Origin of the sequence: Micromonospora sp. ATCC 39149 (genome assembly GCF_000158815.1) — a bacterium.
Lineage (GTDB): Bacteria > Actinomycetota > Actinomycetes > Mycobacteriales > Micromonosporaceae > Micromonospora.
On the sequence record NZ_GG657738.1, the window covers coordinates 5,446,592 to 5,502,490 of the forward strand.

Genomic DNA, 55,899 nt, shown 5'->3' on the forward strand with positions numbered 1-55,899 from the left:
GGAGCGGCCGGGCGCGGACGGGCCGGCCCACGCGATGGTGTCGCGGAGCTGGTCGACCGGCACCACCTCGATGTGACCGGTACGGACGCTGTCGGGGTTGCGGTGCACCCGCACCGCCGTCGGCGCAACGTCGAGGGCGGACGCGATGGACTCGCGGGACCCTTCGACCTCGGCGAGGGTGTCGCCGTGGGGCATGGTGACCGACGCGCGGACCTTCGCCCCGTCGACCTTCGCCCGACCGATCCGCGCATCCCGCAGGGCAGCGACGGCCTCAGCCAGCCCACCCCCGCCGGTGGTGGTCGACTGTTCGTCGGGGTTGGCCTTGGCCATCAGCCGCATCACCGCGACCGCGACCGAGGCGACGACGGTGCCGCCGGCCCACACGTCCAGCCACGGCCGTTCCCAGGGTGCGCCGATGGTCGCGCCAAGGGCCCACGCCGACCCGGTCGCGGTGAGCAGGGTTGCCACCCGCTGCCGGATGACCCCCCGCGCGCGGCCGGTGGCCCAGGTGAGGGCGGTGAGTCCGCCGCCGGCGGCGGTGATGCCGGCGGCGGCCCACGGGTTGGTGCCCCACCAGTGGTGCGACGCGGCGGCGGCCGGCCACGCGAGCAAACAGCCGGTGGGGCAGGCGAGGTAGGGGATGGCGGCCGATCGGAGGTCGACGGAGTAGCGGACCGGTGGGAGTCCGCCGTTGCGGGGCATCCGGGTACGGGCGCGGGCCATCAGCGGCCACCCCCGCCGGTGGTGAACCGGAACCCGTCGCGGCGTGCCTTGTAGCCGACGGCCTCCAGCTCGGGCAGGTAGACGGCTTCGAAGCGGGTCGACGCGGTCACGATGTACTGCGACGCCGTGACGAGGGCTTCGGAGGCGTGGGTGATGGGTCGGGCGACCTGCCGGGCGCGGGCGCGGCCGGTGAGGCCGCCGACCATGACGCCGCCGCCGACGGCGCGCAGCCGGGCGTCGAGTTCGGAGGCGGTGACGCCGAGTTCCAGGGCGGCGGCGTGCAGGATGCGGCGGGTGGAGTTGAACCACTCCACCAACGCGACGTTGTCGGTGAGGGCGTCGGCACCGGTGAAGATGCCACGTTCCTGGGGCATGCCTGCCATGCTGTGGTTCTCCTTCAGGGAGGGCCGGGCGCGGGAGTTGTCCAGACGCGCCGCGCCCGGCGCAAACACTGGGGTGGTGCGGGCCGGTCGGCCCCCGCACCCACCCGAACCCCCCGACGTAGGGGTGCGGGCAGGCACGGCCGGGTGACCGGTCAGCCGAGGATCAGGACCAGGGCGGCGGTGAGCGCCGTGCCGGCCAGCCCGGACAGCAGCAGGTCGACGGCGGTACGGACCCGGTGGTACTTGGCCACCGTGGTTCGGGACAGCCACACCAGTTCGTGTGCTCGCAGGGACGCCATGCTTAGCGGCGGCAGCGCGGCGTCGGTCATTAGGTCCCCCGGCGCGCTGGTCGCGTAGCGGATCAGGCCGTGCCCGCCGCCGAGCGACGGGCGCACCGCGCACGCCAGCAACCCGACGGCGACACCGATCACGCCGACCGTTACCGCGCCGGTAGCGAGGGCGGGGACGGGCAGGTCAGCACGGGCCAGCACGGCCAGGCCGACGGTAAGGGCGGTCCCGGCGAGGGTGAGCAACGTTGACGCTTTCGCGTCCACGCGGACCAACTCGGCGCGCACGGTGGCCAGTTCGGTGGTGAGGAACGTGGTATCTGGCAACATCTCAGGTCTCGCCTTCCATCAGGAGGAGTGAGGGCCGGCGGCACGGCACAGGTTTCCAGGCCCAGGGGCCGTGCCGCCGGGCGAAGCTACGTACGGCTACGGCGGTTCGTGACCAGCAGCGCGGCCGATGCCATGACCATCAGGCCGTCGACGGCGAGGGGGCCGATGGCGATGGTGAGCGGGTCTTCGCCGAAGTGCTCCAGCAGCCCGGACAGGTGCCGGTAGGACACCACGGCGGCGACCACCGCGACCGGCAGCACACCCGCGACCCGGGCGACCACGGAACTGAATCCCTCGCCCCAGGGGATGCGGGTCAGGATCTCCACCGCGACGAACAGGGCCACCGGCCAGAACACCGACAGCGCCACGGCTAGGGGCGACGGGGACCAGCCCGGGTCCGGTGCCCACCCGGTGGGTGCGCCGTCGGGCGGCTTCGGCAGGTAGGTGTGCGCCACGTTCGCCGCGATCGACACCACCCCGCCCAGAATCACCCCGACGTAGGCCCATCCCCGGCCCGTCGACCGGTTGGCGGTCGGGGTGGTGGTGATGTTGGGGCCCGGGTCTACGGCGGGTGCTGCCTGCCCCGACGCGGCCTCGGGTGCCTCGGCCACGTCCGGTGCCGGGCCCACCACGGGCGAGGCGTCCGGCCCCGGGACCGTGGGCGCGTCCGGCGCGAGCGGGTCGGCTTCGGTGGCGTCCGGGTGGGGGTCCGGGTGAACCTTCGGCCGGTCGGCGGCACCCGCGTCGGGGGCGGTGCCGGTCGGGGTGGCGTCCGGGTCGACCGTCGGGCGGGTCAGCCGGTCAAGGATGGCGTCCGCCTTCGGCCCACCGACCCGCAACTCCGTCTTGATCCGGTTACGCGAGGGCACCGTACCGAGCCGAGCGACCAGGTCGTGAGCCTGCGGCATCAACTCATCCACCGACCGGGGGTAGACGCTCAGCGTCGGCGCGGTCATCAGGCCACCGCCAGAGCCGCGAGCCGGTCCGCCGTGGACGCGTCCAGCGCCGGGGCGTCGGTGTACTCGGTAGCGGAGGCGTAGAACTCCCAGCCGTGCCACGTCGGGTAGGCGTTCATCTGCCGGTAGGGGCGGCCGTCGTCGGTGGTGCCGTCGTGCTCGCCGGTCAGCATGTCCGGGTCGTTGAGTCCGGCCAGGTGCAGCCACGACTTCAGGTCGGCGATGCTGTCGAAGTCGACCGCCACCGACGTGCCGTCGGAGCGGAAGCGGATCTCGGTCGGGTTGGCCAGCAAGATCAGTTCCGCCATCACGGCGCGGCGGGTCTTGCGAGTGGTCATCGAAGCGTCTCCTTCACGGTCGGAACGTCGCTGTTGAGGGCGTGGCCGAGGACGAACGGGGCGAGCATCACCAGCGGACCGCCCAGCAGGATCAGCAACAGCCAGATCACGAGGCACCTCCTTCGAAGCAGGTCAAGCACTCACCGAGGGAGCGCGGGATGTAGTAGGAGCGGGTCACGCCGCAGATGCGGCAGGTGCGGCGCGCGGTCAGCGCGGCGCGGACGGCGCGAAGCTGGGCGGGGGTGGCGGTGCGCTTCGGCCGGGCCAGGTCAACCCGGTACAGGTACGCCGCGCGGGTGCCGCCGACGCCACGCCAGAGCACCTGAGCGGCAATCGGCTGGGCGGGGCGCAGGCCGGCGGCGCGCAACTGGCGGCGGGTGGCGTAGCCGGGCGGGGCGCCCCGCCACCAGTAGGTGGGGATGCCGTACCGGGTCCCGTCTGGGTCCCAGTAGGCGGCGCGGATGCGGGACATCAGGCCGCGTGAGCCATGCCGGCCCGGCACCAGTCCTCGGTGCGGTGAAGCACCTGCTCACCACCGCAGTCGGGACAGCGCACGATCTCGCAGCCGTAGCCGCAACCGGTCCAGCCGACCACGGCCAGCCTGTGCGACATACACCCGTCGGCGCTCCAAGACGGGCGGACAGTCGTGGTGGCCGTACGGGTGACGCGGGCCTCGGCCCGGCGCAGCCGTCGCCAGTCCAGCGGCGACGGGCCGCCGTGGTCCTCGGCGTAGATCAGGCTGATCTCAGCGTCGAGCAGGTCGAGTTCGGCGGCGATCAGCGGCCATTCGGCCTCGATCGCGGCCAGGTCAGAGACGGACGGTCCGTGCCGGTCGTCAGGGCTCACTTCGATCGGTTCCTTCCGGTACGGCGAGAGCGTGACGGCTGCCGGCAAGGCCGGCAGTTTATCCCCCTAAACCCTGTGATCCAGGGGGGTGGTGGCGACAAGTTGAACACGCCTCGCCCAGGCGAGTCAACCCCCCTTAACAAGCGAGTTCGCCCCCACTGACAGGGCGGCAGGCGTTCGGGTGGGTCAAGGCAGCTCAGGTAGGATTAGCCCCCTTGACGAAGGGAGCGCCGGGTGAAGGACCCCGCAGCGGTAGCCACCGTGGGCGACACGCGAGAGCGAGCAAGGGCCGCCCACACGCTGATCGAGGACTACCAAGCCGCGATCGCCGAACTGTCACGAATCCGGCGGGAAGCCCTTGAACAACTCCTGGTCGACGGCATGACGCAGGCGCAGATCGCAGACCTGCTCGACATGTCTCGGTCGCGGGTCTCGCAACTGCTCTCCGCTGGCACTCGCCCCGAACGCGCCTTTCTCGGCACCGGTCGGTTGACGGTTGCCATCGGCGGCAAGCAGGAGTCTGGCCGGCACGACCCGGGCGACATGCTCTCGGCCGAGAGCTTCGCGGCCTACAACGTCCTAGCGGACCTGGCCCGGACGGTCGGACTAGATGCCAATTACGAGGTAGTACCGCCCCCAGGGTTCGTGCACCTGAATCGCCCGAACCTCATTGTCCTTACCTCGCCACGACTCTTGCCTTTCGTGGGTCAGGTAATGGAAGCCGATCCGCATCTGCGGTTCGCCTCAGACGAACGCGGTTGGTACCTTATCGACGGCGAAACCGAATATCGCTCTCCCCGTGACGACGGGCAATCGGCAGACTACGGCTATGTTGGTCGCCTGCCCCGACCTGATGGCAGGGGATCGTTCCTGTACCTCGCTGGCACCCACGCGCAGGGAACGCTAGGCGCTGCTCATTTCGTCGCCAATAACCTTGCTCAGCTCCACAAGGAGCTTAAGAGTCGCCGATTCTCGATGGTGGTTCGCTGCGAGTACGACCCGACCAACCCAAGGAAGATTCTTTCCTGTGAGCGCGTGACTCCGATCTACCGCCACGAAAGCTGAGAAGTATGCGAATCCTTGCAGCGTCAGAGCCGTCGAAGGCAGACAAGCTAAATGAAGACTGGTTCTCGGCGTCGCCGAATCTGGTCGTGGTGCTAGACGGTGCAACCGCCCGGACCGACACCGGTTGCATCCACGGCGTCTCCTGGTACGCAGCGCAGCTCGGTGCCGCAGTCTCAGCACAGGCAAGCAATGCGTCAGTGGCGTTGCCGGCAGCACTGGCAACGGCGATCAAGGTTGTTGCTGAGAAGCACCCCGACTGCGACCTAACGAGTCCCGGCACACCTTCGGCTGCCGTGGCCATTCTCCGCCGTACGCCGAGTCACCTCGAATACCTGGTTCTCGGAGATGTCGGCATCATCCTTGCTTCCGAATCACACCTAAGCGTCATCATTGATGATCGGGTAGACAAGACTGCGCAGGCAGAGCGCCGAGAAGCGGATAAATACCCGATCGGATCCGCCGAGAAAGCCGATGCCCTGATCCGAATGAAGCACGCTGAACTTGCCGCCCGAAACGCTGAGGGAGGATTCTGGGTTTCGGCGGCAGACCCCGCGGTCGTTAGTCACGCAATCGTTGAAGCGGTGCTCATTGAAACCGTCACTCGGTCGATCCTGTTGACCGATGGAGCGGCAAGGCTTGTGCGGATGTTCAATGACGTTAGCTGGAGAGGAATGCTCGACCTGTTGGAGAATCAAGGGCCAAGCGAAGTGCTCCGGCGCGTGCGCCAGCTCGAAGAGTCCGACCCGGTTGCCCTCCAGTGGCCTCGCAACAAGAAGAGCGATGACGCCACCCTCGTGTACGTAGCCGACCCTCGATAGGGCAGCCCAAAGGCCCCGCCTGCCCCCGCGCGGCGCACCATGCCGGCGACGAGAGCGGGGCCGGAGGCGTGTCGCTGCGCTTCCGGCAGGCGACTCGCGCGGCATGCCCCCTGGTACTGCGGGAGTCCATCCGTCACAAGCGCTGACTGCGTGACCAACTGAGTGACAATCGAGCCTCACACCCGCGTACGTCAGCGAACGGTGACGGACTATCGGCCAACATCAAGTGGGGTGTCGATGCTGGCCGGCGCTCCATGATCATTCGTTCACACCGAAGAGGTCACTGGTTCGATCCCAGTATCGCCCACCAGGTCAGAAGGCACGTCCAATCGATGGATGTGCCTTTTGTCGTTCTCTGGATGACTAGCGCTCCGGAGTGAGAGCGAAGATGCGATCCATGGCGACGTGCCTGTGGGTGGCACCGGCCGTAGCTGGTGCCGGTAGACCTTCTCCGTGACGGCCGTGCCGGAGTGCCCGCTACTGAGCATACGAACGTCGAGATTGGTCGCTCTTGATAGCGCACCAACGACGTTCGGTACCTGTGTTTGTCGATGCGGCTGCCACCAGTCGGCAGAAGCCGGCAAGCTGAACCGCCTCCTCAGTGTGGTCCAGTCCTCGCCTGCCTACTACTCAGCCGCAGCCGCAGCCGTTACGGTCGATCATTTCTCCCTGTACTGTCGGTAGTGGTTGTTCGTTGACGAGAGTAGGGCGGATTCTCGTTCCTGCTGGAGGCGTCGTTGTGTCGCACGTCGATCCGCGTTTCGGGGCTCGGTTGCGGGCTCTGCGTGCCGACCGGGGTCTGTCGCTCCGGGCGCTCGGGCAGCTCGCGCACCGGGGCAAGAGCCATCTCCATGATCTGGAGACGGGTGCCAAGGCTCCGACGCCCGAGACGGCCCGGCATATTGACGAGGTGCTCCAGGCTGGCGGTGCGCTCGCGCGGCTTGTCGGTCAGGCTGTCGACCATGACGCTGAGGCCGATGACCTGCTTGCCCGGGTGCGGGCCAGCGATGTGAGCGCCGAGACGCTTGCCCGGATCGAGGCCAGCGTCGACGACCTGGCCAGCGCGTACGCGATCACCCCGCCGGTAGACCTGCTGCCGATGGTGCGTAGGCACCTGGCGTACGTGGGCCGGCTGCTCGACGGCCGGGGCACTCTGGCTCAGCGACGGCGTCTGGTCGTTGCCGGCGGCTGGTTGACCGTGCTGCGTGCGACGGTGCACATCGACCTTCGGCAGCGTTCCGCAGCCGGCGCGCACCTGCTCGCTGCTGCGGCGCTCGCCGAACATGCCGAGCATGCGGGGATCCAGGCGTGGTGTCTGGAGACCGGGGCGTGGGACCGTCTCACCCAGGGTGAGCATCGGCAGGCGATCGACCTGTCTCAGCAGGCCCAGCGGGTGGCACCTCGGGGCAGCTCGGCGCACATTCAGGCGACGGCGCAGGAGGCGCGGGGGTGGGCGCGCGTGGGTGACGTGCGGCGGACCCGTGACGCGCTGGACCGCCTGGAGCGTTTGACCGCGAACCTGCCCGTGCCGGAACGGGCCGAGCATCACTACCGGTACGACCCGACGAAGGCGTTGGCGTACACGGCGACGACGCTGTCGTGGGCGGGTGACCCGGCTGCCGAGCAGGTGGCTCGGGTGGCGTTGGCGGAGTTGGACCCGCGCGGCGACGGCGGTGACCGGCCACGGCGGTCCGCGTCTGCTCGTCTTGACCTGGCCCTGGCATTGGTGGCCGCAGGCCAGCCCGACGAGGCCAGCGCTGTCGCCGGTGAGGCGATCCGTTCCGGGCGGGTGGCACCGTCGAACTGGTGGCGGGCGCGCGAGGTGCTGCGAAGGGTCGAGCAGACTGACACGGCGGAGGCGTCGGCGTTGCGCGAGGTGTGCGAGGCGTACCGGCCCGCCGGCTGACAGAGGACAGTCGACCCGCCCAGCGGACACCCGACACCTTTGAGTAACCGCCCGATCGCTCAATGCTGTGACCGAGGGCGGAATCGGCGCGAACCCATGAGATCGTCGAGACCCGCCCGGAGCCGGGCGCGGCGGTGTCGGTCCTTCCACGAGCACGCCGCCGCGCCCCTACCAGCGGAGGTGGGGAATGGGCGACACCGGCCCGGTCGAGGGCAGGGGCGAGCAGATCCAGCAGGCGGAGCGGGAGGCCGCCCGACGGCGGATCCTGGCGCAGGCCGAGGCCGAGCGGATACCGGCCGAGGAGACCACCCGGGCCGTACCCGACCGGCGGTGGCGTCGTGGACAGCCTTGAGTCGCTGCCGGTGGGCCGGCGGGTCGCGTACTGGCGGGGTCGGCGCAAGTTGTCGCAGCAGGTGTTCGCCGACCGGCTCGGCAAGTCCAAGAGCTGGGTCGACAAGGTCGAGCGGGGCATCCGATCACTGGACAAGGTGTCGACCCTGCACGACATTGCCGCCGTCCTGCGCATCGACGCGGCGGTCCTGCTGGGCCGGGACGCCCAGCCCGCCGACGTGACCGGGCGGGTCGAGGGCGTGGAACATGTCCGGGAGGCGCTGTCGACGTACGACGTCGCGGTGGGACGCCAGCCGGCCCGCCGCCGGGTGCTGGCGGCGGACCGGCTGGCGCAAGATGTCGCCCACGCGTGGATCACCTTCCAGCACGCCCGATATCCGCAGGTGACCGCGATGCTCCCGGAGCTGCTGGCCGCCGCGCAGCACGCCCACGCCGACAACCCGGAGCAGGGGCGGGCAGCGTTGGTGGAGGCGTACCGGGTGACCGCGTCGCTGCTGGTGAAGCTGGGCGAGGTCGATCTGGCCTGGCTGGCCGCCGACCGGGCGATGCTCACCGCGACCGGGGACCCCGTCCTGGTGGCTGCCGCCGCTGTGCAGCTCGGCCAGGTGTTGCGTGCCTCGGGCCGGGTGCGGGCGGCGTTGTCGACGGCGCTGGCCGCCGCGTACCGGATCGCGCCGCCCGACCCCGACGACGCGCCACCGCCGCAGCTGTCACTGTGCGGGACGCTGCTCGTCCAGGCGGCCCTGGCCGCCGCCCGCCACGGCGACGACCGCACCGCCGCCGACCTGCTCGACGAGGCCGCCGCCATGGCCGCCCGCGTCGGCGACGGCCACGACCACCACCGGACGGCGTTCGGGCCGACCGCCGTGGACCTGGCCCGGGTCGCTGTCGCCCTCGACCTGGGCCACGCCCACGACGCCGTCGTCGGGCACGAGAAGACCACCGCGCGGGACGGGTGGCGGTGGCTACCGGTCGAGCACCGGGCCGCGCACCTGCTCGACGCCACCCGCGCCTACCTGCACACCGACGACCCGACCAACGCGGCGCGGGCCCTGGTCGAGGCCGACCGCACCGCGCCGGCCGAGGTACGCCAGCGCCCCGCCGCCCGGGACGTCGTCGCCCAGGTCGCCCGCGACCCGCACGCCCCGGCCACGATCGTCCAGCTCGCCGCGACCCTCGGGGTGACCTGAACCGTGACCGCCCCGTTCCTGTCCCTGGCCCAGATCCGCAACCGGCTGACCCTCACCGCCCGCGCGATCCTCCGCGCCCACCGACCCGGCCCCGACGGCCGCTGCCCGACCTGCCGAACACCGGACTGCCCGGTGGCGACCGCCGCCCGCACCGTCATCGACACCGCCGAGGAAGCACCGCAGCGGTCTGCCGCGACCCTCCCGAGCCAACCCGACCGGGAGGAGCCGCGGCAGACCGGATGACCTCGGATCACCTGCCTGCGGAGCGCGCCGTGGAGTGCGGGCTAGCGCTGCAGGGTCAGCACGCCCGGACGGTACGGCAGGATGCCGTAGTCCTGGCCGTCGGAGCGGGGGTCGCGCCCCTGGTAGAGGAACTCCAGGTTGCACGGGTCGATGGTCTTGGTCTGGTCGGGGTTGGTGCGGACCAGATCGCCGTGGCTGATGTCGTTGGTCCAGGTGGCGTTGCTGTTGGCCTTGCCGGCGAAGGGGTTGGTCAGGGTGTCGGCCTGCGGTGTCCACGTGCCGTCGAGGCTGGTGGCCGTGAACGAGCGGAAGTAGCGGCCCTGCGAACTCTGCGCCTCGACGATCATGAGGTACTGGTTCTGGCCCTGGACCTTGTAGACCTCGACCGCTTCGAACAGCCTCTGCGGCGTGTCGCTCATGATCCTCGTGTAGCTCGAACCGAAGCTGCCCGGGAAGTTCCCGAGGGGCATGCTGGCGCGGTAGATGTTGCCGAGGTCGTCGGCGAAGAACAGGTACATGTTCGTGCCGTCGGCGATGAGCGTCTGGTCGATGGGAGCCCCGGTGGGGAGGCTGCCCGTGAACAGCGTCTGAGGCGCGGACCAGCCGTTGGGGTTGGTGGGGTCGGTCGAGGTGCGGTAGGAGAACGCCGGGCCACCCCACTGGTACGCCAGCACCCAGATGTTCTTCGGGGCGTGGTACAGAAGGGTGGGCGCGACAGCGTTGAAAGGCAGTTTGGTCTGGGTGGCCGACGCCATGTCAGACCAGTTGGTGAAGGGGCTGAACATCATCGATTCCCACTTCCCCTGTGCACCGGCGACGGTGTCGTGCGTCGTGGCATAGACGACCTTCTTGCCGTTGTGGACGACGGCGCTGAAGTCCTTGAGCGCGACCCATCCCGGCGCCGGTTGCGCCAGCGGGCCGGTCGATGTCCAGCGGTACGTGGAGGGGAGCGCGCACGTGCCGGTGCCGCCGTCGACGCGGACGAGTTGCCACTGCTGGTTGGCGCCGTTCCAGTCGTCGTACTGCTGGATGTTGGCGCCGTCGGCGGTCGACAGGCCCCCCACCTCGATGGCCTTGCCGCTGTTGCGGTTGATCAGTCGGACGTAGCCGCTGTCGGAGTCGGCGAGCCGGAACTGCTGGTTGGTGCCGTTGGTGTCGGTTGCCTGCACGATCGCCGCGACGTTGGCGGTGGAGGAGCCGGACACGGCGGCGACCTTGCCGGAGTGGCGGGCCTTGAGCCGGTAGTAGCCGCTGCCGGAGTCCACGAACTGGAACTGCTGGTTGTTGGCGTTGGTGCGGTTCCACTGGATGAACTGGGCGCCGTCGGCGGTGGACGCGCCGTTGACGTCGAGGGCCTTGCCGCTGTTGCGGTTCACCAGCACGTACCAGGCGGTGGTCTCCACCGTCGCGGCCGACGCCGGCGTGGCCACCGTGAGCAGCCCGCCCACGACCGCCATGACCGCCGCAGCGGCCAACCCCGACCGCCACCGACGACGCCACCTCACGGGGCGCGCAAACCCAACCGACATAGCAGCTCTCCTTCCATAATTTGGGATGGCCGACCTGCGGCGGCCCCATCGGCGCGGACCGACGACACCAGCGCACGGGCAAAGGCCCAGGTAGCACCGTTGTTAGCGTTAACATTCGCCGACGGCGATCCGGGTAGGAACATGTGGGTGATGTGGGCGACAGGCGGCCAGCCGGCGGTGCGACTGGACGCACCACAGGGACTGTGAGTGATAACACTGACGGCGTCAAGATGTAACCGGAATGTTTCGAAGGAAGTCCTTGCGTTGCACGCTCGCAGCCGCACCGCCGTTCCCGCACCCGCCGCACCAGTGCGTTACTGTGCGTAGCTGAATGTTGGCGCATGTGCCCGGGCTGGGACGCGCTTGCGCAGGACACCGCCCGTTTGGTTGGGTTACCCGCCGTGACACCCAACGCCGGAGTTAGGCGGACCACTCGACGACGCGGATCGTCCGCCGCTGCGGCCCCCTCACCCTGGCCAACGTGCCTGAGCTGCCGATTCTCGCCGCCGGCCGGCCCGGACGTCGCCCGCGGCCACGCGCGGCTGTCACGCCCAGCCCAGCCGGTTGGAATTTCCTCGACATCAGTTCTCAGGATTTCTGCCATGCCGCCTCCGCGCGTGCATCTCCTTGACCAGGGACCGTGAGATGCCGATGGCGCGTGAAAGGTCGACACAGGTGTACCAGGACGTGAGGTTCGATCCTGCGACGGTGGCCGCCGCGATGGGCGGAAACCAGGCGGCGCTGGATGGGCTCGTGGCGGCGTGCCTGCCGTTGGTGTACAACATCGTCGGCCGGTCGATGGACGGGCACGCCGATGTCGATGACGTCGTGCAGGAGACGATGCTGCACGCGGTGCGTGGGCTGCCGGGCCTGCGTGATCCGCAACGGTTCCGGTCGTGGCTGGTGACGATCGCGATCCAGCAGGTGCGTGGGCGGTGGCGAGCCAGCAGCCGTTGGCCGCGCCGTGCCGATCTGGATGTGGACCTCAGCGATCCTGGGGCCGACTTCGTGGACCTGACCATCGCCAAGCTCGGCCTGCAGGGGCAGCGCCGTGAGGTCGCCGAGGCGACCCGGTGGCTCGACGACGACGACCGTCATCTGCTGTCGCTGTGGTGGCTGGAGGCCGCCGGCGAGCTGACCCGCTCGGAGCTGGCTGGTGCGTTGGAGCTGACGCCGCAGCAGGCGACCGTGCGGGTGCAGCGGATGAGAGGGCAGTTGGACGCGGCCCGAGCCATCGTGCGGGCGCTGCGGGCATCGCCGCGGTGCGCCGAGCTTGCCCATCTGGCCCGCGACTGGGATGGCCGGCCGTCGACGTTGTGGCGCAAGCGGTTCGCCCGTCATACCCGCGAGTGCGGCAGCTGTGTCGATGGCTGGACCGATCTCGTGCCGGCCGACCGGCTGCTGGTCGCGTTGTCCATGGTCCCGCTGCCGGTCGGGTTCGACCTGCCCGCGTTGCGGGCTGGTGTCGAAGTGTCGGTTGCCGGTAGCGGCCATTCGTCCGGTTGGTTCGCCAAGGTCGGATCCGCGCTGTCCGCGAAGCCGGCGGTGGCTGCGGTGGCCGCCATGTCGGTCCTCGGCGGTGGCACGGTCGCGGCGTACGGTGCCGGGGTGTTCGATGCGCCGTCGTCGCGCGCGGCGTCGGCGTCGGCGTCGTTCACCGTGCCGACGGCCGCTGCGCATACGGCGTCGGCGCAACCGGCCGCCGCCCCGAGCGCGGCCACGTCACCGTCCCCCTCGTTGGCCAGCCCGAAACCCACCACGTCGCCGACGGCGTTGCCCTCCGGCCGGTTCCGGTTGCTGCCGCCCGGCGCCAAGCTGCCATCGGGCGCACAGTGCGCCGCCGCGGTGCGGGCCAAGGCCATCCGCGAGAACAAGGCGGTCAACGCGAGCGCCAACAAGACCATGGGCCACACCGTGCCGGGTGCCAGCGCCCCGCTGACCCGCGTCGACGGGAAGTTCACCGGCACGACCGAGCAGATCCTGCGCTGGGCGGCCTGCAAGTGGGGTGTCGACGAGGACATGGTCAAGGCGCAGGCCGCCATCGAGAGCTGGTGGCGGATGGACAACAAGGGCGACTGGGGCACCGACGCCTCGCGCTGTCCGGCCGACCACGGTCTCGGGGTGGACGGGACCCCAGGCAAGTGCCCGGAAAGCTACGGGATGCTCCAGGTCCGCTACCCCTACAACACGCACGCGTTCCCGGGCGTCGAGAAGTCCACGGCCATGAACCTCGATTACGGGTACGCGGTCTGGCGGTCCTGCTACGAGGGCAAGATGACCTGGCTCAACACGGTCGAGCGCGGATCCCAGTACAAGGCCGGCGACGCGTGGGGCTGCGTGGGCGTGTGGTTCTCCGGGCGGTGGCACACCAGCGCGGCCGAGGGATACGTCACCCGGGTCAAGGACTACCTGGCCCAGCGGATATGGACCACTCCCAACTTCCAGCAGCCCTGACCGTGGAACTCGATCGAAAGGGTCAGACCGAGCCAGCCCCCACCGGAGGAACGTGCATGAACAACGCCCCCGCCCACCCGACGAGGCGCACACGTGGCCGCGCCGGGCTGCTCCAGCGCGGCGCCTGCGCCGTGGCGCTGGCCGTGGCCGCGGCCACGGTGACCCTGTCCGGCACCGCCCACGCCGACACGACCATAACCTCAGGCCAGACCGGCTACCAGGCCGGCAACGACAACGGCTATCACTATTCGTTCTGGACCGATCGCGCTGGATCGGTCTCCATGACCCTCGGACCTGGGGGCAACTACCGCACTTCGTGGAGCAAAGTCGGGAACTTCGTCGCCGGTAAGGGCTGGCGCACCGGCGGACGTAGAAGTGTGAGCTACTCGGGCAGCTTCAATCCGTCGGGCAATGCCTACCTGACTCTCTACGGGTGGACGACCGACCCACTCGTGGAGTACTACATCGTCGACAGTTGGGGCACCTACCGACCCACGGGAACGCACAAGGGCACGGTCACCAGCGACGGCGGCACGTATGACATCTACCAGACGACGCGACACGACGCCCCGTCCATCGAGGGCATCGCGACCTTCGATCAGTACTGGAGCGTCCGGCGATCCAAGAGGACGGGCGGCACCATAACGACGGGCAACCACTTCGACGCGTGGGCCCGCCACGGAATGAAGCTGGGCAGCTTCAGCTACATGATGCTGGCCACAGAGGGATATCAAAGCAGCGGGAACTCCAACATAACGGTGGGCAGCTCCGCCCCACCCCGCAGCACCCCGCAGCCGACGAAGGCCACGGCGACAGCCACGGCGTCGCCGACTCCCAAGAAATCCGCCGCGGCATCCGCGAGCCCCGCCTCAGCAGCGCCGTCCAGGGCCCCACTCTCCGCAGCGCTGTCCACGTCCCCACTCCCGGCCACGATGTCGGCGCCTCCGCCGGTGGCCGACGGCGACGTACCGGCTCCCGCAGCCGCAACCCTCGGCGGTACGGGCGTCGTGTGGCTCGCCGGGGCCGGCGTGCTACTGACCGCTGGCGCTGCCACGGGGATGCTGCTGAGGCGCCGCCGACCGGCGGCAGAACGCGCGGCGCGCAGACCGGGCGGCACGATCCGGTCGTCGTGAGAGGACTGACGCCGGCAGGTCGGCCGGGTCGTCACTCGCCTCAGTGTCAGCGTCAGCCGCAGCTTCACCACGCTCACAACGGTGCAGTCCGCCTCCGCCCTCGGCTTCGGCAAGGCCGCGCTGGGCGGCGCCTACCAGTCCCTGTACCTGATCGGTACCGTCAGGAACGTCACGGTGTCTTCCGCTCCACCGGCAAGGGCGCCACCTGGCTCCGCGCCTACGACGACGCCCACCAGTGGGGCAGCATCGGCGGCGTCGGCGTCATCGCCGGCGACCCCGACACCTACGGCCGCGTCTATGTCGGCACCAACGGACGTGGCCTCCAGTACGGCGACCCGTCCTGACCCCAACGCCCGAGCGGGGCCGCAAGCACAAGAGCCTGCGGCCCCGCCATGGCTGAGGGTTCCCAGCAAGGCAGCCCACCATGCGGCGCCGAGCGCCACAGCCATACCGCCCGTCCCGAGAATGCCGATCTTCATCCGTGCTGCTCCGTTCCTCGCGCTGCGGCGGCTCGGGTGCCGATCGCGTACAGAACGACAGGCAGGGTCATGCACACCGCACGCGTGCGACACATCGGGCAGGATGGAACCATGCGGCGGCGCAGTCCGGCCGCCCAGCATGGTCAGATCCCCGCTGCGGCGTCGTACCGGCGGCGCAGATCGGCCATCTCCGATTCGGCCAGCGCCTCCTTGAGCGCCAACTCCTCGTACTTGTCCGGGAACATCTCCCGCAGCCGGTCGACGAACCTGGTGTCGGCGGTCGCCTCGACCACCTGGATGCCCGGGGGCTCGCTGGACATGTCGATGATCACCGGGCCGGCCAGCTTGACTGCAACGTCCCAGGGGCGCTTCTGCTCGGCGACGCCGCAGAGGTGGAAGCCGTAGACCGTCCGCACGTCAGCGAGCGTGGTGACCTCGGCCGGCTCGTAGCCGTAGACGCGGACCCCGCAGATCACCGCCGGTTTCTCCTTCCCGGTCGCCGCCTGCTGGCCACCGTGTCCGGCGTGGTTGTGCTGCCCCGGGTCCGCCTGTTCGAGCGTGGCCCGCATCCGGGTCATGACCTGCGCGTGCACATCCGCCGGCTCCGCCTCCGGGCCGGCCCGGTTGACCAGTACGACCGTGCCGGCCAACGTCGCCAGCAGGATCACCGCCACCCACACCAGGCGGTGCCGGTACCACCCCGCGAAACTCCTCTGAGCAATCATGATTGCTTCTCACCTCGTCGCCGGTTCTGGTGCGTTGGCAGACCGCATCGGACTCCCCCGACGTGTCAGACGTCGAACGCGTCGGCCACCCGGGGGGAGGTACTGGGAGTACGTACGGCGGGCGAGGATGCCCTGCCCGGCAGACGCCCGTCGTCGTAGCGATGGCCCGGCAGTGCGGCACGCGAGCTTCTGGCGTAGCTGCGTGCTGCGGGCACTGCGATGCTCCCGGGTTGGCCGTTCCCAGCACGGTTGCCCCCGCGCTGCGGCGATGTGAGCCATTCCATCACGCCCCGATCCACTCCCACAACATCGACAATCCTCAGTGCCGGTCGGGCCTGGCCAACACCCCGGGTCGGCCACTGTGATCGATTCACAGGCACAGGCGGCCGATCCAGGCGGTGGTGGGCCAGTCCGCAGCACACGCAGGCTGCCTCGTGACCGCAGGCCAGGATCTCGGCATTCAGGTTGGCGGTCTGGTGGACGCCGCCGGCGAGGCGTTGCCGCAGGTGAGGGTGAAGGGGTGAGGACTGTTCGCTAAAGTCAGCGAAGTGAGTTCTGTCCTCGACAGCCTGCCGAAGATCGGTGCGCCAGCGACGCGGGCCCTGAACAACGCCGGCTATTCGACGCTGCGCGATCTTGTGGGAGTGCCGCGTGCCGACCTGGCCAAACTGCATGGCATGGGACCGAAGGCGCTCGGGATCATTCAGAGCGCGCTGGAGCAGCACGATCTGAGCCTGGGATAGGGCCTCCCCCGTCACAGCGCGCCCGGCAACTCGGCAGCCGGCAGCTCGAGGCGGCAGGCTGGCAGCTCAGCGGGCCAGGCACCTGACCCGACCCCGTTACCTGGTCACCGAACCCGGCACCGGGCTCAGTGCTGCCGGGCCGCGTCCGCCGCGGCAGCAACGGTGGCAGGCCGCCCGCCCCGAAGGCCGCGGGGAGCCTGCCGGCCGGGCCTGGTCGCCGCCCTTCGTCCACTCCGTGAATCTGTAGGGGCCGGGTGGGTGGCCTGGGCAAGCCGGATACACTGTGCTCCTTCTAGCGTCCTGTTGACCCGGGAGTTCACAGTGGATCGCATCGCCGAACCCTTCGACCATGCTCAGCGGCCGAAGCGCACACAGCCGGTCGGTGTGGATCCCACGGTGCCGAGCGTGGCACGGGTCTACGACGCCCTTCTGGGCGGCAAGGACAACTTCGCCGTCGACCGGGACATCGCCGACAAGCTCATGAAACTGACTCCCGGCGGGGTCGACGTGGGGCTTTACAACCGGGCTGTCCTGGGTCGGGCCGTCCGGCACATGGTCAGCCAGGGCATCGATCAGTTCATCGACCTCGGTGCCGGCCTGCCGACGGTGCAGAACACCCACGAGGTCGCGCAGAGCGTGAATCCGCAATCCAATGTGGTCTACGTCGACAATGATCCGATGGTGCTGGTCCATGGTCGCGCGTTGCTGGCAGACAACAAGAAGACCACGGTGATCACAGCCGACCTCTGCGAACCCGACGCGGTGCTGGACAACCGCGATCTGCGTGCTCTGATCGACTTCGACCGGCCGGTCGGGCTGCTGATGGTCGCCGTACTCCACCACCTTGATGACTCTCAACGCCCCGGCGAGCTGGTTGCGCGTTATCGGGACGCGATCCCTTCGGGCAGCTTCATATTTATTACCCACTTCATCGACGGCGGCGAGGAGACCGCCGAGATCGAGCGGGTGATGCTCGGCGGCCTGGGCAGTGGACGGTTCCGGAGCTTCGACGAGGTCCGCGGCTTCTTCGCCGGCATGGAGCTGCTGGAGCCGGGCGTTGTCTACAACCCGCTCTGGCGTCCGGATCCGAACGACGTCGTACCTGACCCGATGAGCTTCGCCGGAAAGATCATCGCGGGCGGCTTGGGCCGCAAGCCTTAACCTTCGTCTTTGCAGTAGGTCTCACACGGCGTATCTGGCCCGCGAAATGGGCTGGCTCGATGAGTGGGTCGTGGAGCGACAACGGCGGTATCCGTCGGACCTGGCTGATGCGCATCCTGACCGGCGCCCGCTTGGTCGCCGGCCTCGCCGTCGTGCTCGCGCTCTGCGCAATCCTTTCCCTTCGGACTCGGCTTCTCCTTCGTCGGCCGGAAGCCCGTCGCCGACACCGACTGGTGATTGTTGGCGTGTGGGGCAGCGGACCCCGCACCGCCCAAGACTCCATAAGACGACTACGCCGTCAGCATCGCCAGGCGCCCACGACTAGAGCGTGTGGTGAAAGTGCTGGTCACAGCTACTCTTGGGAACTGTGACCAGCACGGTCGCCGCTGGCCGACAAGTGGCCGGTCAGCGCACCAGCAGGTCGATTACGCCCGTCAGGTCCTCCTCGCCGCTGCCCTCGGTTAGGCGGCGACGCATCAGCTCGAAGTAGGGGCTGAGCAGTTCCGGGCTGACCCCCTGCTGTTCGGCGGTGCTCAGGAAGGTCTGCGTGCCGGCCACCTGCATGGCGAGGTTGGAGACGACACCCTTGGTGTAGTCGCCGCTCCGCAACTGGTCGGCGGTCTGGTGAACTGCCGGGGCCATCGCGACGAGCCAGTCGGCGAGCAGCGGGGCCAGCGACGCGGGGTCGATGTCCTCCTTGCGGATCAGGGCGAAGGCATGCGCTGCCCCGGCGAACATCCCGTACATGGCGCTGAGCAGAGCCACGTCGTGCAGGGCCGCGAAGCCCGCGTCCTGGCCGACGTAGGTAGTGCCGGCCGGGATGCCGAGCGTCTCCTGGTGCCGCTCGAACAGCTCCCGCGAGCCGCTGTAGAAGACGTAGCCGCCGGCTTCCGAAACGCCGATCATCGGAGGGACAGCCATGATCCCGCCGTCCAGGTAGCGGGCGCCGCGCTCGCGGGCCCACTCGGCACGAGCGCGGGAGTGGGCAGGGGTGCTAGTGGTCAGGTTGACCAGATCCTTGTCGGCCAGGTCGGTGCCGGCAAGCACCTCCTCGACCGAGGCGTCGTCCAATAGACAGACGACGACCAGGGTGTTCGCCGCGACGGCCTCAGCGGCGCTGTCCGCGACCCTCGCCCCCTCGGCGGCCAGCGCCGCGGCGCGGGCCGGGGTGCGATTCCAGACGGTGAGCGGGTGGCCGGCGGCAAGCCAGGTACGGGCCAGTGCGGTGCCCATCGCACCGAGGCCCAGCAGCGTGACGGGAGTCTTCTCAACAGCGTTCTGTGCCATGCCGATTAGGCTGGCCGCGGGCCCGGAGGTGATCAAGTACGCACTTCGGAGTGGGTACTTACCCCGGGGTGAGCGAGCACGTCGGGAGAGTGGGGCATGACGACGCTGAACCGGCCGGGCGCACCAGACGGACACGTCTGCGGGATCGACACCGCGATGGAGGTGATCGGCGGCAAGTGGAAGGTGCTGATCCTCTGGGCACTCCATGAGCACCCCTACCGCCGCTTCGGCGAACTGCGTCGACTGCTGCCGGGGATCACCGAGAAGGTACTGGCCTCTCACCTACGTGAGATGGAGGCGGACGGCGTCGTGCACCGCGTCTCCTACGACGAGGTGCCGCCCCGCGTCGAGTACTCGCTGACCGAGGACGGCGTGCGCCTCAACGATGCACTCCAGCCGCTGGCCGCCTGGGGACGCGAGCGGCCGATCGCTCGAGGGCTGGAGGGGAAGGCGGGCTAGGGTTTGATGAAAGTGCTGGTCACGGCGTTGTGGACACCTCGGCCGGCGTGGAGTCGGTGGGTCGCTGGTCCAAGTCGAGTTCGAGTTCGAGTTGTGCCTTGCGGGCGCGCAGGAGCCCGACGGTCCGCCGAGCGACCGGCGTGCCGGCAGCCCGGCGAGTCGGTTGGGCCGACAGGCAGTGGCCCGGCCACGGGGCAGCGGCTAGCCTGCCGTCATGGCGAGTGCCGAGCTGGGTGAGTTGATCGTCGCGGACGCCGACGCGCTGCGCGCGTGGTTGTCGGCCAACCACGCCACGTCGCCCGGTGTCTGGCTCGCCCTGACCAAGAAGGGCGGCACAGTCACCTCGCTGACCTGGCAGCAGGCCGTCGACGAGGCTCTGTGTTTCGGTTGGATCGATGGGCAGGCCCGTAAACGGGATCAGGAAACCTCCTGGATCCGGTTCACCCCGCGCAGGCCCAGCAGTTCCTGGTCGCAACGCAACGTCGCCAACGTGGCCCGGCTGGAGGCGCAGGGGCGAATGCAGCCCCCGGGCCGCGCTGCGGTGGAAGCCGCGAAGGCCGACGGGCGGTGGGCAGCCGCCTACGCCCCGCCGTCGGAAGCCGAGGTGCCGGCCGACCTCCTCGCCGCCATCGCCGCCGACCCCGCCGCCCAGGCCATGTTCGACGTACTCACCAGAACCAATCGGTTCGCTCTCATCTACCGCGTCAATGCCGTCAAACGACCGCAGACCCGCGAGCGGAAGATTGGCGAGTTCGTCGCCATGCTGGCCCGCCATGAGACGATCTACCCACAGAAGGCCAAACCGCCGAACTCGCCGTCATCGACATCTTCATGATCAAAAGCACTCACCTGGCCGGGCACGGGTCGTAGCTCCAATTGAACAAGTAGCTGCCGGTAGGGCGTTCTACCGGTGCCGGTTGCGGGGATGCCCTTGGCCGTCGCGATACTCCTGATCGGTTGGGTCGCCGTAGCGGACCTCCACCCGCGCCACCGCAGAGTCGCCCTCGACAACGGTGCCTCGACGATCCGGCCAGCGGGGCGGGAGTCAGGCGCTGCCCGGGGGCGTGCGTGGGCACTATCGTTCTGGTGTGCACATCCGTTTTGACGTCCCCGCCGATCCTGGCTACCCCGGCCGCGTGGCCGCTGCGCTCAGCAGTGTTCGGCTGCGTAAGTACGGTTATATCGGCGTGTCGCTGGTGGTGGTCGGGGCGATCGGGTTCGCAGTCTCGCGCGGGCTCGCACGGGGCGAGCAGATCTCGTCGCTGTGGATGGCGATTGTCGTGGGTGGTCTGCTGTCGATGCTGTACTCGCCGTGGGTGCGGTGGCGGGCCCGGCGGCGCTCCAGTCGCTACGCCGTCGAGGGCGCCTATGACATCACCGACGACAACATCATGATGCGCAGCGGCTCGGTGTCCGGCGGGATCGCCTGGGACGGGGTCGACCAGGTAAGGGACACCCCTGAGTTCTGGATCGTGTACGTCGGCCGGGTGCCGGCGACCGTGATCCCACGTGGCTTGATGTCCGCCGAGGACGCCGAGACGTTGCGGGCCTATATGGCCGAACGCGGGCTGCTTCAGCTTCGGTGAACTCATCCGCCGCAGACCGAGCTTCGTGGAGCGCAGCCGGCTGACAGGTGACGACGCGCGGACGTGCCGATGAGCGGTGCCGACGGCGGGTGACCGCCGGCTTCAGAGGTAGCTGATGCCGGTCAGCTTCTCGGCCGCCGCCCAGAGCCGCTTGCCAACTGCCGGATCGGCGGCCTCGCGGCTGAGTTGGGCCTCGGTGACCGGGCCCCGCGTCTCCCATAGCCTGGATGGCCCGAAGAACTGGCCGCCCCGTACGCCGGGTTCGGTTGCGGCGCGCAACTGCGGCAGCGCGCCCTGCTTCACCGACTGGGTGACCACCAGGCCGAGCCATGCGATCGCCTGCCCGGACCGGCCACGGTGCTCGAAGGCGCGCGGAGCCAGGTTGGTGCGGGTGAGACCGGGGTGGGCCAGCGCGCTGACGATCGGCGATCCGGCGGCGCGCAGACGGCGGTCCAGTTCGATGCCGAAGACGGTGGTGGCGAGCTTGGATCGGCGGTAGGCGGTGGCTGCCCGGTAGTCACGCTCGAACATCAGGTCGTCGAAGTCGAGGTGCGCGCTCTTGTGGACGAGCGAGCTGAGACTGACCACGCGGGCTTCCCGCGCCACCGCCAGGTTGCCGAGCAGCAGGCCGGTCAGCGCGAAGTGGCCCAGCATGTTGGTGGCGAGCTGCAGCTCGAAGCCGTCGGCGGAGGTTCGGCGCGGGCCGAGCAGCACCGCGCCGGCATTGTTGATCAGCACGTCGATTGCCGGGTGGTCGGCGGCCAGCTTCGCCGCGAAGGTCTGTACGGAGGCGAGGGAGGCCAGGTCCAGCTCGCGTACCTCTACGTCGCCGCCGATCCGGCGGGCGGCCTCCTCGCCGGCGGCGGTGTTGCGGACGGCGAGTACGACGTGCGCGCCGTGGTGGGCCAGCTCGGTGGCGGTGACCAGGCCGAGGCCCGAGTTCGCGCCGGTCACGACAGCGATCCGGCCGTGCTGGTCGGGGATTCGGTCGGTGGTCCATCCGGTCATCAGCTGCTCCTGGAAGTGTCGGTGCGGTAGACCGCCGACGCTAGGGGGGACGCGAGCCGGCTCGGTCGTTCGCGGTTGCCTAGGTTTGCCGGACCTACCGTCGGCGATCCGGGCGGCGGCACACTTGCGGCATGAGCCATCCATACGCTCGCGAACTCGGCGATTTCCTGCGCGCCCGGCGCAGCCGGCTGCGTCCGAGCGACGTCGGTCTGGAGCCGGGCGGCCGGCGCAAGGTCACCGGGCTGCGACGCGAGGAGCTGGCCCTGCTGGCCGGGCTGAGCACCGACTACTACCAGCGGATGGAGCAGGGCCGGGAGGTACGCCCGTCCGACGGCGTCCTGGACGCGCTCGCCGGCGCGCTCGGCCTCGACGACGAGGAACGCCGGCACCTGTTCGTCCTGGCCCACGCCGCCCGCCGGCCGATCCCTGTCCGGATGGACCACGGTCCGGAACAGGTGCCGGACAGCACCCGGCGGCTGCTGCGAGTGCTGGACACCCCGGCGGTCGTGCTCGGCCGGCACCTCGACCTGCTCGCCTGGAACCCGATGGCCAGGGCGCTACTCGGCGACCCGGACGCCTATCCGCCCGACCGGCTCAACATGCTCCTGCTGATGTTCGACGACACGCTGACCGGCGAACGGAGCTGCCCGGGCTGGGAGCGCCAAGTCCTGGACTACATCGGCATGATGCGCGCCGCCGTCGCCACCGACCCCACGCACCCCCGCGCCACCGCGATCGTCGGTGAGCTGAGCATCCGCAGCGCCGAGTTTCGGCGGCTGTGGGCCCGGCACGACGTACGCGAGTCGGTCAGCGGTACCAAGACTTTCAAGGTCCCCGAGGTCGGCGACATCGTCCTGTACTGGGACACGTACCCACTTCCCGGCAACCCTGGCCCGGTCATGCTGGTCTTCACCGCCGAGCCGGGCAGCGCCGACGCGGACCGGCTGCAACTACTGGCGTCGTTGCACGCGCCCGCAAACGGGCGGCCCCCGCACGCGGAGCCGTCGAATACCACCCACGAGCGCCGGCCGACAAGCCGCCGCGCAGTCGACAGTCGCCGCCCCATCGGCGAGACCGCCCGTCGCGAAGATCAATCCACCGGGCGAGCCCGAGCAGAGTAGCGGCTTCCGTCGCCTCCTGGAAGTCGACGATGGCCCCGCCGTGGCCCCTCGCCCAGTTCGTCACGACCTCGATGGGCTCGACGAGAGTCCAGCCGAGGCCGGTGAGGCTTGCCCCACCACCTTGCCTCCTGCCGTCGGCAGTCGCGACGGAGGTGCGGGGTCGAGGGCTACGAGGCCAGCCGCTCGCCGGCGCCGCGACCTGATGTCGCGAGTTCGGCCCCGCCGTCCGACTTGTTGATCTCAAACCACACGGCGTCCAGGGAGAGGCCGAGGACGTCGGCGATCGCGGCGATGGTCGGGAAGGCGGGGGTGGCTACGCGGCCGGACTCGATCTTCCGAAGGGTCTCCGGTGAGACGCCCGCGTCCAGCGCGGTGCCGAGCATCGAGCGTTGCCCCCTGGCGCGGCGCAGGAGGGCACCGAGGCGCTGCCCGCGTTCGACGTCTTCGGGTGTGAGCGGCAGCCTGACCATGACTTCGATTCTAGTGCCGGGATAGTATTGCCGGGATAATTATTGGCCGAGCGGGGGAGTCGCCGCGTCCTGGCCCCCTGCGCCGGACCCGCATGCACCGAAACCCTCGGCCGCGAACGCCGGGACACCGAACCGCCTGACCGTGCAGCGGCAGCTGGCGGCTAGCCGCAGGGCCGCTAAGCCGACGCCCGCACCGGCGTGCGTGAGGTGCCTGCGTGTCGACGGCGGCGCGCAGGCGAGCCGGGCGGATCTGCGGCGAGATATGTGAGTTGACTCAGAGTAATACTTGATTCATTCCAGAACAGTGGGCTAGGTTTGGTTCGTGACGTCCGACTTCGAGACCCAGCTTCGGGCGGTCTCGTTGCGCGTGACCCGGCCCCGGTTGGCGGTGCTCGCAGCGCTGCGCGACCATCCGCACGTCGACACCGACACGGTGATCGCCCTGGTGCGGACGGACCAGCCCACGGTCTCCCACCAGGCGGTGTACGACGTGCTGCGTGCGCTCACCGAGGCCGGTCTGGTGCGGCGCATCCAGCCCGCCGGCGCGACCGCCCGGTACGAGTGCCGGGTGGGGGACAACCACCACCATGTCGTGTGCCGCTCCTGCGGCACGATCGCCGACGTCGACTGCGCTGTCGGCCATGCCCCCTGTCTCACCGCCTCCGACGACCACGGCTTCAACGTCGACGAGGCGGAGGTTGTCTACTGGGGCACCTGCCCCGGCTGTGCGACCGACCGCACTTCCCAGTGATCCGCCAGTCCGGAAGGAAACAGATGAGCGACACCCAGGACAACGTTCCCTCCAGCGCGCAGGGCGTGGACAGGAAGGAGGCGGCCGGCTGCCCGGTCGCGCACGACTCTGTCACCGCGCACGGCAGCGAGAGCGAGAACCCGGCGATCGACTCGCCGACCCCGAAGACCGGAGGTCGTCCGCGTACCAACCGGGACTGGTGGCCCAACCAGCTCGACCTCTCGGTGTTGCACGCCCACTCGCCCAAGGGCAACCCGCTGGGGGCGGGCTTCAGCTACGCCCAGGAGTTCGCCAAGCTCGACGTCGAGGCCCTCAAGCGGGACATCGTCGACGTTCTCACCACCTCCCAGGACTGGTGGCCGGCAGACTTCGGCCACTACGGCGGCCTGATGATCCGGATGAGCTGGCACGCCGCAGGTACCTACCGCATCGAGGACGGTCGCGGCGGCGCCGGCGACGGCGGCCAGCGGTTCGCCCCGCTCAACAGCTGGCCGGACAACGCCAACCTAGACAAGGCCCGCCGGCTGCTCTGGCCGGTCAAGCAGAAGTACGGCCAGAAGATCTCATGGGCCGACCTGCTCGTGCTCGCCGGCAACGTCGCCCTGGAGTCGATGGGCTTCAAGACCTTCGGCTTCGGCTTCGGCCGGGAGGACGTGTGGGAGCCCGAGGAGATCTACTGGGGCCCGGAGGACACCTGGCTCGGTGACGAGCGCTACGCCTCCGAGAAGGAGATGGTGGCCGGCGTCGGGGCGACCGAGATGGGCCTCATCTACGTCAACCCGGAGGGCCCCCGTGGCAACGCGGACCCGGCCGCGGCGGCTCACTTCATCCGCGAGACGTTCGCCCGGATGGCGATGAACGACGAGGAGACCGTCGCCCTCATCGCCGGTGGCCACACCTTCGGTAAGACCCACGGCGCCGGCGTCGCCGACGGCCACGTGGGCCCCGAGCCCGAGGCCGCCCCGCTGGAGGCGCAGGGCCTGGGCTGGCTGAGCACCTACGGCAGCGGCAAGGGCGGCGACACGATCACCAGCGGTCTCGAGGTGACGTGGACCGACCGGCCGACGCAGTGGAGCAACCGCTTCTTCGAGATCCTCTTCGGCTACGAGTGGGAGCTCACCACGAGCCCCGGTGGCGCGAAGCAGTGGGTCGCCAAGGACGCCGAGGCGATCATCCCGGACGCCCACGACCCGTCGAAGAAGCACAAGCCGACGATGCTCACGACCGACCTGTCGCTGCGCGTCGACCCGACGTACGAGAAGATCTCGCGCCGCTTCCTGGAGAACCCCGACGAGTTCGCGCTGGCGTTCGCCAAGGCCTGGTACAAGCTGCTGCACCGCGACATGGGCCCGGTCAGCCGCTTCCTCGGGCCGTGGGTCCCGGAGGCCCAGCTCTGGCAGGACCCGGTGCCGGCCGTCGACCACGAGCTGGTGGGTGACGCCGACGTCGCCGCCCTCAAGGCCAAGGTCCTGGAGTCCGGTCTCACCACCGCCCAGCTTGTCTCCACCGCCTGGGCCTCAGCCGCCACCTACCGGTCCACCGACAAGCGCGGCGGTGCCAACGGCGCGCGGATCCGGCTCGAACCCCAGCGCAACTGGGAGGTCAACCAGCCCGAGCAGCTCGCGACGGTCCTGGAGACCCTTGAGGGCATCCAGCGGGAGTTCAACGCCGCCGGCAGCGCGAAGATCTCGCTCGCGGACCTGATCGTGCTGGCCGGCTCGGCCGCCGTCGAGAAGGCGGCGCGTGACGCCGGCGTCGAGGTGACCGTGCCGTTCCACCCGGGCCGCACCGACGCCAGCCAGGGGCAGACCGACGTCGAGTCGTTCCGGGTCCTCGAGCCGCGCGCCGACGGTTTCCGCAACTACCTGCGGGCCGGGGAGAAGACCCAGCCGGAGGTGCTGCTCGTCGACCGGGCCTACATGCTGAACCTGACCGCGCCGGAGATGACCGTCCTCGTCGGCGGCCTGCGCGCCCTCGGGAACAACGTGGGCGGCACCCGGCACGGCGTCCTCACCGACCGGCCCGGCGTGCTCACCAACGACTTCTTCGCCAACCTGCTCTCCCCGGGCACCCGGTGGAAGGCGTCGGAGTCCGACGAGCACGTGTACGAGATCCGGGACCTGGCCACCGACGAGGTGAAGTGGACCGCCACCGCGGTCGACCTCATCTTCGGCTCGAACTCCCAGCTGCGGGCACTCGCCGAGGTCTACGCCAGCGAGGACGCGCGCGAGAAGTTCGTGACCGACTTCGTCGCGGCCTGGACCAAGGTCATGGAACTCGACCGGTTCGACCTCGCCTGATCCGGTTTCCACCGGCGAGCCCCGGTCGATCCACCAGCGATCGACCGGGGCTCGTCCGCACCACGGGCGGTCGTCGCCGCCGACGCGGCGGGCAACGAGTTCTGCCTGCTCAAGGCCCGGCTCAACCCGCTCTGACCGGCCGGCGCACCGGCGCCGCCGACCCCGGGCCCGCAGGTGGCAGAGCCCTAGCCCCAGGGCAAGCGCGACCGTTCTTCCCAGTACCGGACGCTGGGCACGGCCACGTCCTCGGGCCGGGCGGGATCGCCGCTGACCCTCTCGGCCCGCAGGTTCGAGGCCAACTGGTCGACGGTCGCGGCCCCGGAGAGCACCATGGTCGCCCAGGGCTGGCGCAGCGCCGCCGCGAGCGCGGCGGCGTCGCCGGGGGCGTGCGCACCCACGGCGAGACGGCCGTTGGCGAGCGCCTCCTTCACGATGACCAGGCACCCCGCCTCGTGCGCCTCGGCGAGCGCCGGCCCGGCGCTGGGCTCCAGGAGATTCCAGGTGGCCTGCACGCTGCGGAACAGCGGCCGTCCGTCGACCCGTACGTCGAGTGCCGCCCGGATCGTTTCGGCCTGCGACGGGCCGCTGGTCGAAAGCCCGATCACCGTGCCCCGCGCGGCGAGATCGGCGAGCCGCCGGTGCAGCTCCGCGTCGCGCAGCGCGGGACTGTCCACGGTGACCGAATGGACCTGGTACAGGTCGACGCGGTCGCCGAGCAGCGCCCGCGTCTCGCCGAGCTGCCGCTCGAACGTGGCGACGCCGTGGTCCTTGACCTCGTGCACGTCGGCATCCATCCGCCATCCGGCGGTGTAGGTGTAGCCCCACTTGCTGCCGACGACGACGTCGTGGGCGTCCGGCCGGGCGTGCAGCCACTGGGCGAGGAACTCCTCGGCCCGGCCGTAGGAGCGGGCGACGTCGACGTACCGGATGCCGGCCGCGTACGCCCGATCGAGCAACTCGTGGGCGCGGGCGCGCATGGCCTCGACCGTGCGGTCGGCCGGCAGGTCCGTGGCGCGGCCGAGATTGATGTAGCCCGGCCGACCCACGGCCGCCAGCCCCAGCCCGATCCGCGAGGCTCCGGCCAGCCGGTCGACGATGTCCACGATCCCATCTAACACCCCCGGCCGCCGGGCGGGGACGGCGCGGATGCCGGGTGTGCGGAACGCGGTTGATCGCCCGCGACCCTCAGCCCATGCTGCCGGGAGCCGGAACCACACCGGCCGTATCGGAGGTGAGACGGTGAGCAGTCCGCAGAACGGTCACGTCGCGATCGTCACGGGAGCAAACCACGGAATCGGCGCGGCGATCGCCCGGGGGCTCGCCCGGACCGGCTGCGCGGTGCTCTGCGCGTACTGGCGGGTGCACGACCCGGCCGGCCACGGCCTGCCCGACGAGTACCGCCGCAGCCGGGCCCGCGACGCCGATTCGGTGGTGTCGGCGATCCGTCAGGCGGGCGGCCGGGCGGTCGCCGTCGAGCAGGACCTGCGGGTCCCGGAGGCCGCCGGCCTCCTTTTCGACGCGGCCGAGGAGGCGTTCGGGCCGGTCGACATCCTGATCAACAATGCCACCGGCTGGGTCGCGGACACCTTCACCCCGGCCTCGACCGACCGGCACGGGCGGGCGCTGCAACCGGTCACCGCGGCGTCCTGGTCGCAGCAGTTCACCGTCGACGCGATGGCTCCGGCGCTGCTGATCGGCGAGTTCGCCCGCCGGCACGCGGCGCGCGGCGCGCGCTGGGGACGGATCGTCGGGCTGACCTCCGGCAGCAGCGGCGGTTTTCCGGAGGAGGTTTCCTACGGCGCGGCCAAGGCCGCGCAGGAGAACTACACGATGTCGGCGGCGGCGGAGCTGGCCCCGTTCGGGATCACGCGAACATGGTCCACCCGCCGGTGACCGACACCGGGTGGGTCACCGACCCCGTCCGGCAGTACGTCGCGGACAGCGGCACCCACCTGGCCACCCCGGAACAGGTCGCCGAGGTGATCTGCCATCTCGCCTCCGACGCCGCCGCCCTGATCAGCGGCAACCGCATCCACCTGCGGTGACCCGTGGCGCGGTACGGGTCACCATGGCGGGACCATCCGTGAGAGCCTGGCCACACCTCGTCCTCTTCCCCCGACCGGAGGCACCCGCCATGCACCCGCATCCCGTCCGACGCGGGCTGGCCGCGCTCGTCGCCCCCGTCGCGTTCGTCGTGGTCTCCACCGGTGCCGCTGTGGCCGCCGCACCGGCCGAGGATGTGACGCTCTACGCCAACAGCGTGACCGTCGCGCCCGGCGGCCCGCAGAAGTGGGTTTCGCTCCGCTCGCTGCCCGACCGGCCCTTCGGCACGTACACGGTGCGGGTGGACCGCAGCGAGGTCGCCGCGTTCGCCGAGGTCGAGGAGGGCGACGACCGGGGTTCGTGTACGACGGCGGGTGAGATCCTCACCTGCGCGATGACCGACGACGGCGAGGATTCGAGCCTGCTCAGCCTGGCCGTGACGGCGCGGGCGGGTGCGGCGGCGGGCCAGCGGGGCACCCTGGCGTTCACGGTCACCGCGCCCGGCGTGGGCACCGCTACGTACCGCTCCACCGTCACCACCGGCGAGGGGGTCGACCTCGCCGCCGAACGGCAACTCCCGCTCGACGGCAAGCCCGGTGCCCGGGTCGACGTCCCGCTGACGGTGACCAACCGGGGCACGAAGACCGTGCACGGCCTGGTGCTGTACCTGTCCGGCTCCTACGGGTTCACCCCGTCGAAGCGGTACGAGAACTGCGAGTACACCGACCTGGCACTCGACGACAGCAGCTTCGCCTGCACCTTCGACGACTCGCTGGCACCCGGGGCGACGGTCCGGGTGGACCCCACGTTCGGCGGGACCATCCCGGCCGACGCCTGGGCGCCGAACCTGCACTACAGCTTCGCCCTGTGGTTCACCCCGGCCGACTGGGAGGAGTTCCGTGCCCAGTACTCGCCGGCCGAGCCGTTGGGCAGCAGGGGCACCGACGCGGCCCTGACGCTGGTGTCGGCCGGCGGCGCGCAACGGGCCCGGGCGCTCGACCAGATCGACACCAACCCGGTGGACAACGAAACCCGGGTCACGCTGACCGTCGCCGGTGACCAGCGCGGCGACGCCGCCGCGCAGGGCGCCACCGTCACCGGTGCGGTCGGGGCCACCGTGCCGCTGACCGTCGGCTACCGCAACAACGGCCCGGCGCGCATCGGGCCCAGCGGCCAGCGGGGCCTCAACATCGCCACCATGGTGACGCTGCCGGAGGGTGTCACCGCCGTGACGGTGTCGAAGTCCTGTGTCGACCCGGACGAGGACGAGTGGAAGCCGGGCAAGCCCGGCGCGCGGGTCTACGAGTGCTCTGCCCGTGGCACGATCCCCCGGGGCGAGCGGGTGACCTTCGACTTCACGCTGCGGGTCGACCGGGCCGGCAGCCAGACCGGAACGGTGAAGCTGCACACCTTCGACGGCGACGGCCCGGTCAAGGACCTGGACCCGGGCAACGACACCGCGAAGATCACGGTCAAGCAGGCCGGCGGCACCGGCGGCGGTGACGGCGGGTCGCTGCCGATCACCGGTGCCCCCACCGGCCTGATCGCCGGCCTCGGTGGCCTGTTGGTCGCCGCCGGCGCGGGCGGCTACCTGCTGGCCCGCCGTCGACGCACCCGTTTCGTCGCCTGATCCGGCGGCACCACCTCGACCTGTGCCACACCAGGTGGGCGCTGCGGGCCGTAGCGCCCACCTGGTATAGATTGACTAGTTTAAATGCATGTGGGAGTCTGCCAGGCAGGGCCGCAGCGGGAGCCACCCAATCAGGCGCGGGAGCGGGCAACTCCCGGCTGTCCGGGTGTCGTCGTCCGACTCTCCCTGGAGGGCTCCGTGTCCACACTCGTCCAACCACGTCGCATTCCCCTCGTGGCGTGGCTACTCGCCGTCGGCGCGGCCACCGTGCTGCTGCTGACCACCGCCCTGGCCAACCCGGCCGCCGCCCACGGCTCCACCGTCGACCCCGCGTCCCGCAACTACGGCTGCTGGGCCCGCTGGGGCGCCGACTTCCAGAACCCGGCCATGGCCACCGAGGACCCGATGTGCTGGCAGGCCTGGCAGTACAACAGCTCGGCCATGTGGAACTGGAACGGCCTGTACCGCGAGGGCGTCGCCGGCAACCACCAGGCCGCCATCCCCGACGGCCAGCTGTGCAGCGCGGGCCGCACCGGCGACGGCCGGTACAACTCGCTCGACGCGGTCGGCGCGTGGAAGACCACCAACGTCGCCAACAGCTTCCGGGTCAAGCTCTGGGACCAGGCCAGTCACGGCGCCGACTACATCCGGGTGTACGTGACCAAGCAGGGCTTCGACGCCCTGACCAAGCCGCTGGCCTGGGGTGACCTGGAGCTGGTCGGCCAGATCGGCAACACCCCGGCGTCGCAGTGGCCGACCAAGGAGAGCCAGGGGGTGTCGATCCAGATCCCGGCAAACGCGCCGGGGCGCACCGGCCGGCACATCGTCTACACCATCTGGCAGGCCAGCCACTCGGACCAGTCCTACTACCTGTGCAGCGACGTGAACTTCGGCGGCACGACCACCCCGCCCCCGACCACCCCGCCGCCGACCACCCCGCCGCCGACCACCCCGCCCCCGACGACCCCGCCGGCCTCCGCCGGCTGCTCGGCCGTCTACAAGCCAGTCGGCCAGTGGTCCGGCGGCTTCCAGGGTGAGGTCGAGGTGACCGCCGGCAGCGGCGCGATCCGGGGCTGGACGGTCACCTGGAGGTGGGCCGGCGGCCAGCAGATCATCTCGTCCTGGAGCGCCACGGTCACCACCAGCGGGTCGACCGTGACCGCCAGGAACGCCAACTACAACGGCACGCTTGCGGCCGGGGGGAAGGCCAGCTTCGGCTTCACCGGCTCCGGGGCGGCCAGCACCCCGACCCTGAGCTGCACCGCGACGGCCTAATCAGCGGCTGGGCCGCCCCCGACTCCGCGTCGGGGGCGGCCTGGCGCTGGCCGCCGGGCTGACCGGCTGCACGCGCGGCCAGGCATGGTCCGGGGTGAATACCGACGCCACCCGCGCCGGTGCGGCCACCCTGGCCACGGTCGTCACGGCGAGGGTGGCCGTGCGCTGGGCGGTCATCCGCTCCGCCGCGACCCGCAGAGCCAGCGGCCGGCCGCCGCAGCGCCGGACCAGGTCGTACGCGGACTCGGGGTCGGCGTCGACCCGGTCGCCGATCAGCCCGCGCAGCAGCTCGAATCCTGCCTCGGCGCTCAGCGGGCCCAGCTCCAGCCGCCGCGCGCCGTGCCGCACGACCAGCTCGGCCAGGCCGTCCCGGCTGGTCACCAGGACCAGGCAGCCGGGCGAGCCGGGCAGCAGGGGACGCACCTGCTCGACGGTGCTCGCGTTGTCGAGCAGCACCAGCATCCGGCGGCCGGACATCCGGGTGCGGTAGCGGGCGGCCAGGGCAGCGGGGGTGGCGGGCAGGTCGGCGGTGGCGACGCCGAGGGCGTTGAGGAAGGCCGTGAGCACCTCGACCGGTGTCGGCGGCTGCCCCGGAGCATCCCCGCGCAGGTCCGCATAGAGTTGGCCGTCGGGGAAGTACCCGGCGACCCGGTGCGCCCAGTGCACGGCCAGCGCGCTCTTGCCGATCCCGGTCGTGCCGGTGAGTAGCACCGTCATCATCGCCGCGCGGGTCGCGCCCTCGGCGCGTAGGTCGTCGAGCGCGGCGCGGACCGGGCCGCGCCCGGTGAACGGCAGCACGTCCGGGGGTAGTTCCCGGGGCACGGTGGCGACCCCGCCCGGTGCCCACGGCCGGGCGTGCGAGGCGGGGCCGGGACCGTAGTCGAGCGACTGGAAGCGGTTGGCCCGGCGCCACAGCGCGGCGAACTCGTCGACGTCGCCGCCGAGCACCTGGACGATCTCGCCCACCACCTCCCACCGGGCCAGGCGGGGGCGGGCGAAGGCCGCGTGGATCGACGTCGGGTTGATGCCCCGGGGCCGCCGCTCTGCGCGGGTGAGCTGTTGCAGCCGGCGCACGCTGGGCTGACCGGCGGCGAGGTGGAGGGCGTGTAGTCGGTCGTAGAAGTCGGCGACGGGACCTGCTGGCACGAGGGGGCGGGTGAGCCGGCCCATTGGCGTTCTCCCCACATTTTGACGCTGGTCCGGAGGTGACTACCGAGTTCTACCACTCTCCGATGTTGACTCGTTGCGGTCAGTCATGTCACGGACACACTGTCAGCGACAGAGTTGACGGCCCCGGGTGCTTCCGCTGCCGTTTCACGGCCCCGCATGCTGTGCCAAGCGCTTAGACGAGCGCCAATGTGATTTGTGGGAGGGGAACGAATGCACTTTCCGGACATCCGGCGGGTTGCCACGGTCGCCGCGTCTGCCGCGCTCGTTGCGGCGACGGTTCTGGTGGGTACCGGTCCCGCGCAGGCCGCCCCCGGGGGCGGCACCTCCGGCGGCGCGTCGGTCAGCACGGTGGCGGCGACCACCTCCACCACCGCCCGCAGCGGGCTGACCGCCGCCCAGCAGGCGAGCGACTACTGGACCAAGGAGCGGATGCGCACCGCGATCTCGGCGGACGTGCTGGTCGAAAAGGCGGGAGCCGTGGCCGGCAAGGGCCTGGGGCCGACCGGGGCGGCCCGCTCCGTGCCGCCGGCCGCGCCCACCGTCGCACCTGCGGCCAGCCGCGCCAAGTCGCTGGCCAGCGGGGACATCGGTGCCAACGTCGCCGCCTCCACCACCGTCGGCAAGGTCTTCTTCTACAACCCGGCGGACGGGAGGAACTACGTCTGCTCGGCCGGTGCCGTGAACAGCTCCTCCAAGCTGCTCGTGATGAGCGCCGGGCACTGCGTGCACGGCGGCAGGGGCGGCCAGTGGATGCAGAACTGGATCTTTGTCCCGCTCTACAACTACGGTGCCGAGCCGTACGGCCGGTGGTCGGCCAAGTACCTGACCGCGTTCAACGCCTGGATCAACGACAGCAACCTCGAGCGGGACGTCTCGTACATCACCGTGTACCCGAACGCGTCGGGTCAGCGGCTGGTCAACGTGGTCGGCGGCAACGGGCTCTCGGTCAACTACAGCTACACCCAAGCCGTCACCATTCTCGCCTACCCGGCGGCGCCGCCGTACGACGGCGGGTGGCAGCAGTACTGCCAGGGCACGACGTACCGCCCCGGCTCGGAGTACAAGATCGCGCTCAACTGCGGCTTCACGGGCGGCTCCAGCGGTGCGGTCTGGCTACGGCTCTACAACGACGCGTACGGCTACGTCAACGGCGTCATGAGCACGCTGAACAGTGCCGGCGTGAACAAGAGTCCGTACTTCGACACCGCGGTCATGGACGCCTACAACTCGGTCGCGGCCCGCGTCTGAGTCATCCGATCGGGTGGTGCCCGCCCCCGGCCGGGATCCGACGGATCCGGTCGGGGGCGGCGCGCGTCCAAGGGGTGTGGTCGTCCGATGGGCCGGGGCGTCGAGCCCCGGTTCCGTGTCGCCGCCGGGGCGGCGGAGAGGGGTGCGGAATGAGGCAGGGCTGGGGTGCGGCGGTGGCGGTGGCCGTCGCGGTGGTCGTGGTCGCCGTCGTGGTTGCCGGGGTGGCCGTCCGCCGGTCCGGGTCGGGGCAGGAGCCGGCGGCACCGCCGGCCTCCGTGGGCGACACCGGCTCGTCCAGCACGCGGCTGCCGTCCCCGGACGACTCGTACTGGGACCCGGGCCGGATGGGCAGCGCCGAGCCGGCCCCGATGCCCTCCGACTGACCCGGGACGGGCCCCGCCCGCCGGAGAGGGTGGCGGCGGCCGATTGCCGACCGAGCCGGCCGGGGAGGGCGCGACGACGCCGCCGCGCGGGGCTGCGGCGGGCGGCGGGCCGGGTTCGGCCCGGGTGCGACCCGGGTCGGTTAGCGTCGCGGCATGGAGCACTTGCTTGTCACCGGGGGTGCGGGGTTCATCGGCGCCAACTTCGTCCGCCGGGCGCTGGCCGCCCGGCCGGGCCTGCGGCTGACCGTCCTCGACGCGCTCACCTACGCCGGGAACCGGGCGAGCCTCGCCGAGGTGGCAGACCGGATCGCCTTCGTCCGTGGCGACGTCCGCGACGTCGACCTGGTCGACGCCCTCGTCCAGGACTGCGACACGGTGGTCCACTTCGCCGCCGAGTCCCACGTGGACAACTCGTTGCAGGACCCGACCCCGTTCCTGCGTACCAACGTCGAGGGCACGTTCGTGCTGCTGGAGGCGGTCCGTCGGCACGACCGGCGGCTGCACCACGTCTCCACCGACGAGGTGTTCGGCAGCCTGCCGCTGCACGGCGGCGGGGCGTTCACCGAGGAGACCCGGTACGACCCGTCCAGCCCGTACTCGGCGACGAAGGCGGCCTCGGACCTGCTGGTCCGGGCGTGGGCCCGGTCGTACGGGCTGCGGGCGACGCTGTCGAACTGCGCGAACAACTACGGGCCGTACCAGAACGTGGAGAAGTTCCTCCCCCGGCAGATCACCAACGTCCTGCGCGGGCAGCGGCCCAAGCTCTACGGCACCGGCGCGAACGTGCGGGAGTGGACCCACGTCGACGACCACAACGACGCCGTCCTGCTGATCCTCGACGCGGGTGTCCTCGGGGAGACGTACCTGATCGGCTCCGGGGCGCAGTGGAGCAACAGGGCCCTGCTGGAGCTGACCCTGACCCTGCTAGGCCGGCCCGCCGACGACTTCGACCGGGTGCCGGACCGGCCCGCCCACGACCTGCGCTACGCCTGCGACAGCTCCAAGATCCGCCGGGAACTCGGCTGGCGGCCCCGGCACCCCGACCTGGCCGAGGGGCTGGTCGTCACCATCGACTGGTACCGGCACAACGAGTGGTGGTGGGGGCCGCAGAAGGCCGCCACGGAGGCCCGCTACGCGGCCATCGGCCGGTAGCGGCCCGACCGCCGCGCGTCGGGCGTGTAACATACGGTACGACGTACGCTAGGTTGTCACCCCACGGGCGGCCGATGCCCGTCCGATCACTGAGGAGGCCCAGTGCGACTCGGGCGGTTCGCGGTCGTCTTCGAGCCGGGCGACCCGCCCCGGACCGGCACGGTCAGCTTCTTCGACCCCGCCGGGCACGCGTTGCCCGAGGAGTTCGACGCGCTGGGGGAGGGTGCGGAGCTGGACCTCGCCCTGCCCCTCGACGGCCCCGTGACGGCGTGGACGGTCCCCGTCCGCGTCGTCCCGGTCGGCGACGCGGTCCGGCAGCTCGTCGCGTTGCGCCACGCCGACGACCCCACCCCCGCCGCCGCGTTCTGGGCGGCGGTGGCGGTCACCGGCCTGCACCTCGCCGCCCGGGGGCGGATCCTGCCCGGCGTCTCCCCGCAGGGCTGGGACGCCTGGCGGGTGGGCCCGTTCGACGTCGCCGACGTGGCACGCCTCCGGGCACTCGCGGCGGCGATGCCGCCCGAGGCCCGGGCGGTCCCGGTCGACCCCGGCGCCGAACAACTCGTCCTGCCCGAGCCGGAGGCGCTGGTCCGCGCCTTCCTCGACGCGGTGGCCGACACCCTGCCGCGCACCCCGGCCGCGACGTGGCTGACCGGTGACGCCCGGTTCACCAGCCTGGAGCCCGAGCCGGCGGACGACCTGCGCGACTGGGCGCGGGACGTCTCGGCCGGCGTCGACACCGGCCTGCGGGTGGCGCTGCGGTTGCAGGGCCGGGGGGACCTCGACGCCGCGCCGCTGGCCGCCGTGGTGCGGCTGCGCAGCCTCGCCGACCCGACGGTGGTCAGCGACGCGGCGGCCCTGTGGGAGGGCGACGAGCACGGCTTGGGCGACGGGGCCACCCTGGAGGCGATGCGCGCCGTGCGCCGCGCCGCCGCCGTGTGGCCGCCGCTGGAACGGCTCCTCGACTCCGCCGCGCCCGTCGAGCTGGAGCTGCTCGACGAGGACCTGGTCGAGCTGCTCGACGGTGCCGAGGCGCGGCTCGCCGCCGCCGGCATCGACATCGAGTGGCCGCCGCAGCTCTGCCGCGAGCTGGCCGCCCGGGTGCTGGTCAGCTCCCCGCCGGAGCGGCCCGCCGAGGTGGCGGAATTCCTCCGCTCCGCCGCGCCGATGCCGCTGAGCTGGCAGCTCACCCTGGCCGGCAACGCGCTGACCGACGCCGAGATGGACCTGGTGGCGAAGTCCCGGCCGATCGTCCGGCTGCGGGACCGGTGGGTGGCCGTCGGGCCGGAGTTGGCCCGCAAGGCCCGCGAGCGGCAGCTCGCGCCACGCAAGGCGTACGACGCCCTGGCCGCGACGCTGATCGCCAGCACCGAGGTCGAGGGCGAGCGGGTCGAGGTGGTCGCCGACGGCTGGCTGGGCGCGCTGCGCGAGCGGATCGCCGAGCCCGACGGTGGCCCCGAGCCGCTGGCGTCGCCGGAGGGGCTCGACGGCACCCTGCGCGAGTACCAGCTACGCGGCCTGCGCTGGCTGGAGCGGATGACCTCACTCGGCTTCGGTGGCTGCCTCGCCGACGACATGGGCCTGGGCAAGACCGTCACCGTCATCTCGCTGCACCTGCGCCGCCAGGCGGATCCGGCGACCGCCGGGACCACCCTGGTGATCTGCCCCGCGTCGGTGCTCGGCAACTGGGAGCGGGAGATCCGGCGGTTCGCCCCCGGCACCGCGGTCCGCCGGTTCCACGGCACCGACCGGTCCCTCGACGGCCTGACCGACGGGTTCGTGCTGACCAGCTACGGCACGATGCGCGTCGACGCCGGCAGCCTCGCCGGCCACGAGTGGGGCATGGTGATCGCCGACGAGGCGCAGTACGTCAAGAATCGGCTCAGCGGCACCGCGAAGGCGCTGCGGGCGATCCCCGCCCGGGCCCGGGTCACGCTCACCGGCACGCCGGTGGAGAACAATCTCTCCGAGCTGTGGGCCATTCTCGACTGGACGACCCCCGGCCTGCTGGACCGGGTCGGCGCGTTCCGGGCGACCTGGGCCCGGCCGATCGAGGTGGACCGCGACGGCGCCGCCGTCGAGCGGCTGTCCCGGCTGGTCCGCCCGTTCCTGCTGCGCCGGCGCAAGTCCGACCCCGGGATCGCCCCCGAGCTGCCCCCGAAGACCGTCACCGACCACCTCGTCCCGCTCACCGGCGAGCAGGCAGCCCTCTACCAGCGGGTGGTCGACGACGTGCTGGCCGAGATCCGGGCCAGCACCACCAGCATGGCCCGCCGGGGCCTGGTGCTCAAGCTGCTGGTCGGCCTCAAGCAGGTCTGCAACCACCCGGCGCACTACCTGAAGGAGCCACACGGCCGGCTCACCGGCCGGTCGGAGAAGTTGCACCTCCTCGACGATCTGCTGGAAACCATCCTCGCCGAGGAGGGCGGCGCGCTGGTCTTCACCCAGTACGTCCAGATGGCCCGGCTGCTCAAGCGGCACCTGGCCGAGCGGGGCGTGCCGGCGCAGCTCTTGCACGGCGGCACGCCCGTGCCGCAGCGAGAGGAGATGGTGCGCCGGTTCCAGGCCGGTGAGGTGCCGGTGTTCCTGCTCTCGCTCAAGGCGGCCGGCACCGGCCTCAACCTGACCCGGGCCGACCACGTCATCCACTTCGACCGGTGGTGGAACCCGGCCGTGGAGGAGCAGGCCACCGACCGCGCGTACCGGATCGGGCAGACCAAGCCGGTGCAGGTGCACCGGCTGATCGCCCAGGGCACCCTGGAGGACCGGATCGCCGCCCTGCTGGAGTCCAAGCGGGAGCTGGCCGACGCGGTGCTCACCGGCGGCGAGAGCGCCCTGACCGAGCTTTCCGACGCCGAGCTGCTCCGGCTCGTGCGGCTGCGCGACGAGGGATGAGGAGCCGCGACGTGGACTTCGACTTCGACGAGCCCGACGACGAGCGGGAGCCCGACGACGAGGCGTCCAGGGACGGGGACGAGCGGCGGGCGCGCAGCTTCCCGAGGTTCGGCCCGGGTAGGCGGATCGGCAAGAAGTTCGCCGACACCTGGTGGGGCAACGCCTGGATCGAGGCGATGGAGCGCACCGCGCTGGACCCGGAGCAGCTCAGAAAGGGCCGCCGGTATGCCTTCGCCGGCCAGGTCGGACCGGTCACTGTCAGCCCGGGCCGGATCTCCGCCGCGGTGCACGACGGCGACCAGTACACCGGGCACGAAACGGTCGTGCGCATCGGCACCCTCGGCGAGGCCGAGTGGGACCGGCTGCTCGACAAGGTCGCCGCGAAAGCCGGACACATCGCCGCCCTGCTCGACCGGGACATGCCGCACGACCTGGTGAACACCGCCGACGACGCCGGGGTGCGCCTGCTGCCCGGCTACGGCGACCTCGAACCGGAGTGCGACTGCCCGTCCTGGGATCACCCGTGCCGGCACGCCGCCGCGTTGGCGTACCAGGCGGCGTGGCTGCTCGACCGGGACCCGTTCGTGTTGCTGCTGATGCGCGGGCGGGGTGAGGTGGAGCTGATCGAGGACCTGCGGCGGCGCAACGCCCGCCGGTCCATCGCCGTCGACGCCGCCGACGGCCCGGCGGGGACCCCGGCCGAGGAGGCGTACGCCGCGCCGCCCGTCGCGCTGCCCGCGCCTCCCGGGCCGGTGACCGGCGAGCCGCTGGCCCTCGCCCCGCTGCTCGCCGAGCACGAGGCGGCCGGCATCGACGCCGAGGCGTTGGGGGTGCTCGCCGCCGACGCGGCGTCCCGGGCCCGGCAGCTGCTCGCCTCGACCGGGGCGGAGCTGCCGGCCCCCGAGCCCGATGCCTGGTCCGACGCGGTGCGGCTGGCCGCCCGGATGCCCCGTTCCCCGGCCGCGAAGCGGCTCGGCGAGGCCAGCGGCCGGGCCGTGGAGCTGCCCCGGGCCGTCCGCGCCTGGGAGTACGCCGGCGCGGCCGGCGTGGACGTCGTCGACGCGGTGTTCAGCCCACCGAGGGAACTGGTCGCCCGGGCCACCGACGCGCTGCGCGCGGCGGCCCAGGGCGAGGGGGCCGCGCCCGAGGTCAGGAACTGGCGCAACCGGTGGACCGTCGGCCGCTACGCGCAGGTGCGCTACGGCCGGGACGGCCGCTGGTACCCGTTCCGCGGGCGTTCGGGGGACTGGTGGCCGGCGGGGCCGCCAAGCCGAGACCCGGCGGACGCGCTGCTCGACCTGCGGAGGGACTGAACGGCTCGACCTGCCGAGGACTGAACGCCCCCGCGGCTCGGTCCCGTACGCGGTACGGCAGGGAAGGTACGATGGCGGCACTATGTCGAACGCGCGCAAGGGCAGGGTCGATCCCGCCCGCAGCCTGGCCATCCTCTGGCGTACCCGGGAGCCGGCGAGCCGCAGCGCGGGGCCGGGGCTCAGCGTCGACCGGATCGTCCGAGCGGCGATCGAGATCGCCGACGCCGAAGGGATCGACGCGCTCACCATGCGCCGGGTCGGCGAGGCGCTGGGGGCCGGGACCATGTCGGTCTACACGTACGTGCCCGGCAAAACCGAACTGCTCGACGTCATGGTCGACACGCTCTACGGCGAGATGAGCCGCCCGGTCGACGTGCCCGGCGGCTGGCGGGCCCGGCTGGAGAGCATCGCCCGGGAGAACCTGCGGCTCTACCGCGCGCACCCGTGGCTGCTGCGGGCGGAGACGAGCCGGCCGGTCCTCGGCCCCCACCTGCTCGCCAAGTACGACTACGAGCTCGGCGCCGTGGCCGGCATCGGCCTCGACGACGTCGAGATGGACGCCGTGCTCACCCTGGTCCTCGGCCACGTCCGGAGCGCGGCGCGCGCCGAGCTGGACGTGGTGAACCTGGAGCGCGAGACCGGCATGACGGACGGCCAGTGGTGGCAGTCGCACGCACCCTGGCTGGAGCACTTCATGAAGTCGGGCAGCTACCCGACGGCCGCCCGGGTCGGTACCGCGGCTGGCCAGGCGCACGGCGCGGCGTACGGGCCGGAGCACGCGTTCGAGTGGGGCCTGCAACGGGTGCTCGACGGCATCTCGGTGGTAATCGCCGAGCGCCGCGGTGCTTGAACCGGGCGGGCCCGGGCGGGAAGCTGTAAGCATCCACGCATGCCGATACATGGAGGTCCGGATGTGCCGCTTCCCCCTGCTCACCCTCCTGCTCGCCATCCCCCTGCTCGCGCCGCCGGCGGTCGCCCACGCCGCCCCCGCCGGGCCGCCCGGCGCGTCCGTCGAGGTCCTCGCCGCCGCCGCGCCGGCCGGAACCGCGTGGACCGTGGACCCGGCCACCGGCCGGACCACCGTCGCCGCCGACGACACGGTCAGCGACAGGGAACTGGCCGCGTTGCGCGCCCGCCTGGCCGCCACCGGCGCCGTGGTCCGCCGGGAGCCGGGTCGGCTGAGCACCCTCATCGCCGGCGGGCAAACCATCTATGCCGCCGGCGGCGGGCGCTGCTCGCTCGGCGCCAACGTCCGCAGCGGCAGCACCTACTACTTCGTCACCGCCGGCCACTGCACGACGATCGCCGCCACCTGGTACGCCAACAGCGCGGGCACCAGCGTGCTCGGCTCCCGCGCCGGCACCAGCTTCCCCGGCAACGACTACGGCATCGTCCGGTACACCTCCACGACGATCGCCCACCCGAGCGCGGTCTACACCTACCCCGGCACGGTGACCGTCACCGGCACCGCCCCGCCCGTCGTCGGCATGGCGGTCTGCCGCAGCGGCTCCACCACCGGCGTGCGGTGCGGCTCGATCACCGGGCTCAACGCCACGGTCAACTACGCCGAGGGCTCGGTCTCCGGGCTGATCCGCACCAACATCTGCGCCGAGCCCGGGGACAGCGGCGGCCCGCTCTACGTCGCCGCCACCGGCAAGATCGTCGGCATCCTCTCCGGCGGCAGCGGCAACTGCACCACCGGCGGCACCACCTACTACCAGCCGATCAACGAGATCCTCGCCGCGTACGGGGTGACGATCCCGTGAGCCGGCGAACCGGGCGGCCTCACGCGGTGAAGTGCGGGTTCCCCGCCGTCAGCCGCAGCGTGTAGCCGCCCGGCCCCCGGTGCGCCGTCACGTGGTTGCAGGACTGGTAGGTGATCCACAGGCCGAGGCCGCCGTCCGTGCCGTCGCCGACCGGGAGCAGGCCGGTGAACGGGTCCTTCGGCCCGTCCCCGCCGTCGCTGACCGTCGCCACCATCCGGTCCGTCCCCACCCACAGCCGCAGGCAGACCGGCGGCCGGCCGTGGCGCATCGCATTGGTCACCGTCTCGCTGACCGCCACCACCAGGTCCTCCACGTCGTCGGCAGGCAGCCGGCCCCCGTCGGCGGCGTACACGGCGGCGCGGGCCTGCGCCGCCGTCGGCATGAACAGCTCGACCACCGGTGGCGTCGACTGGAGCGGGTCGGGCGGCGCCGGCCGATTCTCCCGAAGGTATGTGAACGGGTCCGTGTAGCCGGGGCTGGGCATGCGCCCCCCGTCCGGAGTGGCGTGCCGGGGATGGGTCCGCGCCACGTCCCGCAGCACCGGCGCGGGCGTGCTGCGGGTGTCGTACGCGCACAAGCTCCACAGCGGAAAATCGTCGTACGCGTGGTTTATCGCCGACTCGTACCGGGCCCACCAGTCCCAAGTCACCCCCAGGGCGCTCGACGGCAGTTCCCCGACGATCCGGATCTGCCGCGCCCCGTCGGCCACGTACCCGGCGAGCATCTCCCGGTAGGACCGGATGGCGGCGGTCGGCCGGGCGTAGAGGTCGCCGCCGGCCAGGAAGATGACCCCGCAGCCGGCGGGCAGCGCCCCCCGGAGCAGAGCCGAGTTGCGCGCGCCCAGCGACACCACGGTCGGCTGCCCGGCCTTGACCCCGCCGAGCAGGAACGGCACCGTGACGGCCAGCAGATCGTCGTCGGAATCGTAGTAGACCGCGTCGTGTAAGTACCCCCGATGCCCGGCTGCGGCGTCCGTTCTCATCGGGCGTACTCGTTCAGGAGCAGCAGAGAACGGTGGTCGACGAAGCGCAGCCGGGCGAGGCCGGCGATGAGGATCGCATGGGCCGTGGCCTCGAAGGCGGCCGGATCGTCGTAGCGCCAGCAGATGTGGCTGGCGGGCAGCGCGGGGCCTGCGCCGCCGCTCACCTGCCGCCCCATGCCCGCAGTCTATGCCCACCCCTGGGCCGTCCCGGTGCCGGCCATCCCGGTCATCCGCGCTGGTGGAAGCACGCCGGGCCCGGTCGCTGCCGAGGCGGCTCCTGGTCTCCGCTGGCGCCCGCCGTGACCGAACGCATCCGGCTGCTCACCTCGCACTCCCTGATCCAGGGGTACGGCACGACCGAGACGCTGATCGCGGTGACCGGGCGGGCGGACGCGCTGCGCCGCCGGCATCGTTGGGACCCCCTGCCGGGCGTGGAAACCCGGATCCTCGACCGGGAGGACCAGCCGGTGCCGGCCGACGGCGAGTCGGTCGGCGAGCTGAGCATCCGGGGCCCGACGCTGTTCAGCGGGTACGTCGACGGGTGGGAGCGGCGCGCCAACGCCGCCGGGTGGCACACCACCGGCGACCTGGCCGCCGTGGCGGCGGACGGCTCGCACCGGATAGTCGGGCGGCTGACCGACGTGGTGCACAGCCGCACCTGCCGGGTGCACGCCGGGCAGGTCGAGGAGGTGCTGCTCAGCTACCCCGGTGTGCGACGCCGCCGTGGTCGGCATCCCGCACGCCGTGCAGGGCGAGCAGGTCACCGCGTACGTCGTCGCCGCCGAAGGGCTCACCGCCCAGGCGCTCATCGACCACGTGGGCCGCCAGCTGTCTGCCGGCCAGCGGCCCCGCCGGGTCCTCTTCGTCGACGAACTGCCCCGCAGCGCGCCGCCCGCCCGGGGCGGCGGGAGCCTCAGCCCTCCACCCAGCCGTGCCGCCGGGCCAGCGCCAGCATCCGGGCGCGCACCGCGACGATCTGCGCCCCGGTCAGATCCGGTACGGAGATCAGCAACGCCTCGGTGGTCTCGGTGACGAAGGACCGCTCGGACAGCACGTCGCAGAGCCCCTCCTCGTCCTCGACGCCACCCAGGCCCGGCTCCTGGCCCCGCCCGTTCGACGGCACGACCGTCCGGACCGGCGCGGCCCGCTCGCCCGCCACGGCGGGCCCGAGCACGCGCACCGTCAGCGCCTTCGGGCCACGCTCGTTCTCCACCGCCTCGTACTCCACCGGGACACCGGGCCCCAGCGCCCACTTGTCGCCGTCCACCGTGTTGGCGTGCACGAACACGTCGTCTCCACCACCGTCCGGAGCGATGAAGCCGTAGCCCCGAACCTCGTCGAACCGCACTACCCTGCCAGTGAGCATCGCTACCCGCATTCCTCAGACCAAAAGACCACGACCACTACACACCCCCGGCCGACCAGGCCGGGGCACCCCTCAGGGTGACATCCGTTCCCGTCATCCTCCACCCGTACCCACCCCTATCGGCGTGTCGCGCCGGATGGCGGGGCGGCGCGGGCCGCCGCGGCGGCCTAGCATCGACGGCTGTGATCGAGCAGATCCTGCCCCCGGCCGTGGTGGTGGCCGAATCCTTCACCGACCCCGACGGCCTGCGCCTCTTCCCCGAGGAGGAGCGGCTCGTCGCCAACGCGGTCGACAAGCGCCGCCGGGAGTTCACCACCGTGCGGCACTGCGCCCGCCAGGCGCTGGGCGAGCTGGGCATCGCGCCGGTGCCGATCGTTCCGGGTGCGCGCGGCGCCCCGGTCTGGCCCGCCGAGGTCGTCGGCAGCATGACGCACTGCGAGGGCTACCGTGCGGCGGTCCTCGGCCGCACCACCGCGTTCGCCACCCTCGGCGTGGACGCCGAGCCGCACGCGCCGCTGCCCGAGGGGGTGCTCGACGCGATCGCCCTGCCGGCCGAGCGGGCGCGCACGGCCGCACTGGCCGCCGACCACCCCACGGTCTGCTGGGACCGCCTGCTGTTCAGCGCCAAGGAGTCGGTCTACAAGGCGTGGTTCCCGCTGACCGGCCGGTGGCTGGACTTCGCCGAGGCGGACATCGTGGTCAACGCGGCCGGGGCGTTCGTCGCCCATCTGCTGGTGCCCGGCCCGGTTCTCGGCGGTGCCCCGGTGACCGCCTTCTCCGGCCGGTTCCTGGTCGACCGGGGCCTGGTGCTCACCGCCATCAGCATCCCGGCGGTCGCCGGCTGAACGCGGCGGGCCGGCGCGCCGCGCGGTCGCCCCGGGCCGGGCACCGTGTCCTCAGTCCGCCGCGAGCCTGGACTTCTGCACCTTGCCGAGGGCGTTGCGGGGGAGCGCGTCGACCAGCCGCACCTCGCGGGGCCGCTTGTGCGCCGACAGGTGGCGGGCCACGAAGTCGATCAGCTCCGGCCCGTTCACCCCGTCGCCCACCACGTACGCGGTGACCTGCTGGCCGAGGTCCGGGTGCGGGGTGCCGACCACGGCGGCCTCCCGGACGCCCGGATGGGCCAGCAGGGCATCCTCCACCTCGCCGGCCCCGATCCGGTACCCGCCGCTCTTGATCAGGTCCGTGGCGGCGCGGCCGACGATCCGGTGCCATCCGTCGGGGGCGACCGTGGCGACGTCGCCGGTGCGGAACCAGCCGTCCGGGGTGCGGGTGGCCGCGTCGGCGTCCGGCCGGTTGAGGTACCCGTCGCACAGGGTCGGGCCGGCGACCTGGAGTTCGCCCATCGCGACCCCGTCGGCCGGCAGCGCCGCGCCGTGCTCGTCGACCAGCCGGGTCCGCACCCCGGGCAGCGGCACGCCGACCGTCCCCGGCCGGCGCGGCCCGTCCGCCCGCGCGCTCACCGTGATCAGGGTCTCCGTCATCCCGTACCGCTCGACGATTTCGTGGCCGGTGAGCGCGGCGAGATCCGCGAAGACCGCCGCCGGCAGGGCGGCGCTGCCCGAGACGAGCAGCCGCGCCGGGCGCAGCGCCCGCGCCGAGTCCGGGTCCGCGGCGATCCGGGACCACACCGTGGGTACGCCGAAATAGACCGTGCCGCCCGCCGCCGCGTACCGCTCGGGGCGCGGCCGGCCCACGTGGTGCAGCCGGCTGCCCAGCCGCAGCGGCCCGAGCACCCCCAGCACCAGGCCGTGTACGTGGAACAGCGGTAGCCCGTGCACCAGCAGGTCCGCAGGCGTCCAGGCCCAGGCGTCGGCGAGCCCGTCCAGGCAGGCGGCGACCGCCCCTCGGGGGATCACCGCGCCCTTCGGGGCCCCGGTCGTGCCGCTGGTGTAGAGGATCAGCGCGGTGGCGGCCGGGTCCGGCTCGGGGTGGACGGTGTCCGACCGCCGCGCCAGGTCGACCGGGACCACCGGCGGGCCGCCGTCGGTCGGCCCGTCGCCCCCCGCCGGGACCAGCAGCGCCGCCGCGCCGGAGTCGCGCAGGATGTGGTCGCGCTCCATCGGCCCGGCGTCGGGCGGCACCGGTACGACCGCCGCGCCGGCCAGGAGCGCGCCGACCACCCCGACCACCGTCTCCAGGGTGGGGGTCGCCTCGACGGCCACCCGGTCGACGCCGACCAGGTCGTCGGCCACCGCCGTGGCGAGTCGGCGTAGCTCCACCCAGGACACGGCCCGGTCGTCGACCCGGATCGCGTCCGGACGGTCGTCGGCGGACTCGGACAGCCAGCTCAGCAGCGGCATGTGGACGCACCTCTCCAGCGGCTCGGACCCCGTGGCGGCGCCGCGCCACCCCGGCCACGGCGGATCCGCCGACCGGGCCGGACCGCCCCGCACGCCGGTAGGGTTCGGTGGGACGGCGGCCGGTCGCGTCGTCGCCGTGGGCCCGGCACGCGGTCCCGGACGACCCGACGCTAGTCGGGGCGCCCCGGGGCCGGCCACCCCTACGGCCGGCGCCGGAGCGTGTCGTGCGCGAACGGGGAAGGTGGCCGGTGTGGCGGTGCGGTGGTCCGGGTCGTCCGGGGGAAGTCCGGGCGGTCGTCCTGGACCTCGACGGCGTGCTGGTCGACAGCCTGGCCGTGGCCCGCGAGGCGTGCGCCCTCGCGTACGCCGAGGTGGTCGGCGACGGCGACGCGCCGGTCGACGAGTACTGCCGGCACCCGGGCCGCTACCTGCCCGAGGTGCTGCGGCTGATGAACCTGCCGGCGGCGATGGCCGATCCCTTCGTGCGGGAGAGCAACCGGCTGTCCCACCTGGTCGTGCCGGTGGACGGGGCGGCCGGGTTGCTCGGCGCGCTGCGCCGACGGGGCATCGGGCTGGCCGTGGCGACCGGCCGCAGCGGGGCCCGGGCCCGCGACCTGCTGGGCCGGCTGGACATGCTGCCCCTTCTCGACCACGTGGTCGGCTCCGACGAGGTGGCCCGGCCGAAGCCGGCCCCGGACATCGTGCGCCGGGCGCTGGAGTTGCTCGGCGTCGCGCCGGCCGACGCCGGCCCCGGCCAACGTGCCCGCCTTCGTGCTGGCCTTCCTGCTCGGCGTGGCCTGCCTCTTCGCCGTCGGCCCGCTCATCGCGGCGCTCGCCCCGTCCGCCCGGGCGGCCCGGTCCATCGGGCCGGCGCTGTTCTTCCCGCTGCTCTTCCTCGCCGGGGCCTGGCTGCCGCGCGACCAGATGCCGGCCGTGCTGGCTCGCATGGGCGACTACTCACCGCTCGGAGCCACCGTGGACACCCTCGCCGCCGCCTGGGCCGGCGACAGCCCGGCGTGGCCGCAGCTGCTCGCCCTGGCGGTGACCGCCGTCGTCGGCAGCGTCCTGGCCACCCGCTTCTTCCGCTGGGAGTGAGAGGAGGGCCCTGCTCGGGGGCCGCCCGCCGTGCATACCGCCCCGCTAGGGGGTTGCTAAGGGTGTTTGTCGACTGTGACCCGGATTACTTTCGAGGTGGACGGGGTCGTCACCGACCGCCGGGGGCGTTCTCTCTCCGCCCGTTCCGTTGCCGCGGAACCAGGTGTCGCCCCGTCGGCGATTCGCTCCGTGGTGACCGGTGTCCCTGGCGGAGCGACGAGCGACGGAGGTCGTGCGATGAACGTTTCCGATCCCGCCCCAACTGTCCGGACGACGGATCCCATCGTCAACGATGACGACCGGATCGTCCGGTCCGTGCCGGTCAGGACCATCAACGGCGAGGCCGCCGGCATCATCGACGTGGTGCTGGAGGGCGGCCCCGCCAACCTGCCGGCCGAGCTGCGCAGCCACCGGGTCTCACCGGTGGAGCACAAGATCAAGGTACGCCACTACGGGGGCTACGAGCACTTCGAGCGGGACTCCGCCGGGATCGGCGGCGACGTGCCGGTGGTCTTCCGCTGGACCGGCCGTACCAGAATCGCCGAGTAGGCCAGGTGGCGATACGGCCACGCCGGCCGACCCGCAGCTGCTGCTCGGGCGGGCGGTGGCGGCCGGAGCCGAGCTGGAACCGCCCGTCGGTGGGTCCCGGGACGTGGCGTTCCGGGGCCCGGCGGGCGCTGGGCAGCGCTGGGCAGTCGTCGGCGCGGCCCGGGCCGAGTAACGCCGCCTGCGGGGCGGCGGGTCAGGGCCGGTCGGGGGAGAGCCGGTGGGTCAGCGCCGTGTGCCGGCGACCGGTGCCCGCCGTACGCACCGCGATGGCCAACGCCTTGCGGGAGCCGGCCAGCACGACCAGCTTCCGGGCCCGGGTGACGGCGGTGTAGAGCAGGTTGCGCTGCAACATCGTGTACGCCCCCATGGTCACCGGCACCACCACCGCCGGGTACTCGCTGCCCTGCGACCGGTGCACGGTGATCGCGTACGCGTGCTGCAACTCGTCGAGCTCGTGGAACTCGTACCCGATGTCCTCGTCCTCGTCGGTGCGGACGGTCAGCGTCTGGTCGTCGAGGTCCAGGGCGGTGACCACGCCGACGGTGCCGTTGAAGACCCCGGCGGCGCCCTTGTCGTAGTTGTTGCGGACCTGGATGACCTTGTCGCCGACCCGGAAGACCCGGCCGCCGTGCCGTCGCTCCGGCGCGTCCTCGCGGTGCGGGGCGATCGCCTGCTGCAACAGCGTGTTCAGGTTCCCGGCGCCGGCCGGCCCGCGCAGCATCGGGGTGAGCACCTGCACGTCGCGTGGACGCAGCCCGAACCGGCGCGGGATCCGCCGGGCCACGATGTCGACCACCTGCTCGGCGGTTACCTCTGGCTCGTCGCTGGGGAAGAGGAAGAAGTCGGGGTGCTCGCCGAAGACCGGGGCCTGGCCGGCGTTGATCCGGTGCGCGTTGACCACCACGCCCGACTCCTGCGCCTGCCGGAAGATCCGGGTCAGCCGGACCCGGGGCACGCTCTCGGCGGCGAGCACGTCGCGCAGCACCTCGCCGGCACCGACCGAGGGCAGCTGGTCCACGTCGCCGACCAGCAGCAGGTGCGCGCCGGGCGGGACCGCCTTGACCAGCTTGTTGGCGAGGATCAGGTCGAGCATGGACGCCTCGTCGACCACCATCAGGTCGGCGTCGACCGGGTTGTCCCGGTCGAACGTGGCGTCCCCGCCGGGGCGTAGCTGGAGCAGCCGGTGCACGGTCGTGGCCGGGTGGCCGGTCAGCTCGGTGAGCCGCTTCGCCGCCCGCCCGGTCGGCGCGGCCAGCACGATCTTCGCCTTCTTCGCCGCCGCCAGTTCGATGATCGACCGGACGGTGAACGACTTGCCGCAGCCGGGGCCGCCGGTCAGCACGGCCACCTTGGAGGTCAGCGCCAGCCGTACCGCCTGTTCCTGCTCGGGGGCCAGGTCCGCCCCCGTCCGCGCCTTCAGCCAGGCCAGCGCCCGCCCCCAGTCCACGTCCGCGAAGGCGGGCATCCGGTCCACCCGGTCACCCAGCAGCCGCACCAGGCTCGCCGCGAGGGCCGACTCGGCCCGGTGGAACGGCACCAGGTAGACGGCCGGAATGACCGCACCCTCGCTGCTCGGGTTCGGCACCGCCTCGCGGACCACGCCGTCGGAGGTGGCCACGAGGTCGGCGAGGCCGGCGGCGACCAACTCCGTCGGGACCTCCAGGATCGTCGCGGCGTCGGCGACCAGGTTCGGCTCGGGCAGGTAGCAGTGCCCGCTGTCTGCGGCCTCGGAGAGGGTGTACCGGATGCCGGCGCGTACCCGCTGGGGGCTGTCGTGCGGGATGCCCACGGCCTTGGCGATGTTGTCGGCGGTGCGGAACCCGATGCCCCACACGTCGGCGGCGAGCCGGTACGGGTCGTCGCGCACGACGGCGATGGACTCGTCGCCGTATTGCTTGAAGATGCGCACGGCGTGCGAGGTGGAGACCCCGACGCCCTGGAGGAAGACCATTACCTCCTTGATGGCCTTCTGCTCCTGCCAGGCCGCGCCGATCGCGGCGGTGCGCTTGCGGCCGAGGCCGTGCACCTCGACCAGCCGGGCGGATTCCTCCTCGATGATCCGCAGCGTGTCCACCCCGAAGGCGGCCACGATCCGGGCGGCCATCTTCGGGCCGATGCCCTTGATCAGTCCCGACCCCAGGTAGCGCTCGATGCCCTGCACCGTCGCCGGCAGGACGGTGGTGCACTGGTGCACCTCGAACTGCCGCCCGTACCTCGGGTGCGAGCCCCACCGGCCGACCAGCCGCAGCCGTTCCCCGGGCTGCGCGCCGGGCAGCGGGCCGACCACGGTGAGCAGGTCGTCGCCGGAGCGGTCGGTGGCGACGCGGGCGATGGTGTACCCGGTCTCCTCGTTGACGTACGTGACGCGTTCCAGCACCGCTTCGAGCACGGTGCCGCGCGCGGGGGCACCCGGGCCCGCCGAGGGGGCGGAGACCGGTGCGGGCGGGGTGGTGGACATCGTGACGATGATGGCAGAACGCCCGCCGGGTGCCGGCCGCCGGGGAGACCGGAGACCCCGGCAGAAGGAGGAACGCGTGGAGGTCAACGACGTACTGACCGAGACCTACGGCCGGCTGCCCGCGTTGGTCCGCGCCGCGGTCGACGGTCTGTCCCCGGAGCAGCTTCGCCGCGCGCCCGCGCCCGGCGGGAACCCGGTGGGCTGGCTGGTGTGGCACCTGACCCGGGTGCAGGACCACCACGTCGCAGACCTGCTCGACGCCGAGCAGCTCTGGGCCACCGGCGACTGGGCGGGCCGGTTCGGGCTCGCCGCCGACCCCGACGACACCGGCTACGCGCACACCCCGGATCGGGTCGCCAGCGTCGCGCCGGAGAGCGCCCGGGTGCTCGTCGACTACCACGACGCGGTGGCGGAGCGGACCCGGGGATTCCTGGCCGGGCTACGGCCGGCGGACCTGGACCGGGTGGTCGACGAGGCGTGGGACCCGCCGGTGACCCTCGGGGTGCGGCTGGTCAGCGTCGCCGAGGACGACCTCCAGCACGTCGGACAGGCCGGGTACGTCCGCGGCCTGCTTCTGCAAGAAGGGGCCCGCCTGACGCATTCCGCATAGGGGGCCCCTCCTGACGCCGCCCGAGGCGAACACGCCCGCGCGTGCCTGCACCCCGGCGCCGAGGTCGTGCACCCAGCCGGCCAGGGCGGATTCACCCGGACCGGGTGAGCCGGGATCACCCACACCGCGGGGATGGTCGGCAGACGACGTGTGTTGTCCGGGAGGGAGGGCTGATGGCCGCATCGGCTGCGGACTACCTGTCCCGCTGCGTCGCGGGCCGCCACGACAATCTCCCCGAGACCATCAACGGCACGGTGCGCCTGGACCTCCACGACGAGGGCAGCACCGACCACTGGTTCCTCACGATCGGTGACCAACGGGTCGGGGTGAGTCGGTCGGCGGAGGCGGCGGACCTCGTCGTCGCGGGGGACCGGAAGGTGTTCGACCGGATCGTCGCCGAGGGCACGCACATCGGCGCGGCGCTGGTCCGCAACGACATCACCGCGCAAGGAGACCTGCGGCTGCTGATGCTGCTGCGGCGGCTGTTCCCCGGCCCGCCCGACGCCCGCCACCCCCGGCAGGTCGCCGCCGAGCGGGCCCCGACGTCCCGCGACGCGTCGGGGTTTGACCGGTCCCCGGAGCGGGGTGAGCGGCAGTGAAGCAGGAACTCGTGTCCGTGCTGACCGGAACCGCCTTCGCGGTCAGCGACGCGCAGGGCGACATGATGCCCGACCCGCGTGCGCCCGTCGGGCTCTTCACGTTCGACACCCGGTTCCTGTCCCACTGGGTGCTCACCGTCGACGGGCAGCGGCTGCAGGCGCTGTCCCGCGACGAGATGACGTACTTCGAGACCAAGTTCGTGCTCGTGCCCGGCGCCGCGAGCCACTACGTCGACGCCGACGTCTCGGTGATCCGACACCGGTCCATCGACGACAGCTTCAACGAGCGGATCGTCGTGCTCAACCACTCCGCCGAGCCGGCGGAGTTCACGGTTCGGATGGAGATCGCCTCCGACTTCGCCGACACCGTCGAGATCAAGGAACCGAGGGCGCGGCGGGTCGTCGTCACGCCGATGCCGGCCGAGGGCGAGCTGCGGCTGCGTTACCAGCGGGAGAGGTTCACCCGCGAGACCGTCGTGTCGTCCACCGCCCCGGTTGACGTGGACCCCAGCGGGATGACCTTCCGGATCCGGGTCCCCCCGAACGGCTCGTGGACGACCGACCTGCACATTGTCATGATCATCCAGGGGGCCGGGGCCCGGGACCTGCGGGCCAGCCTGGAGGCCCACCGCGAGCGGATCCGCCGGGACATGCGGGAGGACCTACGCCGTTGGCGGGCGCGGGCCCCCGAACTGGTCGCCGAGCGCGACGGGCTCCGCGAGGCGTACGAGGGGAGCCTGGCGGACCTCGCCGCGCTGCGGTTCGCACCGCTGTCGATCCGGGGCCGGTTGCCGGTGGGCGGCCTGCCGTGGGCGATGGCGCTGTACGGCCGGGACGCCCTGATCACCTGCCTGGAGACGCTCCCGTTCACCCCGGAGCTGGCCTCGGCCACCCTGCGGCTGCTCGCCCTCGGCCAGGGTGGCCAGCTCGACGACCACCATGAAGAGGAGCCTGGCAAGATCGTCGCCGAGTACCGCTACGGCGAGAGTGCGGTCTTCGGCGAGGCGCCCACCTACCTGCACTACGGCGCGGCCGACAACACCCCGCTGTTCGTGATCCTGCTCGACGAGTACGAGCGCTGGTCCGGCGACGCGGAGTTGGTCCGCGAACTGCGCCACGCCGCCCGGATGGCGCTGGACTGGATCGACGAGTACGGCAACATGACCGGCGACGGCTATGTGCGCTACCAGCGGCGCAACACCCGCTTCGGGCTGGTCAACCAGTGCTGGAAGAACTCGCCCGGCGCGATCGTCGATGCCGAGGGCCGGGAGCCGGCGCTCCCCCGCGCCACCTGCGAGCTACAGGGGTACGCGTACGACGCGAAGCGGCGCGGCGCCCGCCTGGCCCGCGAGTTCTGGGGCGATGCGGCGTACGCCGATCGGCTGGAACGGGAGGCGGCGGAGCTGAAGGCGCGGTTCAACCGGGACTTCTGGCTGCCGCACGGGGAGTACTACGCGCTGGCCCTGGGGCCCGACGGCGAGCCGTTCGACGCGCTCACCTCCAACATGGGTCACCTACTGTGGAGCGGCATCGTCGCCGAGGACCGGGCCGAGGCGGTGGCCCGGCACCTCGTCGGGCCACAGTTGTTCTCCGGGTGGGGGGTGCGCACCCTGGCCGATGGGCAGCTGGTGTACAACCCGGTCGGCCTGCACCTCGGCGCCGTGTGGCCGTCGGACAACGCGATCGTCGCGGCCGGCCTGCGCCGGTACGGCTACGACGAGGCGGCGGCCCGAGTCGCGGCCGGGATCTTCGACATGGTGGGGACGCTGGGCAGCCCGGTGCCGGAGGTGATCGCCGGCTACCACCGTGATTTCACCCGGTACCCGGTCCAGCTCCCGCACGCCGGCCGACCCCAGTCGTGGTCCTCGGGCGCGCTGCTGATGCTGCTCGGCACCATCCTCGGGCTGTCGCCCTGCGGGGAGAACCTACTGGTCAACCCGGCGATTCCGGAGGGCTTCGGGCGGATCGAGCTGCTCGACATCCCCGGCCGGTGGGGGCACGCCGACGCGTACGGCCGGGACCGGACGCTGGCCGGCCGGGGCCGCCGCCCCGGGCTGCGCTGACGAAGAGCGGGGCGGGGCGGCGGGTCGGGGCCCGGCGTCGACGAACGGGTACGGGCGCCCACCGCCCGCCGGGGGCGCTCAGCCCATGGTCTTCGCGCCGTCGATGGCCTCGCGGAGGATGTCGGCGTGCCCGGCGTGCTGGGACGTCTCGGCGATCACGTGCAGCAGCACCCGGCGCACCGACCAGCGTGCCCCGGGCTCGAACCAGGGGGCGAGGGGCAACGGGTGGGCGGCGTCCAGGTCGAGCGTGGCGATCAGCTCGTCGGTCGTGGCGGCCACCTGGGCGTAGCGGTCCAGCAATGCGGCCAGGGTGTCGTCGTCGCCCATCCGGAATTCGGCGGACCAGTCCGCCGGCTCGGCCCGCATCGCCTCGGCGCCGTCGACGGCGAACCGCAGCCAGGTCGCCTCCGTGAGTGCGACGTGTTTGATCAGGCCACCGAGGCAGAGCTCGCTGACGGTGCTGCGCAGCGCGGCCTGCGCGTCGGTGAGGCCGTCCACGGTCTTGCGCAGAAACCCGCGGTGCTGGCGCAGGGTCTGCAACAGGTCTGCCCGTTCGCCGGTGAGGAGCTGCACGGAGTTGGTCATGCGACCGTCCTTCCTAATCAGGTCCGACCAACCTATGCGGGCCCACCGACACTCCCGGCCACCCCGACGGTGAGCCGGCCGGTTCCCTCCGGTTGCCGATCCGCCCACGGCGCGGTCCACTGTCCACATGGGCGAGATCAGGGTGGGCACGTCCTCGTGGGCCGACCAGATGCTGCTCCGCTCCGGGTGGTACCCGCGCGCTGTCAACACCCCCGCCGGCCGCCTCGGCTTCTACGCCGAACGGTTCGGGCTGGTCGAGGTGGACACGTCGTACTACGCGGTGCCCGTGCCGGAGACCACCGCCGGCTGGGTGGCCGCCACCCCGCCGGGGTTCACCTTCGACGTCAAGGCGTTCAGCCTCTTCACCGGCCACCCCACGCCGGTCTCGGCGCTGCCCCGGGACCTGCGTCCGGCCGGCGGCCCGTCCCGGGTCCGCCGCCGGGACCTGCCCGCCGAGGCGTACGACGAGTTGTGGAACCGGTTCCGGGCGGCGCTGGAGCCGATCGCGGCGGCCGGCCGGCTCGGTGTGGTGCTCTTGCAGTTCCCGCCGTGGCTCGCGCGCGGCGCCGCCGCCGAGCGGCGCATCGTCGAAACGGCCGAGCGGCTACGCCCCTGGCGGGTGAGCGTGGAGCTGCGGCACGGTTCCTGGTTCACCGACGAGGCCGCGCTGCGCACGCTGAGCCTGCTGCGCGAGCACGACCTCTCCTTCGTCTGCGTGGACATGCCGCAGGGGTTCGCCTCGTCGGTGCCACCGATCCTGGTCGCCACCGCCGACCCGGCCGTGGTCCGGTTCCACGGCCACAGCGCCGCCTGGGGAAGCGGCGACAAGCAGGAAAAATTCCGGTACGCCTACGGCGAGCGGGAGTTGCGGGCCTGGTCGCAGCTGCTCGTCGAGTTGGCCGACGGCGTCGACGAGCTGCACGTGCTGTTCAACAACTGCTGCGGCGGCCAGGCCCAGCGCGATGCCGCCCGGTTGGTCGAGTTCCTCGGCCGGGCGGCCGTCGCGCCCGCCGGGGTCAGCCGCAGCGGCTGATCCCCTCGGTGCGCAGGCCGGTCGCCGACTCCCGGGCGTCGTCCGGCCGGTCACCGCCGGTGCTGCCGTCCGGGAAGGCGCGCCCCGACGGCGCGGGCCCGGGCGGCGCGCCCGCCCGGGCCCGCGCGCGCCGCTCATGCCCCGACCGTGGCCGGCGGGACACGAGCGGCAGGCGGTCAGCGGCCGGACATGGCGAGCTGGCGCTTGGCCGTGCCCATCGCCGCCACCTTGCCGATCGCCTTCGGCGCGCTGGCCAGCCCGCCGACCCGGCCCGAGCATCCCCCGGAACACCTGGCCGGGCCTCTGCTGCTCGCTCATGTACGCGGTGACCACCACCAGCGCGCCGGTGAGCGCCGGGACGGCCCACTGGAGCAGCTTCATCTGGCGCTGGCAGGAGGCGACGTCGACCGGCGTCTGCGGGTTCGGCTCGGTCGTCCCCCCGACCGACGGGCCGCCCGCCCGCTCCAGCCGCATCCCGAGCAGCCGGCTGTAGCCGGTGACCGCCAGCGCGCCGACCGTGAGGGCCGTCTTCACCGCGCTCATCCGGCCCACCCCGGACTGGGCGAGCATCCGGGGGCTCTCGGTCGCCAGCTCGCCGACCGCGCCGGCCAGGTGCGCCCCGATCGCCGCCGCGTTGACCGGCGTCCACCGGGCCCACCCCGCCGAGGCCACCGGGAGCCGCTGGGTCGAGTCGTTGATCTGTGTCGCCGCGCCGTTGACGCCGAGCGCCCCCATCAGCGAG

General features: G+C 72.0%; 57 protein-coding genes and 4 pseudogenes (1 of these 61 running past the window's edge). 39 read left to right on the forward strand and 22 right to left on the reverse strand.

The genetic code is table 11. The annotated features are described in order from the left end of the window. The 7 genes and pseudogenes from MCAG_RS33875 to MCAG_RS23915 all read right to left on the reverse strand — a co-directional run. Positions 1-723 (reverse strand): annotated as a pseudogene (locus MCAG_RS33875) (conjugal transfer protein TraB); the annotation flags it as partial. Continuing rightward, positions 723-1,106, reverse strand: coding sequence for a hypothetical protein (locus MCAG_RS23890; RefSeq protein ID WP_036374980.1), 384 nt, complete (start codon positions 1,104-1,106; stop codon positions 723-725). The pseudogene MCAG_RS33875 and the gene MCAG_RS23890, both read right to left, overlap by 1 nt. Before the next feature lie 152 nt (positions 1,107-1,258). Further along, the gene (locus MCAG_RS23895; protein ID WP_007075534.1) at positions 1,259-1,723 is read right to left on the reverse strand and encodes a Pycsar system effector family protein; all 465 of its coding nucleotides are present in this window, start codon (positions 1,721-1,723) and stop codon (positions 1,259-1,261) included. Between the two features lie 86 nt (positions 1,724-1,809). Beyond that, positions 1,810-2,679: a DUF2637 domain-containing protein gene (locus tag MCAG_RS23900; RefSeq protein WP_007075535.1), complete on the reverse strand. Its 870-nt coding sequence runs from the start codon at positions 2,677-2,679 to the stop codon at positions 1,810-1,812. Then, positions 2,679-2,987, reverse strand: a complete 309-nt coding sequence (locus MCAG_RS23905; RefSeq protein ID WP_036377908.1) for a hypothetical protein — start codon at positions 2,985-2,987, stop codon at positions 2,679-2,681. The genes MCAG_RS23900 and MCAG_RS23905 overlap by 1 nt, the downstream gene beginning before the upstream one ends. A 136-nt stretch (positions 2,988-3,123) precedes the next feature. Next, a complete protein-coding gene (locus tag MCAG_RS23910) occupies positions 3,124-3,489 on the reverse strand; it encodes an RRQRL motif-containing zinc-binding protein (RefSeq protein ID WP_036374983.1) in 366 nt (121 codons plus the stop codon). Continuing rightward, positions 3,489-3,863 (reverse strand): DUF6284 family protein, encoded by a 375-nt coding sequence (locus tag MCAG_RS23915; RefSeq protein ID WP_036374986.1) that lies wholly within the window; start codon positions 3,861-3,863, stop codon positions 3,489-3,491. Before MCAG_RS23915 ends, MCAG_RS23910 begins: the two co-directional genes overlap by 1 nt. Before the next feature lie 234 nt (positions 3,864-4,097). Between MCAG_RS23915 and MCAG_RS23920 the strand changes: the two genes are divergently transcribed. Both MCAG_RS23920 and MCAG_RS23925 read left to right on the forward strand, forming a co-directional pair. Continuing rightward, entirely contained in the window at positions 4,098-4,928 is an 831-nt protein-coding gene (locus MCAG_RS23920) for an RNA polymerase sigma factor (protein ID WP_007075539.1), read from the forward strand. Positions 4,929-4,933: 5 nt separating this feature from the next. Next, positions 4,934-5,746, forward strand: a complete 813-nt coding sequence (locus tag MCAG_RS23925) for a protein phosphatase 2C domain-containing protein (protein WP_007075540.1) — start codon at positions 4,934-4,936, stop codon at positions 5,744-5,746. Between the two features lie 363 nt (positions 5,747-6,109). Here the strand turns inward: MCAG_RS23925 and MCAG_RS36345 are convergent. Next, positions 6,110-6,222: pseudogene (locus tag MCAG_RS36345) on the reverse strand (site-specific integrase); the annotation flags it as partial. Positions 6,223-6,440: 218 nt separating this feature from the next. Here MCAG_RS36345 and MCAG_RS23930 point away from each other — a divergent pair. The 4 genes from MCAG_RS23930 (at position 6,441) to MCAG_RS23940 (ending at position 9,436) form a co-directional block, all read left to right on the forward strand. Continuing rightward, the gene (locus MCAG_RS23930) at positions 6,441-7,652 is read left to right on the forward strand and encodes a helix-turn-helix domain-containing protein (RefSeq protein ID WP_007075541.1); all 1,212 of its coding nucleotides are present in this window, start codon (positions 6,441-6,443) and stop codon (positions 7,650-7,652) included. Between the two features lie 187 nt (positions 7,653-7,839). Next, positions 7,840-8,004, forward strand: coding sequence for a hypothetical protein (locus tag MCAG_RS33880; protein ID WP_198141612.1), 165 nt, complete (start codon positions 7,840-7,842; stop codon positions 8,002-8,004). Continuing rightward, the gene (locus tag MCAG_RS23935) at positions 7,991-9,193 is read left to right on the forward strand and encodes a helix-turn-helix domain-containing protein (protein ID WP_036374990.1); all 1,203 of its coding nucleotides are present in this window, start codon (positions 7,991-7,993) and stop codon (positions 9,191-9,193) included. The genes MCAG_RS33880 and MCAG_RS23935 overlap by 14 nt, the downstream gene beginning before the upstream one ends. A gap of 3 nt (positions 9,194-9,196) precedes the next feature. Beyond that, positions 9,197-9,436, forward strand: coding sequence for a hypothetical protein (locus tag MCAG_RS23940; RefSeq protein ID WP_007075543.1), 240 nt, complete (start codon positions 9,197-9,199; stop codon positions 9,434-9,436). A 41-nt stretch (positions 9,437-9,477) separates the two neighbouring features. Here the strand turns inward: MCAG_RS23940 and MCAG_RS23945 are convergent, their stop codons facing one another. After that, complete coding sequence (locus MCAG_RS23945) at positions 9,478-10,965, reverse strand: non-reducing end alpha-L-arabinofuranosidase family hydrolase (RefSeq protein ID WP_007075544.1); 1,488 nt, start codon at positions 10,963-10,965, stop codon at positions 9,478-9,480. Between the two features lie 687 nt (positions 10,966-11,652). Here MCAG_RS23945 and MCAG_RS23950 point away from each other — a divergent pair. Then, positions 11,653-13,419, forward strand: a complete 1,767-nt coding sequence (locus MCAG_RS23950; RefSeq protein ID WP_232290257.1) for an RNA polymerase sigma factor — start codon at positions 11,653-11,655, stop codon at positions 13,417-13,419. A gap of 131 nt (positions 13,420-13,550) precedes the next feature. Continuing rightward, on the forward strand, positions 13,551-14,552 hold the full coding sequence (locus MCAG_RS35960; protein WP_007075546.1) for a glycoside hydrolase family 11 protein: 1,002 nt from the start codon (positions 13,551-13,553) through the stop codon (positions 14,550-14,552). Positions 14,553-15,174: 622 nt separating this feature from the next. On the opposite strand, the gene MCAG_RS23960 is transcribed toward MCAG_RS35960, so the two are convergent. Continuing rightward, positions 15,175-15,756, reverse strand: coding sequence for a hypothetical protein (locus tag MCAG_RS23960; protein WP_007071718.1), 582 nt, complete (start codon positions 15,754-15,756; stop codon positions 15,175-15,177). A 548-nt stretch (positions 15,757-16,304) separates the two neighbouring features. Here MCAG_RS23960 and MCAG_RS23965 point away from each other — a divergent pair. Continuing rightward, positions 16,305-16,499, forward strand: a complete 195-nt coding sequence (locus MCAG_RS23965) for a helix-hairpin-helix domain-containing protein (RefSeq protein ID WP_007075548.1) — start codon at positions 16,305-16,307, stop codon at positions 16,497-16,499. 321 nt (positions 16,500-16,820) lie between these two features. After that, on the forward strand, positions 16,821-17,660 hold the full coding sequence (locus MCAG_RS23970; protein WP_007075549.1) for an SAM-dependent methyltransferase: 840 nt from the start codon (positions 16,821-16,823) through the stop codon (positions 17,658-17,660). Between the two features lie 405 nt (positions 17,661-18,065). Here the strand turns inward: MCAG_RS23970 and MCAG_RS23975 are convergent, their stop codons facing one another. Next, positions 18,066-18,947: an NAD(P)-dependent oxidoreductase gene (locus tag MCAG_RS23975; RefSeq protein WP_007075550.1), complete on the reverse strand. Its 882-nt coding sequence runs from the start codon at positions 18,945-18,947 to the stop codon at positions 18,066-18,068. A 96-nt stretch (positions 18,948-19,043) separates the two neighbouring features. Here MCAG_RS23975 and MCAG_RS23980 point away from each other — a divergent pair, with 96 nt between their 5' ends. The 3 genes from MCAG_RS23980 to MCAG_RS23990 all read left to right on the forward strand — a co-directional run bounded on the left by MCAG_RS23980 (position 19,044) and on the right by MCAG_RS23990 (position 20,992). Then, complete coding sequence (locus tag MCAG_RS23980) at positions 19,044-19,406, forward strand: helix-turn-helix domain-containing protein (protein ID WP_007075551.1); 363 nt, start codon at positions 19,044-19,046, stop codon at positions 19,404-19,406. 214 nt (positions 19,407-19,620) lie between these two features. Then, positions 19,621-20,241: a YdeI family protein gene (locus MCAG_RS23985; RefSeq protein WP_007075552.1), complete on the forward strand. Its 621-nt coding sequence runs from the start codon at positions 19,621-19,623 to the stop codon at positions 20,239-20,241. Positions 20,242-20,494: 253 nt separating this feature from the next. Then, the gene (locus MCAG_RS23990; RefSeq protein ID WP_036375000.1) at positions 20,495-20,992 is read left to right on the forward strand and encodes a YcxB family protein; all 498 of its coding nucleotides are present in this window, start codon (positions 20,495-20,497) and stop codon (positions 20,990-20,992) included. Between the two features lie 102 nt (positions 20,993-21,094). On the opposite strand, the gene MCAG_RS23995 is transcribed toward MCAG_RS23990, so the two are convergent. Beyond that, positions 21,095-22,000: an oxidoreductase gene (locus MCAG_RS23995; protein ID WP_007075554.1), complete on the reverse strand. Its 906-nt coding sequence runs from the start codon at positions 21,998-22,000 to the stop codon at positions 21,095-21,097. A 131-nt stretch (positions 22,001-22,131) separates the two neighbouring features. Between MCAG_RS23995 and MCAG_RS24000 the strand changes: the two genes are divergently transcribed. Further along, the gene (locus MCAG_RS24000) at positions 22,132-23,121 is read left to right on the forward strand and encodes a helix-turn-helix transcriptional regulator (RefSeq protein WP_007075555.1); all 990 of its coding nucleotides are present in this window, start codon (positions 22,132-22,134) and stop codon (positions 23,119-23,121) included. Positions 23,122-23,288: 167 nt separating this feature from the next. On the opposite strand, the gene MCAG_RS24005 is transcribed toward MCAG_RS24000, so the two are convergent. Continuing rightward, positions 23,289-23,591, reverse strand: coding sequence for a helix-turn-helix transcriptional regulator (locus tag MCAG_RS24005; RefSeq protein WP_007075556.1), 303 nt, complete (start codon positions 23,589-23,591; stop codon positions 23,289-23,291). Positions 23,592-23,913: 322 nt separating this feature from the next. Here MCAG_RS24005 and MCAG_RS24010 point away from each other — a divergent pair, with 322 nt between their 5' ends. Continuing rightward, positions 23,914-24,342: a Fur family transcriptional regulator gene (locus MCAG_RS24010; protein ID WP_007075557.1), complete on the forward strand. Its 429-nt coding sequence runs from the start codon at positions 23,914-23,916 to the stop codon at positions 24,340-24,342. Between the two features lie 23 nt (positions 24,343-24,365). After that, on the forward strand, positions 24,366-26,642 hold the full coding sequence (gene katG, locus MCAG_RS24015) for a catalase/peroxidase HPI (protein ID WP_007075558.1): 2,277 nt from the start codon (positions 24,366-24,368) through the stop codon (positions 26,640-26,642). Between the two features lie 185 nt (positions 26,643-26,827). Here the strand turns inward: katG and MCAG_RS24020 are convergent, their stop codons facing one another. Beyond that, positions 26,828-27,745, reverse strand: coding sequence for an aldo/keto reductase (locus tag MCAG_RS24020; RefSeq protein WP_083802339.1), 918 nt, complete (start codon positions 27,743-27,745; stop codon positions 26,828-26,830). 136 nt (positions 27,746-27,881) lie between these two features. Here MCAG_RS24020 and MCAG_RS24025 point away from each other — a divergent pair, with 136 nt between their 5' ends. From MCAG_RS24025 to MCAG_RS24035, 4 genes are all read left to right on the forward strand, one after another. Further along, entirely contained in the window at positions 27,882-28,535 is a 654-nt protein-coding gene (locus MCAG_RS24025) for an SDR family NAD(P)-dependent oxidoreductase (protein ID WP_198141614.1), read from the forward strand. Continuing rightward, positions 28,532-28,687 (forward strand): hypothetical protein, encoded by a 156-nt coding sequence (locus MCAG_RS33885; protein WP_198141615.1) that lies wholly within the window; start codon positions 28,532-28,534, stop codon positions 28,685-28,687. The genes MCAG_RS24025 and MCAG_RS33885 overlap by 4 nt, the downstream gene beginning before the upstream one ends. A gap of 89 nt (positions 28,688-28,776) precedes the next feature. Further along, the gene (locus MCAG_RS24030) at positions 28,777-30,315 is read left to right on the forward strand and encodes a hypothetical protein (protein ID WP_050778051.1); all 1,539 of its coding nucleotides are present in this window, start codon (positions 28,777-28,779) and stop codon (positions 30,313-30,315) included. A 198-nt stretch (positions 30,316-30,513) separates the two neighbouring features. Then, on the forward strand, positions 30,514-31,590 hold the full coding sequence (locus MCAG_RS24035) for a lytic polysaccharide monooxygenase (protein ID WP_036375003.1): 1,077 nt from the start codon (positions 30,514-30,516) through the stop codon (positions 31,588-31,590). Here MCAG_RS24035 and MCAG_RS29845 read toward each other — a convergent pair whose 3' ends face one another. Next, positions 31,591-32,775 (reverse strand): NB-ARC domain-containing protein, encoded by a 1,185-nt coding sequence (locus tag MCAG_RS29845; RefSeq protein WP_157548198.1) that lies wholly within the window; start codon positions 32,773-32,775, stop codon positions 31,591-31,593. A 195-nt stretch (positions 32,776-32,970) separates the two neighbouring features. On the opposite strand from MCAG_RS29845, the gene MCAG_RS24045 reads away from it, so the two are divergent. From MCAG_RS24045 to MCAG_RS24075, 7 genes are all read left to right on the forward strand, one after another. Next, positions 32,971-34,008, forward strand: coding sequence for a serine protease (locus tag MCAG_RS24045; RefSeq protein WP_007075564.1), 1,038 nt, complete (start codon positions 32,971-32,973; stop codon positions 34,006-34,008). A gap of 149 nt (positions 34,009-34,157) precedes the next feature. Beyond that, a complete protein-coding gene (locus MCAG_RS24050) occupies positions 34,158-34,391 on the forward strand; it encodes a hypothetical protein (protein WP_007075565.1) in 234 nt (77 codons plus the stop codon). A 153-nt stretch (positions 34,392-34,544) separates the two neighbouring features. After that, positions 34,545-35,543: a dTDP-glucose 4,6-dehydratase gene (gene rfbB, locus MCAG_RS24055; protein ID WP_007075566.1), complete on the forward strand. Its 999-nt coding sequence runs from the start codon at positions 34,545-34,547 to the stop codon at positions 35,541-35,543. Between the two features lie 102 nt (positions 35,544-35,645). Continuing rightward, a complete protein-coding gene (locus MCAG_RS24060; protein ID WP_007075567.1) occupies positions 35,646-38,435 on the forward strand; it encodes a DEAD/DEAH box helicase in 2,790 nt (929 codons plus the stop codon). 11 nt (positions 38,436-38,446) lie between these two features. Further along, on the forward strand, positions 38,447-39,748 hold the full coding sequence (locus MCAG_RS24065) for an SWIM zinc finger family protein (protein WP_232290258.1): 1,302 nt from the start codon (positions 38,447-38,449) through the stop codon (positions 39,746-39,748). An 82-nt stretch (positions 39,749-39,830) separates the two neighbouring features. Further along, entirely contained in the window at positions 39,831-40,598 is a 768-nt protein-coding gene (locus MCAG_RS24070; protein WP_007075569.1) for a TetR/AcrR family transcriptional regulator, read from the forward strand. A gap of 61 nt (positions 40,599-40,659) precedes the next feature. Continuing rightward, on the forward strand, positions 40,660-41,514 hold the full coding sequence (locus MCAG_RS24075; RefSeq protein ID WP_007075570.1) for a S1 family peptidase: 855 nt from the start codon (positions 40,660-40,662) through the stop codon (positions 41,512-41,514). Between the two features lie 19 nt (positions 41,515-41,533). Here MCAG_RS24075 and MCAG_RS24080 read toward each other — a convergent pair whose 3' ends face one another. Further along, positions 41,534-42,496 carry a sensor histidine kinase gene (locus tag MCAG_RS24080; protein ID WP_036375006.1) on the reverse strand — a complete coding sequence of 321 codons (963 nt, stop codon included), beginning with the start codon at positions 42,494-42,496 and terminating at the stop codon, positions 41,534-41,536. Next, the gene (locus tag MCAG_RS35145; protein ID WP_036375009.1) at positions 42,493-42,672 is read right to left on the reverse strand and encodes a hypothetical protein; all 180 of its coding nucleotides are present in this window, start codon (positions 42,670-42,672) and stop codon (positions 42,493-42,495) included. Before MCAG_RS35145 ends, MCAG_RS24080 begins: the two co-directional genes overlap by 4 nt. A 123-nt stretch (positions 42,673-42,795) precedes the next feature. Between MCAG_RS35145 and MCAG_RS36350 the strand changes: the two are divergent. Together MCAG_RS36350 and MCAG_RS35155 are read left to right on the forward strand one after the other, a co-directional pair. Beyond that, a pseudogene (locus MCAG_RS36350) lies at positions 42,796-42,969 on the forward strand (AMP-dependent synthetase); the annotation flags it as partial. A gap of 271 nt (positions 42,970-43,240) precedes the next feature. Beyond that, the gene (locus MCAG_RS35155) at positions 43,241-43,528 is read left to right on the forward strand and encodes a hypothetical protein (RefSeq protein ID WP_232290413.1); all 288 of its coding nucleotides are present in this window, start codon (positions 43,241-43,243) and stop codon (positions 43,526-43,528) included. On the opposite strand, the gene MCAG_RS24090 is transcribed toward MCAG_RS35155, so the two are convergent. Then, positions 43,410-43,862, reverse strand: a complete 453-nt coding sequence (locus MCAG_RS24090; RefSeq protein WP_007075573.1) for a cold-shock protein — start codon at positions 43,860-43,862, stop codon at positions 43,410-43,412. The genes MCAG_RS35155 and MCAG_RS24090 overlap by 119 nt on opposite strands. Positions 43,863-44,044: 182 nt before the next feature. Between MCAG_RS24090 and MCAG_RS24095 the strand changes: the two genes are divergently transcribed. After that, the gene (locus MCAG_RS24095) at positions 44,045-44,707 is read left to right on the forward strand and encodes a 4'-phosphopantetheinyl transferase (protein WP_036375014.1); all 663 of its coding nucleotides are present in this window, start codon (positions 44,045-44,047) and stop codon (positions 44,705-44,707) included. Positions 44,708-44,758: 51 nt separating this feature from the next. On the opposite strand, the gene MCAG_RS24100 is transcribed toward MCAG_RS24095, so the two are convergent. Continuing rightward, entirely contained in the window at positions 44,759-46,165 is a 1,407-nt protein-coding gene (locus MCAG_RS24100; RefSeq protein WP_007075575.1) for an acyl-CoA synthetase, read from the reverse strand. A gap of 200 nt (positions 46,166-46,365) precedes the next feature. Continuing rightward, positions 46,366-46,581 (reverse strand): hypothetical protein, encoded by a 216-nt coding sequence (locus tag MCAG_RS35160; RefSeq protein WP_232290439.1) that lies wholly within the window; start codon positions 46,579-46,581, stop codon positions 46,366-46,368. Here MCAG_RS35160 and MCAG_RS36355 point away from each other — a divergent pair. The 3 genes and pseudogenes from MCAG_RS36355 to MCAG_RS24115 form a co-directional block, all read left to right on the forward strand. Beyond that, positions 46,501-46,848 (forward strand): annotated as a pseudogene (locus tag MCAG_RS36355) (HAD family hydrolase); the annotation flags it as partial. The gene MCAG_RS35160 and the pseudogene MCAG_RS36355 overlap by 81 nt on opposite strands. A gap of 76 nt (positions 46,849-46,924) precedes the next feature. Next, positions 46,925-47,260 (forward strand): ABC transporter permease, encoded by a 336-nt coding sequence (locus MCAG_RS36360; RefSeq protein ID WP_369751335.1) that lies wholly within the window; start codon positions 46,925-46,927, stop codon positions 47,258-47,260. Positions 47,261-47,575: 315 nt separating this feature from the next. After that, the gene (locus MCAG_RS24115) at positions 47,576-47,809 is read left to right on the forward strand and encodes a DUF5988 family protein (protein ID WP_036377930.1); all 234 of its coding nucleotides are present in this window, start codon (positions 47,576-47,578) and stop codon (positions 47,807-47,809) included. 193 nt (positions 47,810-48,002) lie between these two features. Here the strand turns inward: MCAG_RS24115 and MCAG_RS24120 are convergent, their stop codons facing one another. Continuing rightward, positions 48,003-50,267 (reverse strand): ATP-dependent RecD-like DNA helicase, encoded by a 2,265-nt coding sequence (locus MCAG_RS24120; protein WP_007075577.1) that lies wholly within the window; start codon positions 50,265-50,267, stop codon positions 48,003-48,005. Between the two features lie 76 nt (positions 50,268-50,343). On the opposite strand from MCAG_RS24120, the gene MCAG_RS24125 reads away from it, so the two are divergent. The 3 genes from MCAG_RS24125 (at position 50,344) to MCAG_RS24135 (ending at position 53,539) form a co-directional block, all read left to right on the forward strand. Further along, a complete protein-coding gene (locus MCAG_RS24125; RefSeq protein WP_036375020.1) occupies positions 50,344-50,877 on the forward strand; it encodes a DinB family protein in 534 nt (177 codons plus the stop codon). A 173-nt stretch (positions 50,878-51,050) separates the two neighbouring features. Then, positions 51,051-51,476 carry an SCP2 sterol-binding domain-containing protein gene (locus MCAG_RS24130; protein ID WP_007075579.1) on the forward strand — a complete coding sequence of 142 codons (426 nt, stop codon included), beginning with the start codon at positions 51,051-51,053 and terminating at the stop codon, positions 51,474-51,476. Beyond that, a complete protein-coding gene (locus MCAG_RS24135; protein WP_007075580.1) occupies positions 51,473-53,539 on the forward strand; it encodes a glycogen debranching N-terminal domain-containing protein in 2,067 nt (688 codons plus the stop codon). Before MCAG_RS24130 ends, MCAG_RS24135 begins: the two co-directional genes overlap by 4 nt. Before the next feature lie 78 nt (positions 53,540-53,617). Here the strand turns inward: MCAG_RS24135 and MCAG_RS24140 are convergent, their stop codons facing one another. Continuing rightward, a complete protein-coding gene (locus MCAG_RS24140; RefSeq protein ID WP_007075581.1) occupies positions 53,618-54,124 on the reverse strand; it encodes a DinB family protein in 507 nt (168 codons plus the stop codon). A 127-nt stretch (positions 54,125-54,251) separates the two neighbouring features. Between MCAG_RS24140 and MCAG_RS24145 the strand changes: the two genes are divergently transcribed. The 3 genes from MCAG_RS24145 to MCAG_RS33895 form a co-directional block, all read left to right on the forward strand. After that, complete coding sequence (locus MCAG_RS24145; RefSeq protein ID WP_036375023.1) at positions 54,252-55,157, forward strand: DUF72 domain-containing protein; 906 nt, start codon at positions 54,252-54,254, stop codon at positions 55,155-55,157. Positions 55,158-55,482: 325 nt separating this feature from the next. Beyond that, positions 55,483-55,650 (forward strand): hypothetical protein, encoded by a 168-nt coding sequence (locus MCAG_RS33890; RefSeq protein ID WP_198141618.1) that lies wholly within the window; start codon positions 55,483-55,485, stop codon positions 55,648-55,650. A 24-nt stretch (positions 55,651-55,674) separates the two neighbouring features. Further along, positions 55,675-55,899 carry the 5' portion of a hypothetical protein gene (locus MCAG_RS33895; protein ID WP_198141619.1) on the forward strand. The gene runs 69 nt beyond the window's last position, so only the first 225 of its 294 coding nucleotides appear in the window; the start codon lies at positions 55,675-55,677; the stop codon falls past the right edge of the window.

Excerpts from the sequence above, each read along its gene's own strand:
- MCAG_RS23890 (WP_036374980.1), bottom strand. The coding sequence starts at position 1,106 with ATGGCAGGCATGCCCCAGGAACGTGGCATCTTCACCGGTGCCGACGCC.
- MCAG_RS23895 (WP_007075534.1), bottom strand. The coding sequence starts at position 1,723 with ATGTTGCCAGATACCACGTTCCTCACCACCGAACTGGCCACCGTGCGC.
- MCAG_RS23900 (WP_007075535.1), bottom strand. The coding sequence starts at position 2,679 with ATGACCGCGCCGACGCTGAGCGTCTACCCCCGGTCGGTGGATGAGTTG.
- MCAG_RS23905 (WP_036377908.1), bottom strand. The coding sequence starts at position 2,987 with ATGGCGGAACTGATCTTGCTGGCCAACCCGACCGAGATCCGCTTCCGC.
- MCAG_RS23910 (WP_036374983.1), bottom strand. The coding sequence starts at position 3,489 with ATGTCCCGCATCCGCGCCGCCTACTGGGACCCAGACGGGACCCGGTAC.
- MCAG_RS23925 (WP_007075540.1), top strand. The coding sequence starts at position 4,934 with ATGCGAATCCTTGCAGCGTCAGAGCCGTCGAAGGCAGACAAGCTAAAT.
- MCAG_RS33880 (WP_198141612.1), top strand. The coding sequence starts at position 7,840 with ATGGGCGACACCGGCCCGGTCGAGGGCAGGGGCGAGCAGATCCAGCAG.
- MCAG_RS23945 (WP_007075544.1), bottom strand. The coding sequence starts at position 10,965 with ATGTCGGTTGGGTTTGCGCGCCCCGTGAGGTGGCGTCGTCGGTGGCGG.
- MCAG_RS23960 (WP_007071718.1), bottom strand. The coding sequence starts at position 15,756 with ATGATTGCTCAGAGGAGTTTCGCGGGGTGGTACCGGCACCGCCTGGTG.
- MCAG_RS23975 (WP_007075550.1), bottom strand. The coding sequence starts at position 18,947 with ATGGCACAGAACGCTGTTGAGAAGACTCCCGTCACGCTGCTGGGCCTC.
- MCAG_RS23980 (WP_007075551.1), top strand. The coding sequence starts at position 19,044 with ATGACGACGCTGAACCGGCCGGGCGCACCAGACGGACACGTCTGCGGG.
- MCAG_RS23985 (WP_007075552.1), top strand. The coding sequence starts at position 19,621 with ATGGCGAGTGCCGAGCTGGGTGAGTTGATCGTCGCGGACGCCGACGCG.
- MCAG_RS23995 (WP_007075554.1), bottom strand. The coding sequence starts at position 22,000 with ATGACCGGATGGACCACCGACCGAATCCCCGACCAGCACGGCCGGATC.
- MCAG_RS24000 (WP_007075555.1), top strand. The coding sequence starts at position 22,132 with ATGAGCCATCCATACGCTCGCGAACTCGGCGATTTCCTGCGCGCCCGG.
- MCAG_RS24005 (WP_007075556.1), bottom strand. The coding sequence starts at position 23,591 with ATGGTCAGGCTGCCGCTCACACCCGAAGACGTCGAACGCGGGCAGCGC.
- katG (WP_007075558.1), top strand. The coding sequence starts at position 24,366 with ATGAGCGACACCCAGGACAACGTTCCCTCCAGCGCGCAGGGCGTGGAC.
- MCAG_RS24030 (WP_050778051.1), top strand. The coding sequence starts at position 28,777 with ATGCACCCGCATCCCGTCCGACGCGGGCTGGCCGCGCTCGTCGCCCCC.
- MCAG_RS24045 (WP_007075564.1), top strand. The coding sequence starts at position 32,971 with ATGCACTTTCCGGACATCCGGCGGGTTGCCACGGTCGCCGCGTCTGCC.
- MCAG_RS24050 (WP_007075565.1), top strand. The coding sequence starts at position 34,158 with ATGAGGCAGGGCTGGGGTGCGGCGGTGGCGGTGGCCGTCGCGGTGGTC.
- rfbB (WP_007075566.1), top strand. The coding sequence starts at position 34,545 with ATGGAGCACTTGCTTGTCACCGGGGGTGCGGGGTTCATCGGCGCCAAC.
- MCAG_RS24070 (WP_007075569.1), top strand. The coding sequence starts at position 39,831 with ATGTCGAACGCGCGCAAGGGCAGGGTCGATCCCGCCCGCAGCCTGGCC.
- MCAG_RS24075 (WP_007075570.1), top strand. The coding sequence starts at position 40,660 with ATGTGCCGCTTCCCCCTGCTCACCCTCCTGCTCGCCATCCCCCTGCTC.
- MCAG_RS24080 (WP_036375006.1), bottom strand. The coding sequence starts at position 42,496 with ATGAGAACGGACGCCGCAGCCGGGCATCGGGGGTACTTACACGACGCG.
- MCAG_RS35145 (WP_036375009.1), bottom strand. The coding sequence starts at position 42,672 with ATGGGGCGGCAGGTGAGCGGCGGCGCAGGCCCCGCGCTGCCCGCCAGC.
- MCAG_RS24090 (WP_007075573.1), bottom strand. The coding sequence starts at position 43,862 with ATGCTCACTGGCAGGGTAGTGCGGTTCGACGAGGTTCGGGGCTACGGC.
- MCAG_RS24100 (WP_007075575.1), bottom strand. The coding sequence starts at position 46,165 with ATGCCGCTGCTGAGCTGGCTGTCCGAGTCCGCCGACGACCGTCCGGAC.
- MCAG_RS24120 (WP_007075577.1), bottom strand. The coding sequence starts at position 50,267 with ATGTCCACCACCCCGCCCGCACCGGTCTCCGCCCCCTCGGCGGGCCCG.
- MCAG_RS24130 (WP_007075579.1), top strand. The coding sequence starts at position 51,051 with ATGGCCGCATCGGCTGCGGACTACCTGTCCCGCTGCGTCGCGGGCCGC.
- MCAG_RS24140 (WP_007075581.1), bottom strand. The coding sequence starts at position 54,124 with ATGACCAACTCCGTGCAGCTCCTCACCGGCGAACGGGCAGACCTGTTG.
- MCAG_RS24145 (WP_036375023.1), top strand. The coding sequence starts at position 54,252 with ATGGGCGAGATCAGGGTGGGCACGTCCTCGTGGGCCGACCAGATGCTG.